This is a genomic window from Marinovum sp. PR37, from assembly GCF_028807375.1.
GTDB classification, from domain to species: Bacteria; Pseudomonadota; Alphaproteobacteria; order Rhodobacterales; family Rhodobacteraceae; genus Marinovum; species Marinovum algicola.
The window spans coordinates 55,880-111,334 of record NZ_JARAML010000016.1; the positions used below are offsets into that span (position 1 = coordinate 55,880).

The 55,455-nt window shown below is 65.7% G+C and carries 55 protein-coding genes (1 of these 55 running past the window's edge); 27 read left to right on the top strand and 28 right to left on the bottom strand.

Annotated elements, in window-relative coordinates; all coding sequences use genetic code 11:
- The 8 genes from PVW49_RS14210 to PVW49_RS14245 all read right to left on the bottom strand — a co-directional run.
- A protein-coding gene (locus tag PVW49_RS14210) for a DUF1190 domain-containing protein (protein WP_274590851.1) crosses the window boundary here: on the bottom strand, nt 1-377 show its 5' portion. Its footprint begins 205 nt before the window's first position; 377 of the gene's 582 nt are visible here — the first part of the coding sequence; its start codon is at nt 375-377; its stop codon lies off the left edge, out of view.
- 35 nt (nt 378-412) lie between these two features.
- Nucleotides 413-1,639 (bottom strand): glutathionylspermidine synthase family protein, encoded by a 1,227-nt coding sequence (locus tag PVW49_RS14215; RefSeq protein WP_274590852.1) that lies wholly within the window; start codon nt 1,637-1,639, stop codon nt 413-415.
- A gap of 118 nt (nt 1,640-1,757) precedes the next feature.
- Entirely contained in the window at nt 1,758-2,717 is a 960-nt protein-coding gene (locus PVW49_RS14220) for a hypothetical protein (protein WP_274590853.1), read from the bottom strand.
- Nucleotides 2,718-2,834: 117 nt separating this feature from the next.
- The gene (locus PVW49_RS14225; protein ID WP_074837831.1) at nt 2,835-3,524 is read right to left on the bottom strand and encodes an ABC transporter ATP-binding protein; all 690 of its coding nucleotides are present in this window, start codon (nt 3,522-3,524) and stop codon (nt 2,835-2,837) included.
- Complete coding sequence (locus tag PVW49_RS14230; RefSeq protein WP_274590854.1) at nt 3,521-4,276, bottom strand: ABC transporter ATP-binding protein; 756 nt, start codon at nt 4,274-4,276, stop codon at nt 3,521-3,523. The genes PVW49_RS14225 and PVW49_RS14230 overlap by 4 nt, the downstream gene beginning before the upstream one ends.
- Nucleotides 4,269-5,252: a branched-chain amino acid ABC transporter permease gene (locus PVW49_RS14235; protein WP_274590855.1), complete on the bottom strand. Its 984-nt coding sequence runs from the start codon at nt 5,250-5,252 to the stop codon at nt 4,269-4,271. The genes PVW49_RS14230 and PVW49_RS14235 overlap by 8 nt, the downstream gene beginning before the upstream one ends.
- Before the next feature lies 1 nt (nt 5,253).
- Nucleotides 5,254-6,171, bottom strand: a complete 918-nt coding sequence (locus PVW49_RS14240; protein WP_048535843.1) for a branched-chain amino acid ABC transporter permease — start codon at nt 6,169-6,171, stop codon at nt 5,254-5,256.
- 50 nt (nt 6,172-6,221) lie between these two features.
- The gene (locus PVW49_RS14245; protein ID WP_074837835.1) at nt 6,222-7,358 is read right to left on the bottom strand and encodes an ABC transporter substrate-binding protein; all 1,137 of its coding nucleotides are present in this window, start codon (nt 7,356-7,358) and stop codon (nt 6,222-6,224) included.
- 443 nt (nt 7,359-7,801) lie between these two features.
- Between PVW49_RS14245 and PVW49_RS14250 the strand changes: the two genes are divergently transcribed.
- On the top strand, nt 7,802-8,122 hold the full coding sequence (locus PVW49_RS14250; RefSeq protein WP_074837922.1) for a c-type cytochrome: 321 nt from the start codon (nt 7,802-7,804) through the stop codon (nt 8,120-8,122).
- A gap of 120 nt (nt 8,123-8,242) precedes the next feature.
- Nucleotides 8,243-9,514, top strand: coding sequence for a PQQ-dependent sugar dehydrogenase (locus PVW49_RS14255; RefSeq protein WP_048535847.1), 1,272 nt, complete (start codon nt 8,243-8,245; stop codon nt 9,512-9,514).
- 50 nt (nt 9,515-9,564) lie between these two features.
- Here PVW49_RS14255 and PVW49_RS14260 read toward each other — a convergent pair whose 3' ends face one another.
- Nucleotides 9,565-10,227: an SH3 domain-containing protein gene (locus tag PVW49_RS14260; RefSeq protein WP_274590856.1), complete on the bottom strand. Its 663-nt coding sequence runs from the start codon at nt 10,225-10,227 to the stop codon at nt 9,565-9,567.
- Between the two features lie 362 nt (nt 10,228-10,589).
- Here PVW49_RS14260 and PVW49_RS14265 point away from each other — a divergent pair, with 362 nt between their 5' ends.
- From PVW49_RS14265 to PVW49_RS14290, 6 genes are read left to right on the top strand one after another with little or no spacing between them, the layout of a single operon-like run.
- Complete coding sequence (locus PVW49_RS14265) at nt 10,590-11,615, top strand: TRAP transporter substrate-binding protein (RefSeq protein WP_274590857.1); 1,026 nt, start codon at nt 10,590-10,592, stop codon at nt 11,613-11,615.
- 58 nt (nt 11,616-11,673) lie between these two features.
- Nucleotides 11,674-12,195, top strand: a complete 522-nt coding sequence (locus PVW49_RS14270) for a TRAP transporter small permease subunit (RefSeq protein ID WP_048535851.1) — start codon at nt 11,674-11,676, stop codon at nt 12,193-12,195.
- Complete coding sequence (locus tag PVW49_RS14275) at nt 12,192-13,505, top strand: TRAP transporter large permease (RefSeq protein WP_274590858.1); 1,314 nt, start codon at nt 12,192-12,194, stop codon at nt 13,503-13,505. Before PVW49_RS14270 ends, PVW49_RS14275 begins: the two co-directional genes overlap by 4 nt.
- Nucleotides 13,502-13,636, top strand: a complete 135-nt coding sequence (locus PVW49_RS14280) for a hypothetical protein (RefSeq protein WP_274590859.1) — start codon at nt 13,502-13,504, stop codon at nt 13,634-13,636. Before PVW49_RS14275 ends, PVW49_RS14280 begins: the two co-directional genes overlap by 4 nt.
- A 14-nt stretch (nt 13,637-13,650) precedes the next feature.
- Nucleotides 13,651-15,381, top strand: a complete 1,731-nt coding sequence (gene araD / locus PVW49_RS14285; RefSeq protein WP_274590860.1) for an L-arabinonate dehydratase — start codon at nt 13,651-13,653, stop codon at nt 15,379-15,381.
- Between the two features lie 5 nt (nt 15,382-15,386).
- Nucleotides 15,387-16,211 (top strand): IclR family transcriptional regulator domain-containing protein, encoded by an 825-nt coding sequence (locus tag PVW49_RS14290; RefSeq protein ID WP_074837844.1) that lies wholly within the window; start codon nt 15,387-15,389, stop codon nt 16,209-16,211.
- Between the two features lie 32 nt (nt 16,212-16,243).
- Here the strand turns inward: PVW49_RS14290 and PVW49_RS14295 are convergent, their stop codons facing one another.
- The 6 genes from PVW49_RS14295 to PVW49_RS14320 are packed head-to-tail and all read right to left on the bottom strand — an operon-like array spanning nt 16,244 to nt 21,099.
- Nucleotides 16,244-17,113: a MurR/RpiR family transcriptional regulator gene (locus tag PVW49_RS14295; RefSeq protein WP_274590861.1), complete on the bottom strand. Its 870-nt coding sequence runs from the start codon at nt 17,111-17,113 to the stop codon at nt 16,244-16,246.
- 12 nt (nt 17,114-17,125) lie between these two features.
- Complete coding sequence (locus PVW49_RS14300) at nt 17,126-17,944, bottom strand: MBL fold metallo-hydrolase (protein WP_074837849.1); 819 nt, start codon at nt 17,942-17,944, stop codon at nt 17,126-17,128.
- On the bottom strand, nt 17,934-18,869 hold the full coding sequence (locus PVW49_RS14305) for an NAD(P)-dependent oxidoreductase (protein ID WP_074837851.1): 936 nt from the start codon (nt 18,867-18,869) through the stop codon (nt 17,934-17,936). Before PVW49_RS14305 ends, PVW49_RS14300 begins: the two co-directional genes overlap by 11 nt.
- Entirely contained in the window at nt 18,866-19,822 is a 957-nt protein-coding gene (locus PVW49_RS14310) for a shikimate dehydrogenase family protein (protein ID WP_244526546.1), read from the bottom strand. Before PVW49_RS14310 ends, PVW49_RS14305 begins: the two co-directional genes overlap by 4 nt.
- On the bottom strand, nt 19,822-20,466 hold the full coding sequence (locus tag PVW49_RS14315; RefSeq protein WP_074837855.1) for a bifunctional 4-hydroxy-2-oxoglutarate aldolase/2-dehydro-3-deoxy-phosphogluconate aldolase: 645 nt from the start codon (nt 20,464-20,466) through the stop codon (nt 19,822-19,824). Before PVW49_RS14315 ends, PVW49_RS14310 begins: the two co-directional genes overlap by 1 nt.
- Nucleotides 20,467-20,478: 12 nt before the next feature.
- Complete coding sequence (locus PVW49_RS14320; RefSeq protein ID WP_074837857.1) at nt 20,479-21,099, bottom strand: glucose-6-phosphate isomerase; 621 nt, start codon at nt 21,097-21,099, stop codon at nt 20,479-20,481.
- Nucleotides 21,100-21,415: 316 nt separating this feature from the next.
- Between PVW49_RS14320 and PVW49_RS14325 the strand changes: the two genes are divergently transcribed.
- From PVW49_RS14325 to PVW49_RS14355, 7 genes are all read left to right on the top strand, one after another.
- Nucleotides 21,416-22,300 carry a carbohydrate ABC transporter permease gene (locus PVW49_RS14325; protein ID WP_274590862.1) on the top strand — a complete coding sequence of 295 codons (885 nt, stop codon included), beginning with the start codon at nt 21,416-21,418 and terminating at the stop codon, nt 22,298-22,300.
- The gene (locus tag PVW49_RS14330) at nt 22,300-23,316 is read left to right on the top strand and encodes a carbohydrate ABC transporter permease (RefSeq protein WP_048535866.1); all 1,017 of its coding nucleotides are present in this window, start codon (nt 22,300-22,302) and stop codon (nt 23,314-23,316) included. Before PVW49_RS14325 ends, PVW49_RS14330 begins: the two co-directional genes overlap by 1 nt.
- Before the next feature lie 26 nt (nt 23,317-23,342).
- On the top strand, nt 23,343-24,773 hold the full coding sequence (locus PVW49_RS14335; protein WP_274590863.1) for an extracellular solute-binding protein: 1,431 nt from the start codon (nt 23,343-23,345) through the stop codon (nt 24,771-24,773).
- A 72-nt stretch (nt 24,774-24,845) separates the two neighbouring features.
- Nucleotides 24,846-25,925 (top strand): ABC transporter ATP-binding protein, encoded by a 1,080-nt coding sequence (locus PVW49_RS14340; RefSeq protein WP_274590864.1) that lies wholly within the window; start codon nt 24,846-24,848, stop codon nt 25,923-25,925.
- On the top strand, nt 25,925-27,415 hold the full coding sequence (locus PVW49_RS14345) for a xylulokinase (RefSeq protein ID WP_274590865.1): 1,491 nt from the start codon (nt 25,925-25,927) through the stop codon (nt 27,413-27,415). The genes PVW49_RS14340 and PVW49_RS14345 overlap by 1 nt, the downstream gene beginning before the upstream one ends.
- Entirely contained in the window at nt 27,412-28,074 is a 663-nt protein-coding gene (locus PVW49_RS14350; protein ID WP_274590866.1) for an HAD family hydrolase, read from the top strand. Before PVW49_RS14345 ends, PVW49_RS14350 begins: the two co-directional genes overlap by 4 nt.
- Nucleotides 28,071-28,901: an aldo/keto reductase gene (locus tag PVW49_RS14355; protein ID WP_274590867.1), complete on the top strand. Its 831-nt coding sequence runs from the start codon at nt 28,071-28,073 to the stop codon at nt 28,899-28,901. The genes PVW49_RS14350 and PVW49_RS14355 overlap by 4 nt, the downstream gene beginning before the upstream one ends.
- Before the next feature lie 18 nt (nt 28,902-28,919).
- Here PVW49_RS14355 and PVW49_RS14360 read toward each other — a convergent pair whose 3' ends face one another.
- The 10 genes from PVW49_RS14360 to PVW49_RS14405 all read right to left on the bottom strand — a co-directional run bounded on the left by PVW49_RS14360 (nt 28,920) and on the right by PVW49_RS14405 (nt 40,032).
- The gene (locus PVW49_RS14360; protein WP_274590868.1) at nt 28,920-29,642 is read right to left on the bottom strand and encodes an aspartate/glutamate racemase family protein; all 723 of its coding nucleotides are present in this window, start codon (nt 29,640-29,642) and stop codon (nt 28,920-28,922) included.
- Nucleotides 29,639-31,081 carry an amidohydrolase family protein gene (locus PVW49_RS14365; protein ID WP_074837876.1) on the bottom strand — a complete coding sequence of 481 codons (1,443 nt, stop codon included), beginning with the start codon at nt 31,079-31,081 and terminating at the stop codon, nt 29,639-29,641. The genes PVW49_RS14360 and PVW49_RS14365 overlap by 4 nt, the downstream gene beginning before the upstream one ends.
- Nucleotides 31,078-32,550 carry an amidohydrolase family protein gene (locus PVW49_RS14370; protein WP_074837879.1) on the bottom strand — a complete coding sequence of 491 codons (1,473 nt, stop codon included), beginning with the start codon at nt 32,548-32,550 and terminating at the stop codon, nt 31,078-31,080. The genes PVW49_RS14365 and PVW49_RS14370 overlap by 4 nt, the downstream gene beginning before the upstream one ends.
- Complete coding sequence (locus PVW49_RS14375) at nt 32,550-33,740, bottom strand: amidohydrolase family protein (RefSeq protein WP_048535878.1); 1,191 nt, start codon at nt 33,738-33,740, stop codon at nt 32,550-32,552. The genes PVW49_RS14370 and PVW49_RS14375 overlap by 1 nt, the downstream gene beginning before the upstream one ends.
- Nucleotides 33,740-34,363, bottom strand: coding sequence for a flavin reductase family protein (locus PVW49_RS14380; RefSeq protein WP_274590869.1), 624 nt, complete (start codon nt 34,361-34,363; stop codon nt 33,740-33,742). Before PVW49_RS14380 ends, PVW49_RS14375 begins: the two co-directional genes overlap by 1 nt.
- The gene (locus PVW49_RS14385) at nt 34,363-35,439 is read right to left on the bottom strand and encodes an ABC transporter ATP-binding protein (protein WP_274590870.1); all 1,077 of its coding nucleotides are present in this window, start codon (nt 35,437-35,439) and stop codon (nt 34,363-34,365) included. The genes PVW49_RS14380 and PVW49_RS14385 overlap by 1 nt, the downstream gene beginning before the upstream one ends.
- Nucleotides 35,436-36,428, bottom strand: a complete 993-nt coding sequence (locus PVW49_RS14390) for an ABC transporter ATP-binding protein (RefSeq protein WP_048535881.1) — start codon at nt 36,426-36,428, stop codon at nt 35,436-35,438. The genes PVW49_RS14385 and PVW49_RS14390 overlap by 4 nt, the downstream gene beginning before the upstream one ends.
- 11 nt (nt 36,429-36,439) lie before the next feature.
- Complete coding sequence (locus tag PVW49_RS14395; RefSeq protein ID WP_048535882.1) at nt 36,440-37,372, bottom strand: ABC transporter permease; 933 nt, start codon at nt 37,370-37,372, stop codon at nt 36,440-36,442.
- Nucleotides 37,373-37,384: 12 nt separating this feature from the next.
- Nucleotides 37,385-38,353: an ABC transporter permease gene (locus tag PVW49_RS14400; protein ID WP_074837889.1), complete on the bottom strand. Its 969-nt coding sequence runs from the start codon at nt 38,351-38,353 to the stop codon at nt 37,385-37,387.
- A 98-nt stretch (nt 38,354-38,451) separates the two neighbouring features.
- On the bottom strand, nt 38,452-40,032 hold the full coding sequence (locus PVW49_RS14405) for an ABC transporter substrate-binding protein (RefSeq protein WP_048535885.1): 1,581 nt from the start codon (nt 40,030-40,032) through the stop codon (nt 38,452-38,454).
- 188 nt (nt 40,033-40,220) lie between these two features.
- Between PVW49_RS14405 and PVW49_RS14410 the strand changes: the two genes are divergently transcribed.
- A complete protein-coding gene (locus tag PVW49_RS14410; protein WP_158499073.1) occupies nt 40,221-40,943 on the top strand; it encodes a GntR family transcriptional regulator in 723 nt (240 codons plus the stop codon).
- A 54-nt stretch (nt 40,944-40,997) separates the two neighbouring features.
- Here PVW49_RS14410 and PVW49_RS14415 read toward each other — a convergent pair whose 3' ends face one another.
- Nucleotides 40,998-41,579: a L,D-transpeptidase gene (locus PVW49_RS14415; RefSeq protein ID WP_048535889.1), complete on the bottom strand. Its 582-nt coding sequence runs from the start codon at nt 41,577-41,579 to the stop codon at nt 40,998-41,000.
- 209 nt (nt 41,580-41,788) lie between these two features.
- Between PVW49_RS14415 and PVW49_RS14420 the strand changes: the two genes are divergently transcribed.
- On the top strand, nt 41,789-43,174 hold the full coding sequence (locus tag PVW49_RS14420) for a hypothetical protein (protein WP_274590871.1): 1,386 nt from the start codon (nt 41,789-41,791) through the stop codon (nt 43,172-43,174).
- A gap of 19 nt (nt 43,175-43,193) precedes the next feature.
- On the opposite strand, the gene PVW49_RS14425 is transcribed toward PVW49_RS14420, so the two are convergent.
- Nucleotides 43,194-43,904, bottom strand: a complete 711-nt coding sequence (locus tag PVW49_RS14425) for a DnaA N-terminal domain-containing protein (RefSeq protein WP_274590872.1) — start codon at nt 43,902-43,904, stop codon at nt 43,194-43,196.
- 369 nt (nt 43,905-44,273) lie between these two features.
- Here PVW49_RS14425 and PVW49_RS14430 point away from each other — a divergent pair, with 369 nt between their 5' ends.
- Nucleotides 44,274-45,584: an AAA family ATPase gene (locus PVW49_RS14430; protein ID WP_139211457.1), complete on the top strand. Its 1,311-nt coding sequence runs from the start codon at nt 44,274-44,276 to the stop codon at nt 45,582-45,584.
- Nucleotides 45,581-46,609: a ParB/RepB/Spo0J family partition protein gene (locus tag PVW49_RS14435; protein ID WP_274590873.1), complete on the top strand. Its 1,029-nt coding sequence runs from the start codon at nt 45,581-45,583 to the stop codon at nt 46,607-46,609. The genes PVW49_RS14430 and PVW49_RS14435 overlap by 4 nt, the downstream gene beginning before the upstream one ends.
- A 34-nt stretch (nt 46,610-46,643) precedes the next feature.
- Here PVW49_RS14435 and PVW49_RS14440 read toward each other — a convergent pair whose 3' ends face one another.
- Nucleotides 46,644-47,615, bottom strand: coding sequence for a LysR family transcriptional regulator (locus tag PVW49_RS14440; protein ID WP_274590874.1), 972 nt, complete (start codon nt 47,613-47,615; stop codon nt 46,644-46,646).
- A gap of 139 nt (nt 47,616-47,754) precedes the next feature.
- Here PVW49_RS14440 and PVW49_RS14445 point away from each other — a divergent pair, with 139 nt between their 5' ends.
- The 8 genes from PVW49_RS14445 to PVW49_RS14480 all read left to right on the top strand — a co-directional run.
- Nucleotides 47,755-48,774, top strand: a complete 1,020-nt coding sequence (locus PVW49_RS14445) for a TRAP transporter substrate-binding protein (RefSeq protein WP_274590875.1) — start codon at nt 47,755-47,757, stop codon at nt 48,772-48,774.
- A 79-nt stretch (nt 48,775-48,853) separates the two neighbouring features.
- Nucleotides 48,854-49,396 (top strand): TRAP transporter small permease, encoded by a 543-nt coding sequence (locus PVW49_RS14450; RefSeq protein ID WP_048535734.1) that lies wholly within the window; start codon nt 48,854-48,856, stop codon nt 49,394-49,396.
- A 3-nt stretch (nt 49,397-49,399) separates the two neighbouring features.
- Complete coding sequence (locus tag PVW49_RS14455; RefSeq protein ID WP_048535736.1) at nt 49,400-50,740, top strand: TRAP transporter large permease; 1,341 nt, start codon at nt 49,400-49,402, stop codon at nt 50,738-50,740.
- 14 nt (nt 50,741-50,754) lie between these two features.
- Nucleotides 50,755-51,264: a universal stress protein gene (locus PVW49_RS14460; RefSeq protein WP_074837750.1), complete on the top strand. Its 510-nt coding sequence runs from the start codon at nt 50,755-50,757 to the stop codon at nt 51,262-51,264.
- A gap of 11 nt (nt 51,265-51,275) precedes the next feature.
- Entirely contained in the window at nt 51,276-51,674 is a 399-nt protein-coding gene (locus tag PVW49_RS14465; protein ID WP_048535739.1) for a nuclear transport factor 2 family protein, read from the top strand.
- Between the two features lie 39 nt (nt 51,675-51,713).
- Nucleotides 51,714-53,111: an NAD(P)/FAD-dependent oxidoreductase gene (locus PVW49_RS14470; protein WP_274590876.1), complete on the top strand. Its 1,398-nt coding sequence runs from the start codon at nt 51,714-51,716 to the stop codon at nt 53,109-53,111.
- 27 nt (nt 53,112-53,138) lie between these two features.
- Nucleotides 53,139-54,929 (top strand): sulfoacetaldehyde acetyltransferase, encoded by a 1,791-nt coding sequence (gene xsc / locus PVW49_RS14475; RefSeq protein ID WP_274590877.1) that lies wholly within the window; start codon nt 53,139-53,141, stop codon nt 54,927-54,929.
- A 57-nt stretch (nt 54,930-54,986) separates the two neighbouring features.
- A partial coding sequence (locus PVW49_RS14480) for a putative sulfate exporter family transporter (RefSeq protein ID WP_274590878.1) occupies nt 54,987-55,455 on the top strand: 469 nt, incomplete at its 3' end.

Below are 55,455 nucleotides of genomic sequence, written 5' to 3' on the forward strand. Positions count from 1 at the left end.
GGCTGCGACGCCGCCATGCCGGAGCGGCCGCCCAGCATGTTGCCGATCAGATAGCCCGCCAGCAACGGCATGAATATGCTGCCGGATCCGCCCTGGGTCGCCGTGGCCTCGGAGCCGCAGGCGCCCTCGCCATGCTGCTCTTCGCAGACCGCAAGACTGTCGTAACGCGGCGCGGCCTCCACGTGCAGGGCCTCGGCCTCGGCAAAGGCGGTTTCGCACTGCTGCGCGGTGAACGCGCTGTTCAGCCCGGCCGCGTCGCGACAGCTTTGCAGATCGGGAAAGGCGGCGGCATCGACCTTTTCCTCTTCGCAGCCGGCCAGGGTAAAGGCGGCCGCGCCGACAATCGCGATGGCAACCCGTTTCGAACGTTTGGTCATGACAATCAGCTTTCTGCCAGGAGGCGGTTGGTGGTTCAGGCCTTGATATAATGCGGTTTGAACCGCGACAAATCCTGGGTGATGCGCGAACGGTCCTCGCGCAGCCCGATGCCGGCGCAGCTCTGGCCTATGATCCAGGCACCGATCACCGGGCGGAAGCCATCGAACTCCGGCAGCGGCGCATAGGCCTGAAGGATACGGGGGTGTTCGGCATAGTCGGTGTTCTGCGACTGTTCGGTGACGGCGCCGGCCTCGACGATCGCCACCGAGGCGCCTTCGCGCGACAGGATCGGCTTGCTCACATGCCCCGTCGCCAGCTGTGCCTCGGCCCGGCCAAAGGCTTCGGCGACATCGGCGGGCGCGGCGCCACGCCCGGCCAGGGCCCCGGCGACATCGGTCTCGAAAAACGCCGGCAACAGGTTCGGATGACCTTCGAACATCTGCCAGAGCACCGGCAGCAGCCCCTTGTTCGACAACAGCGCCTTCCAGGCGGGTTCCAGAAACAGGCAGCCGGAGCCGGCGATCTGCTTGGCATAATCGTCGCGCAGCAGGTCTTCCCAGGGGTAGAGCTTGAACAGTACCGCGATCCGCCGGTTCTGATCGTCGAGAAACTGGCCGTCGTCGCTCAGCGCGATCTTGTCGAGATCACAATAATGCGCCCCCATCCCGGCCTCCCGCGCGGCCCAGCCCATGGCCTCGACCGTGCCGTAATCTTCCGGGTTGCCGGCGACGGCGGTAAAATGCAGATCGCTGTCCGGCGCGAAGACCTCGGCAAACCGCGCGACAAGCGCCTCGTGGATGCCATTGAACTGGTCGCTGCCCTCGGCCAGCACACCGGCCGCGAGCTGATCTTCGAGCCATTGCCACTGAAAGGCCGCGCTCTCATACAGCGAGGTCGGCGTATCGGCGTTGTATTCCAAGAGCTTGGCCGGCCCGGTGCCGTCATAGGCGAAATCGAACCGGCCATAGATCTCGGGGTCGCCGTTGCGCCAGCTCTCGGCCACCAGATCGCGATGCGCCTCGGGGATCGCCAGCCGCTCCATCAGCGCCTCGCTGCCGATGATCTCCGCCACGGCCTCGCGGCACATGGCATGCAGTTCGGTGGCCGGATCTTCGAGATCGGTCTCGATCTGTTCGATCGAAAAGGCATAGGCCGAGGTTTCGTCCCAATAGGGCTCCCCGTGCATGTCGGCAAAGCTGAAGCCGACCTCTTCGGCATGCGCCCGCCAATGCGGCCGTTCGGGCAGGGTGATCTTTTGCATGTGAAGGCTCTCCGGTGGTCCGGGCCGGTGTAGACGGTTTTGCGGCGGGCAACCAGAGGCTCCCGCCGCCGATCCGCGCGATAGTCAAACCGATGGGCTCAGGGGGAAGGCGCTGATTTCATACTGCGTGCGCCAGATCTCGCCCGCCCGCAGCGCAACACCCGCCGCCCGGTCCGCAACACTGTCGTCGAACGGCGCGATGCCCCGGTCGAACAGGCTCGAGACCGGCTCGACCCCCAGCCCGGTGAATTGGCCCAGCCCCGGGGATCTCGCCCCCGGGATTGGCCAGCCAGAGCAGGCAATGCGGCAGATCCTCGGCCGCCCAGGTCAATCTGACACCCGCCGCTTCCCCGGCATAGCGCAGGGCGACCTCGCCCTCGCAGTCCCAGATCTGCACCAGCGCCTCGCGCTGCCGGGGAAACTCCGCCGGAAAGCGAAATTCCGTCCCGTCGAGACAGGCGACCGGGCCGCCCTTCGTGACCTGCGCGCCGGGCACGGGAGTCAGCGTCGGCGGCGCCAGCGCCTTTGGCAGGGTGGTCGCCTGCTGCCCGCCGGTCCAGTCCAGCGTCACGCCGGCGCCGCCTTCAGGCAGGCGAAAGATCGGGTGCAGGCCCAGCGGCAGGCAACAGTCGCTCGCGGCGGTGATCTCCAGCCCGAAGGTCACGCTGGGGCTGTCCGGGCTCAGCCGGACGCTGCGCGCCACCTGCGCGATATCATGCCCCGCCGGATAATCGATCGACAGCCGCGCGCTGCCGCCGTCGGCCGCGTCCAACCGCCAGACCGCATTGCTGCAAAATCCGTGGTGCTGCGGATCGGCGGGCGAGGTGCCAAAGGGCACACACGGCCATTCGCCGCCCAGCTCGGCCAGGTGCGGCGACAGGTCGGGGCTGTCCTCGGGCCGGGCTCGCCCGCTCCATTCCGCTTCGGCCAGCGGCGCGAACTTGCGGCCGTCGGGCAGGGTGAACGTCAGATCGTGAAGGATGGCGCCCAGCGGGCTGACCGCCGCGCTGCAATGCGCGGTTTTCAGCGGCGTCCAGCCGTCGCGCGGGGTGGACGGATGCGGGGGGATGTCAGGCATGAGAACGCTCCGGGTTGGCGACTGCCCGGCCGGGAATGGCGTGCGGGCGCAGATGGTTGCGCTATCAGTGGCATTTCGCACGGGGTTTTCCAATCGGATATCTCGTGCCTGCGGCCGTCACACCCCGAGATAGCGTTCGGTCGTCTGCGCATCGAGATCGGCAAAGTCGCCCTGCCAGACGCTGCGCCCCTTTTCCACGATCACCGCCGCATCGGCCACGCCGCCCAGCTCGCGGATCGATTTGTCGATCAGCAGGATCGCCAGCCCGGTCTCCGCCTTGAGCCGGGCGATGGCGGCCCAGATCTCCTGCCGCACCACCGGGGCCAGCCCCTCGGTCGCCTCGTCGAGGATCAGCAGGCGCGGGTTGGTCATCAGCGCGCGGCCGATCGCCAGCATCTGCTGCTCGCCGCCCGAGAGCGAGGCCGCGGTCTGATCGCGGCGCTCGGCCAGCCGCGGGAACAGCGCGGCGACGGCGGCGAAATCCCAGGCGCCGGGCCGCGCGGCGGCCAGCAGGTTTTCCGCAACCGTGAGCGTGGCGAAACAGCGCCGCCCCTCCGGCACCAGCCCGATGCCCAGTTGCGCCACCCGATGCGGCGGCAGCCCGCCGATATCCTGCCCGGCAAACCGCGCTTCGCCGTCGCGGGCGCGCAACAGGCGGCAGATCACCTTGACCGTGGTCGACTTGCCCATGCCATTGCGCCCCATCAGCGCCAGCACCTGGCCTTCTTCCAGCGACAGGTTCATATCGAACAGCGCCTGGCTGGCGCCGTAGAAAGCCGAGATCCGCGACAGCTGCAACAGGCTCATGCCTCTTCCTCCTCGCCCAGATAGGCGCGGCGCACCTCGGCATCGCTGCGAATCTCGGCGACGCTGCCGGTGGCGATGATCTGGCCATAGACCAGCACGCTGATCCGGTCGGCCAGGGCAAAGACCGCATCCATGTCATGTTCGACCAGCAGGATCGGCGCGCGGTGACGCAGCCGGTCGAGAATACCGGTCAGACGCTGCGACCCCTCGCTGCCGAGCCCCGCCATCGGTTCGTCCATCAGAAAGATGCGCGGCGCGAGGGTCAGCGCCACCGCCACCTCGAGCTGGCGGCGCTGGCCATGCGACATCTCGGAGGTGCGCATGGCTTCGAACTCGGCCAAGCCAACCTCGTCAAGCGCGGCGCGGGCGCGGGCCAAAAGCGCCGCATCCCGCATCACCGGACGAAAGAAGCGAAACACGCCGCCGCGCGCGCCAAGCGCGCCGAGTACCGCGTTTTGCAGAACGGTGTAGTCCATCGCCAGGGCCGAGATCTGAAAGGTGCGCCCCATGCCGAGCTGCGCCCGGGCGGCGGTCGAGAGCGCGGTGACATCCCGGCCGTCGAACAGTACCCGGCCGCTGTCGGGCGCCAGCCCGCCGGCGATCTGTTGGATCAGCGTCGATTTGCCGGCGCCGTTCGGGCCGATCAGCGCGTGGATTTCCCCCGGCCGCAGGTCGAGCGAGATGTCGTCGCTTGCGGCCAGCGCACCAAACCGCTTGGTGACGCCGCGAATGTCGAGGATCGGCTCAGTCATGGGCCACCTCGCGCCCCGCGATCAGCCCGTAAAGCCCGCCGCGCGCAAACAGCACCACCCCCAGCAGGATGGCACCCAGGTAGATGTGCCAATAGACGCTCAGCCCGCCCAGCAGATGTTCGAGCAGGATGAACAGAACCGCGCCGGCAACCGGGCCAAAGATCCGTCCGACGCCGCCAAGGATGACAAAGACCATGATCTCGCCCGAGGTCTGCCAGGAAAACATCACCGGGCTGACGAAGCGATTGAGATCGGCAAAGAGCGCCCCGGCCAGCCCGGTGATCGCGCCCGAGATCACGAAGGCCACGAGATAGAGCCGGTAAGGCGTCTGGCCCACCGCCTGCACCCGCGCCTCGTTCTGCCGCGCCGCGCCAAGCGCCAGCCCGAAGGCCGAGCGCGCCGCAAGGCTGACCAGCAGCAACACGATCAGCAGAAGAGCAAAACACAGGGCAAAAAATTGCAGCGGGTCCATCGTGTTGAGGCCCGGGAAACCGTTGCGCACATAGATCGAGAGCCCGTCCTCGCCGCCATAGGCCGCCCAGGAGATGGCGAAGTAATAGAGCATCTGGGCAAAGGCCAGGGTGATCATTATGAAATAGACGCCGCTGGTGCGCAGGCTCAGCGCGCCGATCGCCAGGGCCAGAAGCGAGGACAGGAGGATGCTGACCAGCCAGATCACCGGCATCGACTTGGTGCCCTGGATCAGCAGCGGCGCTTCGAACAGCGGCGTGTAGGTCTGGGCGTGATAGGCCAGCACCCCCATGACATAGCCGCCCAGCCCGAAAAACGCCGCATGGCCAAAGCTCACCAGCCCGCCAAAACCCAGCGCAAAATTCAGCCCGACACCGGCAATGGCAAAGATCACCGCGCGGGTGGTGAGCGTGATCAGGAAGGGTTCGTCGCTGGCCTGCGCCCAGAGTGCCACCCCGAGGATCAGCGCCAGAAGCGCCAGGTTGAACACCATTTCGCGTTTCATATCAGGCGCTCCCGAACAGGCCCTTGGGCCGAAAGATCAGCACCCCGGCCATCAGGATGTAGATCGACATCGAAGCCAGCGAGGCGCCGACCGACCGCGCCGTCGCAGGGTCGAACACCAGCGCAAAGGCCTCGGGCAACAGAAACCGGCCCAGCGTCTCGGTCAGCCCGACCAGAAGCGCGCCGATGAAGGCACCCTTGATCGAGCCGATGCCGCCGATCACGATAACCACGAAGGCCAGGATCAGCACCGGCTCGCCCATGCCCACCTGCACCGACTGGATGGTGCCCACCAGCGCGCCGGCAAATCCGGCCAGCGCCGCCCCGAGCGCGAAGACGAAGGTGTAGAGCCGCGAGATATTGACCCCGAGCGCCGCAATCATCTCGCGGTCGTTTTCACCGGCGCGGATGCGGATACCGACGCGGGTCCGCGCGATCATCCAGAACAGCCCCGCCGCCACCGCCAGCCCGACCAGGATGATGGCTAGCCGATAGAGCGAATATTCGATGCCAAAGGGCAAAATCACCGTGCCCGACAGCCACTCAGGCTTGTCGAGAAACAGCGGGAAAGAGCCGAAGAGCCAGCGCGTGCCCTCGGAAAAGATCAGGATCAAGGCAAAGGTCGCCAGAACCTGATCGAGGTGGTCGCGGTCATAGAGCCTGCGGATCACCAGAACCTCGATCAGCACCCCGGCAAAGGCGGCGCAGACCAGGCTCGCCGCCAGCGCCAGAAGGAAAGAGCCCGAGGCCTGCGCCATGGCCGCCGCCGCGAAGGCGCCGATCATGTAGAGCGAGCCATGCGCGAGATTGATCAGCCCCATGACGCCAAAGACCAGCGTCAGCCCGGCCGCCATGAGAAACAGCATGACCCCGAATTGCAGCCCGTTCAGGGTCTGCTCGACAAGAAGGATAAGCGACATCAGCGTTGCGCTGCACCGCCCCGGCCCGCAAAGGGGCCGGGGCAGGCGGGTTACATCTTGCAGGCGTCGAGGAAGGCGTTGGACCGGTCTTCCAGCGCGACCCCGATGATCTTGTTGGTGTAGACGTCACCTTCCTTGATCACTTCGCGCACATAGATGTCCTGCACCGGATGGTTGTTGGCGGCAAAGGCAAAATCCCCCCGCGTGCTGGAGAAATCGGCCTCTTTCAGTGCCGCGCGGAACGCCTCCTGATCCGAAATATCGGCTTTTTCCATCGCCGAGATCATCAGGTTGGCAGTGTCGAACCCCTGGCTGGCGTAAAGCGAGGGCAGGCGGCCGTATTCGTCCTGAAAGCTTTCGACAAAGGCCTTGTTGGTCGCGTTGTCGATGTCCTTGCTCCACTGGCTGGTGTTCTTCACGCCAAGCGCCGCATCGCCCACCGCTTGCAGGATGCCCTGATCAAAGCTGAAGGCCGGGCCGACCACGGGCAGATCGACACCGCTGTCGGCATATTGCTTGAGAAAGGAAATCCCCATGCCGCCGGGCAGGAAAAAGAACACCGAGTCCGCCCCGCTGGCGCGGATCTGCGCGATCTCGGCGGCGTAATCGGTCTGGCCCAGCTTGGTATAGATCTCGCCCGCCAAATCCCCTTCGAAAAAGCGTTTGAAGCCGGTTAGCGCGTCCTTGCCGGCCGGATAGTTCGGCGCGAGGATAAAGCTGTTGGTATGGCCGGCGTCATTGGCATAGGCGCCGGCAGCCTCGTGCAGGTTGTCGTTCTGCCAGGCGACGTTGAAATAATTCTGGTGACAGGCCTGCCCGGCCAGCGCCGACGGCCCGGCATTGGGCGAGAGGTAGATCTTGCCCTGCGCCACCGCGCCCGGCACCACCGCCATGGCGAGGTTCGACCAGATGATCCCGGTCAGGATATCGACCTTCTCGGACTGGATCATCTTGTCCGAGAGCTGCACCGCCACATCCGGCTTGCGCTGGTCGTCCTCGATCACAACTTCGATATCGTCGCGGCCCGACTGCGCCACCGCAAGCATGAAGCCGTCGCGCACATCGATGCCGAGTCCGGCGCCGCCGCCGGACAGCGTGGTGATCATGCCCACCTTGACGCCTTCGGCCGTGACGCCCGTGGCCGCCGTCGCCATCGTGGCGGCCAGAATGATCGATTTGAGTTTCATCGTAATCCCTCCCAGGACAATTCTTTTTGTAACGGCTTAAGCTTTAGCGCTTTTTTCGCCCTGCACATAGGCCCGCCGGCAGAAAAGCCGCCGGCTCGGGGCGCGCCTTCGCCGAACGATGATACGTCCCAGAGCGCCACACAAGTCAAAAGCGTCGAAAGATGACTGCATCGACATGTCGGCGCGACGCCGGCCAGGACGGCAGCTTTTCGCGCCGCACCGCATGACGTGATTGCAAACACACCTATAGATGGAATTCCTTTGCGCCGTCGAAAATGCCGCTCTAGGGTTTGATTTGTGGAACGGGGGATCCATGTCTTTCTGTCAATCGATGGCGGTCGCAGCAGACCGGCAACCGTATAACCCGGGGAGGGGGTGAAGACGTGAGCAAATCTTCGATTTTTTTATTCTGTCTGACACTGACGCTTGCGTCGACGCAGGCGATGGCGGGGTCGAGCGCCGAAGATACCGAGGCAGAAGGCGCCACCAGCGAAGCGGCGGCAGATCAGGCCGACTTCGATCCGGCAGCGGGTGAAGAGCTCTACATGAAGGAATGCCGCGCCTGTCATGGCCCGACCGCCAAGGGCGTGTCGAGCTATCCCAAGCTTGTCGGCCAGTCCGCCGAATACCTCGTCACCATGCTCGAAAGATACCGGTCCGGCGAAAAGATCGGGCCGAACACGATGCTGATGGCGCCCCGCGCCCGCAAGCTGTCGGACGAGGACATTGGCGACGTCGTCGCCTTTATCACCTCGCTCGAATAACGCCGGCACAAGGCGGACCGGCACGGGAGGAGTGACCCGAACCGGAGATAACAATCAGACAGGACGTTCAGCACGCACATTTCCGATCGAGCGGTCATATATCACAAGGGAGGAAGTTTAATGCTTAGTCTACACCAATCATTTGCACTGGCAGTGGCGGTGGGCGCCGCCGTGGGGGCGACGCCGGCCCTGGCGCAGAACACCTCGAGCCTCACGCATTCCGTGGTGATCGAGGGCCTGGAAAACCCGTGGGACATGGCGTTCCTGGGCGATGGCACCATGCTGTTCACCGAGAAATGCAAGGGGCTGTCGGTGCGCATGCCCGATGGCAGCGTCAATGCGCTGCTCGGTATGGGCGGTGTCGAAGGCTACAACTCGGCCGAAGAGGACCTGTTTTGCGAAGGACAGGCCGGCATGATGGGGGTCGCCTTCGATCCGAACTTTGACGAAAACCGCCGGATCTATGTCTATGCCACGTCGAACATGTCCGATCCGCACACCAACCGGCTGATGCGTTTTGTCGTCAACGAGGATTTCAGCGGCGTGTCCGAACGCACCGACATCGTCGATGACGTGCCTTACAAGATGGCCGCCTCGGATCACCCGTTCGGCGGGCCCGGCGCGCACAACGGCGGGCGCGTCCGGTTCAACCCGGTCGATGGTTACCTGTATCTGACCACCGGCGACAACCACAACAGCGAGATCCCGCAAAGCCCGACGATGATGGGCTCGAAGGTGATCCGCATCGACACCGACGGCAATGCCGCCCCGGAAAACGCGCCGCCAGAGGGCTTTGACAAGCGGACCTATACCTATGGCCACCGCAACGTTCAGGGCATCGCCTTCAACGCCACCGGCACACCGATCACCGCCGAGCACGGACCCTGGCATTCCGACGAGATCACGGTGCTGGAAAACGGCGGCAACGCCGGCTGGGATCCGCGACCGAACATGGCCGGACGCGACGATTGCCCCGACGATTATTGCGGCTACAGCCCCAATCAGGCCGAAGGCATGAACCGTTTCGAGCGGGCCGCCTACATGCCGATGACCGACTTCGAGACCTATCCCGACGCGATGCCGCCGATCTGGAACAACAACGGCTGGTCGCAGGGCACCTCTTCGGCGGCCTTCCTCACGGGCGAGGCCTGGGGCGACTGGAATGGCGCGCTGGTCGTGGGCATCATGGGCATCGGCTTCGGTGGCACGCCGATCGGCCAGCGGATCGACGTGATCGAGCTGACCGAGGACGGCACCGAAGTGGTCGATGTCACCGAAATGACCCTGCCGGACGGCATGGAGCCCGGGCGCTTCCGCTCTCTGGTGACCGGGCCGGACGGCAGCCTCTATGCCGCCGTCGATGAGGGTGTGATTCACAAGCTCACACCCTGAGGCATGACTTCGAGGCTGCGCCAACTTCGGCTGGCGCAGCCGATCCGCGATCAATTGCCGAACACGAATTCCCCGGACAGAACAAAGCGCTGGTCATCGACGCGCAGGTGATGCTGCCCGCCGTCGAGCCGCCAGTCGGTGTCGGTGCCAACCCCCGACATCGTGGCATTGGCGGCCACGAACTCTCCGTGCAGGAAATACAGATGCCGCGCGAAGCCGTTGGCGAAGGTGGCCACGACGGTCGCGTCGCCGCCGGTGCCCCGCGCCACCTCGGCGCGGCACAGTCCCAGCGCCTGACCGCGTTCCTGGGCGCAAACGATCTCGCCGCTGGCGTCGAAATCGCCGGCGCGGGCCCGGCGAGGCGAGCTGTCGAGGCCCATTGGCACGGCTCCGTCCGGCCCCGCCGCCGGTGCCAGGTGGCGACCGGGCACAAAGACGCGGGCCCCGCCGCGAAACCTCCGCACCTCGCACCAGGGCGCACCGTCCGCCAGCGTACATCCGAGGTTGGCCAATATCGCGCCGTCCTGCACCACGCCGACCGGTTCCGCCGTTTCCGAAGGCCCAGCCCGGGCTGTCACCGGGCCGCCGACGATCTCGAACCGCCGCGGACCGCCGTCGCTCGCGGCCGGCGGCACCTGCGCAAGCGCGGCGGCGGCGCAGCCCAGGGTCAACGCGCCGACGGCGAGGCCGCGAAAGAAAGCTGTGACCGGCATGAGGCGCTCCTCGTCATCGGGCGCGCAACCTGACGCGCCGCATCTGCACCATGGTGCGCCAGTGACGCAGCCAGGGCAAACCCGGATTGCTGCCGCCCGTGTAAACGCAAAACACGCATTATGTTAAGCGCCGGGTGCCACCTGAAGATTCAAATCCTCCGTCAGCGCCTTGTCACATTCCGGTCACGCGCGGCACGCCATAAGGACGGCGGATCATGTCATCGAAACATAGCGGCCAGCCTCGGACAACAGGACAGCCACCACGGCATGGCGTGCGATATTCGCACTGCGATGCGAACTATTTGACGCAGACCCCGGCCACCGCAATACCTGAGCCCAGATATTTCGGAGGAGAAAAACCCATGAATTTTCGAACGTTTGCCGCCGGCGCAGTTGCGCTTGCTCTGGCCGGGCCGGCCATGGCCGAGACCACACTGCGCATCCAGACCGCCCAGAACGCCGGCGATTTCGTCATGTCGCGGCTGCAAGACATCTGGGTGCCGAAACTCGAAGCCATGAGTGGCGGCGAGTTGACGGTCGAACTTCTGCCCACCGGCGCCGTCGTGCCGCACCGCGAAACCCCCAAGGCGGTCTCCGCCGGGATCATCGACGGCCAGATGACCACCGCCAACTACTTTGCCGGTCAGGATGCCGCCTTTGCGCTCTTTGGCGATCTGATTGCCGCCTATGACAGCCCCGATCAGGGCCAGACCTTCTGTCGCAACCACAAGGGCCGCGAGGTTCTGCAACAGCTCTACGACAAACACTTCGGCGCCAAGCTTCAAGTCATCGGCTGCGGGCCCTACGCCCGGGAAGCGCTTGTCGCGACCGATCCGATCCGCACCCTGGCCGACATCAAGGGCAAGAAGATCCGCGCCCCCGAAGGCCTGGCCGCCGAGGTGTTCGGCGAGGTCGGCGCCACACCGGTGAGCCTGCCGTTCAGCGAGGTCTACACCTCGCTGGAAACCGGGCTGGTCGATGCGGCCGATGCCAGCGCGCTGGTCAACAACGAGGCGCTGGGCCTGCACAAGATCGCGAAATCGCCGATCTATCCGGGCATCCACTCGCAGGCGGTGCACAGCTTCTCGATCAACAAGGCCAAGTGGGACGGATTGAGCGAACAGCACCGCACCATCCTCGAGGTCTGGTACAACGCGGCTTATGACGACATCCGCCGCGCCGCCGATCTCGAAGACCGCCAGACCGCGGCTGATCTCGCCAGCCGCGACGGTTTTGAAATCGTCGACTGGTCGGCGCAGGATCGTCAGGCGTTCCGCGACGCCGCCCGCATCGCCTGGGAGCGTGCGGCCGAACAATCCGAGGATGCGGCGATGGTCTATGAGGCGCAAAAGGATTACCTGCGCCTGATCGGCCTGCTGAACGACTGATAGATTGCCAGCCGGGCCGGAGCGTCTGCTCCGGCCCTTTGCCGTGGAAGGACATCGGATGCAAGCGGCCAGCCTGCTCATCTCGCGGCTCAGCATTGCCATCGGCTATGCCTGCGCCCCGCTCTACTTCGTTTCGCTGCTCGTCGCCGTGCGCGAAGTCATCATGCGCTATTTCTTCAATGCCCCCTCGGACTGGGCCTTCGAGGTCACGCTGACCCTCTGCGCCGTGGCCTGGGCGCTGTCGGTGGGATATGTCGGCCAGCAAAACCGCCATATCGCCATCACCTTCCTGCACGATCTCGCCGGGCCCGCGCTCCGGCGGGTGCTGGATGTGGTGACGCTGGTGCTGACGGCCCTGGCCTTTGCCGCCCTTGCCTACGCCACCTTCGAGCCGGCGCTCGACGCCTTTACCCGGATCGAGCGGACCGGCAGCGCCTTCAACCCGCCGATGCCGGCAATCCTGAAACCGATCCTCTGCGCCTCGGCCCTGCTGGGCGTGGTCCAGTCCCTTGCCAATCTCGTGCTGGTGCTGACCGGCCAGACGCCGCCCGCGCCCGAGCCGGAGGATATCGCGCTATGAGCATCGCCCTTGTCACCGCCCTGATCGTCATCGCCCTTTTGGCGCTGATGGTGCTGGGAACGCCGCTGGGCGTGGCCACCCTGCTGGTCTCCGTCGCCACCTCGCTGATCTATTTCGGTCTGCCGGGCCTGTTTCTGGTGTCGAGCAACGTCTACCATGTGCTCGAGAATTATTCGCTGGTCGCGGTGCCGCTCTTTGTCTTCATGGCGGGCATTCTCGAACGCTCCGGCATCGCCGAGAGCCTGTTCGACGCCATGGCCGAGCTTGGCGGTTCGTTCCCCGGATCGCTGGGTATTCAGACCTGTGTGGTTGCCGTCTTTCTCGCCGCGATGAGCGGCATCATGGGCGGCGAGATCGTCATGCTGGGCATGATAGCCCTGCCGCAGATGTTCCGCCTGGGCTATGACCGCAAGCTGTCGATCGGCATCATCTGCGCCTCGGGCGCGCTGGCGACGCTGATCCCGCCGTCGATCGTGATGATCGTCTATGGCGTCACCGCCAATGTCTCGATCTCCGACCTCTTCCTCGGCGGCACCGGCCCCGGCCTGCTGCTGGCCTCGATCTACATGCTCTATATCTACAGCCGTGCCCGGATGAACCCGGCGCTGGCCCCGGCCCTGCCCGAAAAAGAGGGCCCCAGCGGCCCGCGCAAAAGGGCCGCCATCAAGGCGCTGATCGCGCCGCTTTTTGTCATCACCAGCGTGATGGGCACGATCTATTCCGGCATCGCCTCGGTGACGGAGGCGGCCGCCATCGGCGCCTGCGCCGCGCTCCTGGTGGCGTTGCTGCGCAGACGGCTGAGCTATGGCATGATCCGCGACACCTTTCGCCAGACGGTGCTGACCGTGGGTTCGGTGGTCTGGCTAGTGCTCGGCGCGGTCTCGCTGGTGGGCATCTACAACATCATCGGCGGCAGCCGTTTCCTGCAAGGCGTGCTCGAAGGGCTGGACTGGCACCCGCTGCTTGTGGTCCTGTTGATGATGGCCATCGTCTTTGTGCTCGGGACCTTCATGGAATGGATTGCCATCGTCTTTATCACCGTGCCGATCTTTGCGCCGGTGGTGGTGGGCTTCGGCTATGATCCGATCTGGTTCGGGGTGCTCTTTGCGATGAACATCCAGATCTACTATCTCTCGCCGCCCTTCGGCCCGGCCTGTTTCTTCCTGAAAAGCGTGGCGCCGCGCGAAGTCACCCTGCAAGAAATCTTTGCCTCGGTCTGGCCCTTCGTGCTGATGCAGATCGCCGGATTGCTTCTGGTGCTCTTCTTTCCGCAAATCGCGCTGTTTCTCCCGGAGGTTCTGGCAAAATGAGCCCTGACGATCACCCCCGCCCCGAAACCCGGCTGAGCCGCCGCGCCAGCCTCGCCTCGGACATTGCCGGCTATCTGCTGGCCGGCGCGATCATCTTCGCGATGTTCGCCCTGTCCGGCTCGCTCTCCTGAAGAATGGACGCCCCATGACCAAGACCCCCGAAGATCTCCGCTCGCACCGCTGGTTCGGCGACCCCGGCCTGCGCACCTTCGGCCACCGCTCGCGGATGCGCCAGATGGGCTATGACCCGGAGGATTGGGAAGGCCGGCCGATCATCGCGATCATCAACACCTGGTCCGACATCAACCCCTGCCATGCGCATTTCCGCCAGCGCGCCGAGTCGGTCAAGACCGGCATTCTCCAGGCCGGGGGCTTTCCGCTGGAGCTGCCCGCGATCTCGCTGGCCGAGCAATTCGTCAAACCTTCGGCCATGCTCTATCGCAACCTCCTGGCGATGGAGACCGAAGAGCTGATCCGCTCGCATCCGATCGATGGCGTGGTGCTGATGGGTGGCTGCGACAAGACCACGCCGGGCCTGCTGATGGGCGCGATCAGCATGGATGTGCCGGCGATCTACCTGCCTGCTGGGCCGATGCTGCGCGGCAACTGGCAGGGCAAGACGCTGGGCTCGGGCTCGGACAGCTGGAAATACTGGGACGAACTGCGCGCTGGGCAGATCACCGAGGAGGATTGGCAAGGCGTCGAACGCGGCATTGCCCGCAGCTATGGCCATTGCATGACCATGGGCACCGCCTCGACGATGACGGCGATTGCCGATGCGCTGGGGATGACCCTGCCGGGCGCCTCGTCGATCCCCGCCGCCGACAGCAACCACATCGCCATGAGCAAGATGGTCGGCCGGCGCATCTGCGAGATGGTCTGGGAGGATCTGAAACCCTCGGACATCCTGCGCGAAGGCTCGGTCGAAAACGCCATCACCGTGGCCATGGCGATGGGCTGTTCGACCAATGCGATCATCCATCTGATCGCCATCGCTCGCCGCGCCGGGGTCGAGTCGACACTGGAGGATTTCGACCGGCTGAGCCGAGTGGTGCCGGTGATCGCCAACGTCCGGCCGAGCGGCAAGGAATATCTGATGGAAGACTTCTTCTACGCCGGAGGCTTGCCGGCGCTGATGACCCGGCTGACGGATCACCTCGACTTGGCGATGATTTCGGTCACCGGCCGGCCGCTGGGCGAGGATATCGCCACGGCCCGGGTGTTCAACGACGATGTGATCCGCCCGATCGACAATCCGATCTATGCCGAGGGCGCGCTGGCGGTGCTCAAGGGCAATCTGGCGCCGCAGGGCTGTGTCATCAAACCCTCGGCCTGTAGCGAGAAATATCAGAACCACACCGGCCCGGCGCTGGTCTTCGACGATTATGCCGAGCTCAAGGCACAGATCGACCGTGACGATCTCGACGTGACCGAGGACAGCGTTCTGGTGTTGCGCAACGCCGGCCCGGTCGGCGGCCCGGGGATGCCGGAATGGGGCATGCTGCCGATCCCCGGCAAGCTGGTCAAGGCCGGGGTGCGCGACATGCTGCGGCTGTCGGATGCGCGGATGAGCGGCACCAGCTACGGCGCCTGCGTGCTGCATGTCTCGCCCGAGGCGCATGTCGGCGGGCCGCTGGCGCTGCTCAAAACCGGCGACATGGTGACCGTCGACATCCCCGGCCGGCGCATCCACATGGAGGTCTCCGACGAAGAGCTGGCGCAGCGCCGCGCCGCCTGGACCGCGCCGGAAGACCCCTATCAGCGCGGCTTCGGCAAGATGTACATGGCCCATGTCAGCCAGGCGCACGAGGGCTGCGATTTCGATTTCCTGCAAACCGCCGCCGGCGCGCCGGTGCCGGAACCCAAGATCTTCTGAGCGCGATGACAAAGCCCCGGCCCGCCGCCTTTCCCGAAGACGCCATGCGCGACGCCCCCAAGGATTACTCGCTGACCCTGGCCAAGGGCATGGCGATCCTCGAGATGTTCTGCCCCGAGGTGCAGCGCGTCAGCTTCCAGAGCGCCGCCACCCACCTTGGCACGAGCCGGGCCACCGCCCGGCGGCTGATCCTGACGCTTCAGGCAATGGGCTATCTGGAAAAGACCGGCACCGGCGATTACGCGCTGACGGCCAAGAGCCTGGGCATCTCGCGCGCCTTCCTGTCGGGAAATTCGATCCTGTCGATGCTGGCCGAACAGGTCCGCCAGCTTGCCGCCGAGATCGATTGCCCCTGTTCCATCGTCTCGCTCAGCGGGCCGGAGGTGATGTTTCTCTGCCGCGACCCCTCGCGCCGGGTCTATGCCTCGCAATTGGCGCTCGGGGACCGGCTGCCGGCCCATGCCTCGGCCGGGGGCAAGCTCTTGCTGGCGACCAAGACCGACGACGATCTGCGCGCCTGGTGCGCCCGCCACGCGCCGCAGCCGCTGGCGAGCAGAACCATCACCGACCCCGAGGCGATGCTGGAAGACGCCGCCCGCACCCGCGCGCGCGGCTATGCCACCACCGATGGCGAGCTGGAGGACGGTCTTGTCTCCATCGGCCTGCCGGTGCGCGATCATCAGGGCGCGATCCGCCTGGCGCTGGTGGTGTCGCAATTCGCCAATCGCATGTCCGGCAAGGCATTCGTCGGGAAATTCCTGGCCCCGACCCGCGCCGCAGCCGAGCGCATCTCGGCCACCTATGCCGATTACCTTCGCCACAACGCCTGACTCGCGAGCGCCAGGCCGGGCCGGGCCATCGGCTAAGGCGATCCGCGCCGCTGTGCCAGACGTGCCTTCATTCGGGTGATGCGCTGATGATGCGCTTCGTCGCGGCGCAGGCTGACGGCGGTCGACAGGATGTCGATCACCACCAGATGCGACAGCCGCGACACCGTGGGGGTGAACAGATCGGTGTTTTCCAGCGTCTCGACCACAAGCGCCACGTCGCAATGATCAAGCATCGGGCTGGGCTGACCGGTGATACCGATGGTGCCGGCGCCGTTTTCCTGCGCGACCTGAAGTGCGGTGACGATCTCGCGGGTGTGGCCGGTGTTCGACACCCCCACCGCCACATCGCCGTCGCCCAGCATCTCGGCGGTCATGTACATCTGATGTGCATCCGCCGGCGCGCCGCAGGGCGTGCCGAAGAGCGGAAACTTCTGCTGCGCGTCCCGCGCCACGATGCCCGAGGCGCCAAACCCGAAGAACTCGATCCGCCGCGCCCCCGCCAGAAGATCGACGGCGGCGCGCACCGCCTCCTGGTCCAGCTTGCTCTGCGCCCAGTTCAGGTTCGACAGGTTGTAGTCGAAAATCTTGGTCATCACCGCGCCCAGATCATCCTCCGAGGTGATCGCGGTATGCGATGTGGTGCGGGCAAAGGCCATCGAGCGCGCCAGCTTGACCCGCAGATCGCGAAATCCCTCGCAGCCGATGGCGGCACAAAACCGGATCACCGTCGGCTCGCTCACCCCCGCCGCTTTGGCCAGCTGCGCCAGCGTCATGGAGACCACCTCGCCCGGCGCCGCCAGCACCACTTCGGCGACGCGCCGGTCGGATTTGCGCAGTTCATCCTTCTGCCGCAGCACGGTCTCCAGCAGATTGTCATCCAGACCGTTGGCTGCGTGATCCATCAAAAGCGTCCTTCAATGCCCGATCCGCAAGTGGTGGCCTGCGGTGGGGCGGATGATCCTCGGGGTGGTCGACCGCGCGGCGGCGGCATCGATGGCGCCCGGGTCCAATGTGTTGAAGGCGAACATACCGAAGTGATGCGGTACGAGAAAGGCGCATTCGCGGGCCAGATGCCGGGCCTCCTCCAGCGTGAAATTGCCCGGGATCCTTGCCGCACGCCGCACCGCATCCCGGCCATTCACCGGCAAGAGCGCGATATCCGGGGCAAAGCGCTGAACCCGGGCATCGAGATCGGCAAAGGGAACGCTGTCGCCGGAGTGATAGAGCCGCACCCCGGGCACCGCGATGCCGTAGCCGAGAAACCTGTCGCGGCCCATGTCGTCGCGCGCGCGCACCTCATGCGCCGCCGGGAACACCTCGAGCGTCAGCCCCGGCAGCGGCACCAGCCGGTCGTCGGCCTGCACCGGGCGCAGCTTTGCCCCCGGCCCGATCCGGTCGCGCGCGATCTCTTCGACGGCGGCCGGCACCACGAACGGCAGATCGGGAAACCTCTCGCGCAGCGGCCCCAGAGTCTCGGGATCCATGTGATCGGTATGGGCATGGGTCACCAGCACCAGATCGGGCCGGGGCAACGCGGCCACCGATACCGGCGCGGCCATCATGCGAAGATGCGGATAGGCCGTGCCGGCATATTTCCGCGCCAGGCTGTCCGACAGATAGGGATCAATCAACAGCCGGTGCGCGCCGGTGTCGATCCAGAACCCGGCCTGCCCGAGCCAGAACAGCCCGGGCGTGCCGGTCGCAGGAAAGCCGGGCGCCGATTCAAGCCGCATGGCGGGAAAGCACCTGCAACAGATGATCGACGGCGCAGCGCGTCGACCGCTCCACCGATTGCCGCGTGAAACCGCCGATATGCGACGTGGTGATCACACGCGGATGACGCAACAGGCCCGTCATCTGCGGCGGTTCCTGGTGGAACACATCGGTGGCGTAGGTGCCGACCCGGCCGCTGTCGAGCGCCGCGATCATCGCCGCGTCATCGACCAGCCCGGCCCGCGCGGTATTGACCACCACGGCCCCCGGCGCCAGCAGCGCCAGTTCCGCACCGCCGAGTACCGGCCGGCCATCCGTAGGCATCGGCGCATGCAGGCTGACGACGCCGGCGCCGGCCAGGGTCCGGGCCAGATCGCCGCGCAGAAACGCCGGATGTGCCAGCCTGTCCTGCGGCGCGAAGGGATCGAATCCGCGCACCTCGGCTCCGAGCGTCAGACAGAATTCGGCAAAACTCGCGCCGATCGCGCCGAGGCCGACGACCCCCACCGCCGCGCCCTGGATCTCGGACCCGGTGCGGCGCGGCCACCGGCCCTCTTGCAGCCCGGCATGGGTCGGCACGATGTCGCGCAGCCCCGAAAGCGCCAGCGTCAGCGCCAGTTCCGCGACGCCGCGCGCATTGGTGCCTTCGGCCCGGCGCAACGCGATGCCGCGCCGCTCGAGCGCCGCCAGCGGCAGGTTGTCGATGCCCGATCCGTTTCGGCTGATGACGCGCAGATCGGTCGCGGCCTCGATCACCGCCTCCGACACCGGCTCGACCCCGGCCAGCCAGCCGACACAGCCCGGCACCGCGGCCAGCAGCGCCGCCTCGGACGGGGTTTCGCCGGGCGCCGGCATGACCAGTTCGAATCCGGCCTCTTCCAGCGCGGCCAGCGCCGGGTGACCGCCGGAGGACAACGAGCGGGGCGTTATCAGGATACGGCTCATGACGTCCGCCCCGTGGCCTCGGCGGCGATGCGCGAGATCGCATCGAATTGCGGGCCGGAGGTGGCGACCTCGATGTCGAAGACCTCGGCGATCACCTGGGTCCAGCCGTGGATGAAATAGGTCCAGCCATCCTCGATCTGCACCGCCTTTTCGGCCTGTTGCGCCCGGGCCTGATCGAGAAACACCAGATCGCCGCGATAGTTCAGCTCCCAGGCCACGCCATCCCGGGGGAACGGACCGTCAAAGGTCAGGGGCGAGCCCGGCGCATCCTTGCCCAGACCGGTGGCGTTGATCACCAGCGATCCGGGTGCCAGACCCGCCATGGCGCGGTCATTGTCCTCGGGCGTCTCGGCGACGACATATTCACAGGGAATGTCGCTGCCGATCTGCGCATGGATTTCGCGGATGTGATCAAGCCGGGGCGCACTGCGATTGGTCACCACGATGCGGCGCGGCCGGTTGGCGCCGCGCGCGGCCTGCATCAGATGCCAGGTCAGCGCGATGGTCGAGCCGCCGGCGCCCATCGACAGCACCTCGGCCCCGGTCCTGGCAAAGTGATCGGCGGGCAGAAAGCCATCCAGCGCCAGCCCGGAAGAGATCGGATCCTTGGCGTGGCAGATCAGCTTGCCGTCGCGTTTCGACAGGCAGGAGGTCTCGGACATCAGCGCGGCATGGGGATCGATAACGTCGAACATGTCGCGGCAGGCGGCCAACAGATCGAGCTTGTGGGTGGTGACCAGCGCGCCGAGCGACAGCGGGTCAGCCTTGAGAAACTGGACGACCGCGCGGTAATTTTCGGACGTGTCATGCGGCACCATGTCGATGCCCTTGATCTCGACATCGCCGAGACCGAGGTACTCGGCCCATTTCGGGAACACCCGCATGATCGAGGAACTGCCGGTGGTGACACCGATGAAATAGAACGTCGGGCGGGTGGCGGGGGTCAGTTGCATCACGCCCCCCGAATGTCGCGTACGCGCGCCACGGCGGCGCGGGCGTTTTCGGTGATGACGTACCAATTGCCGGCCGCGATGTCATCGCGCCGGGCAATCCAGGTGCCGCCGACCGCACGGACCTGCGGCAGTGCCAGCCAGTCAGGCAGGTTCTCGGGCGTGACGCCACCGGTCGGATTGAATCCGATGCCGGTGTGGGCGTAAGGCGCAGCGATGTTTTTCAGCATCGACGGCCCCCCCGCCGGCATCGCCGGGAAAAACTTCACCATCTCGCAGCCATTCCGCAGCGCGATCTGAAGCTCCGAAGGGCCCATGATGCCCGGCGCGAACGGCAGGCCAATCCTGGCGGCATGGGCCAGGACGGCGGCATCGATCCCCGGCGACAGGGCAAAGCGCGCGCCGGCCGCCAGCGCGTCGTCGGCCTGGGCCTCGGTCAACACGGTGCCGGCGCCGACAATCATCTCGGGGCGCTCGGCGGCGATTTTCGCGATGACATCTCGCGCGGCCTCGGTGCGAAAGGTGATTTCCGCCACCGGTAGGCCGCCGGCGATCAGCGCATCGGCCAGCGGCAGGGCCGCCGCTGCGTCGTCAATCGCGATGACCGGCACGACGCCGTAGGTGGAAAGCGTGTCAAAAATGCTCATGAGGTCTGTCCGTCAGTCGGTGGTGGCATAAACGCGCGCAATTTCTTCGGCGGCGCGGGGGCGGTAGGTGGGATTGTCGATCGCGGCCCAGCCGTCGCCGTCGGCGACGATACGCTTGGCCATGCCGCCGGCGCGGGCGATGATCTCGTAGTCCTGGCCGCTGTCGCCGGGGTAGCAGAAGCTCATCACCAGCGGCTCGGGGCCGGTGTTGACCGAGCGGTGAATCCACAGCGGCGGCACATAGACCAGGGTCTTGGGCCCGATCTCGACGATCTCGGTCGCGCCTTCGGGGGTTTCCAGCAGCATCACCCCCTGCCCGCTTTCGCCGTAATAGGTCTCGGGCCGGTTGCCGCGGGCGTGGATATGGCCGCGGGTCATGTAGTATTCGCCGCCGATCTGCCCCGGCTCCATGAAGGTGGTGCCAAAGATCAGATCGCCCCGGGTCGTTGCCGGGCGGACCTCGTTGACGGCATAGACGATGCGCCCGCCCGCCTCTTGCGCCGCACGGTCGAACGCCGGCGCATCGGCATAGAGCCCGGCAAGATCGCGCAGGCGTTTCTCGTACCGCCCGGTGGCATGGCTCATCGCGCCTGTCGCCGGGTCGATTCGATGCGCTGTCGGTGGCTGGTGCATGGTAGGCTCCCGTTCCAATTTGGTAGTGAACCTACAGAACTGGCGATCAGGCCGCAATGCATTTCTGTAGCCAAACTACCAAATGATGCACGGACCTCGCTGTGCGCAAAACCGTTTTGACTATGAGGATATCGAATTTCACTATCTATATTAGCGATTTAGGCGAGAATGTGTCACCTCGGCACCCGATGCGAGCCGCACTACAGATGCTGGAGATTTTCACCTTTCCTCTGCACTTTCTGTAGTTATGCTACTTTTTGATGTTGATTTCGACCCCGGACTGCGGCAAGTTGCCCGGCAACGGAGGACACCTGACATGAGCCAAACCCCACAGCCTGACAGGGTGAAGTACGCCTTCATCTTTCCGGCCTTCCTGCTGGTGCTGACGATCACGCTTTTTCCGCTGATCTACGCCCTTGTCGTCTCGTTCCAGACGATCCGGATCGTGCCGCCGGTGCCGCCGAAATTCGTGGGTTTTGACAATTACGCCGAGATCCTGGCTTCGGCCCGCTTCTGGGGCTCGATCCAGGTGACGGCGGTGATCGTCTTTGTCTCGGTCGCGCTGCAATATGTGCTGGGCTTCGCGCTGGCGCTGACCCTGCATCACAATGTGCCGGGCGCGAGCCTCTACCGCGTCAGCTTCCTGCTGCCGATGTTCCTGGCCCCGGTCAGCGTAGCGCTGATTGCGAGGATGCTGTTTCACCCGGTGCTCGGCCCGGTGAACGAGTTCTTTACCCTCTTCGGGTTGGAAAACCTGCCGTTCCTGACATCGCCCAGCTTCGCCATCGCCACGCTGATTACCGTCGAGATCTGGCAATGGACGCCCTTCGTGGTGCTCTTGATGCTGGCCGGGCTTCAGGGCCTGCCGTCCGAAGTGTTCGAGGCCGCCCGCGTCGACAACGTCTCGGCCTGGCGCCGGTTTCGCGACCTGACCTTCCCGATGCTTCTGCCGCTCTCGGTGGCGGTGGTGTTCATCCGCCTGATCGAAGGCTTCAAGATCATCGATACCGTGTTCGTGCTGACCGGGGGCGGGCCCGGCACCTCGACCGAAACGCTGACCCTCTTCGCCTACAACGAGGGTTTCAAGAAATTCAACATCGGCATGACCTCGGCGCTCAGCTTCCTGTTCCTGATCGTGGTGATCCTGTTCGGCACGCTCTACCTCGCCGCGGCGCAACGCATGATCCGGAGATACCAGTGATGGACCGTACAACCTTTCGCCGCCTTGGCCTCGGCCTCGCGCTGATCTGGCTGGCCTTCTGCCTGTTTCCGCTCTGGTGGGTGCTGGTCACCGCCTTCAAACCGCCCGCGGCGGTGAGCGGCGGCGCCACCTATATCCCCTTTGTCGATTTTCAGCCCACATGGCAGGCCTTTCGCGATGCCTTTTCCGGGGTGCGGGGCGATTTTGCCGGGCCGATCTTCAGCTCGCTCGCGGTGTCGCTGGTCTCGACCGCGCTGGCGGTATTCCTCGGGGCGATGGCGGCCTATGCGCTGGTCCGGTTCGAGTTCCGCATCCGCCTGCTGGCCGGGCTGGTCTTTGGCGTGCTCTCGATCGGCGGTTTTGCCCTGCTCAACCAGGGCGCAGGCCTCTCGGTGCCGCAATCGCTGGGTCTTGTCATGCTCATCGCCCTGCCGGTGGCGATCTGGCTCAATGGCCGTAACCTGCCCGGGCCGGTGCTGGGCAATGACGATGTGACCTTCTGGTTTGTCTCGCAGCGGATGTTCCCGCCCATCGTCTCGGCCTTTGCGCTGTTCCTGCTTTATGCCGAGATGAACAAGGCCGGGGTGCGGCTGCTCGACAGTTTCCCGGGGCTGGTCGCCGCCTATACCGCCTTTGGCCTGCCCTTCGCAGTGTGGCTGATGCGCGACTTCTTTGCCAATGTCCCGGTCGAGGTCGAAGAGGCCGCGATGGTCGACAACATCGGGCGCATGCGGATCTTTTTCCAGATCGTGCTGCCGATGTCCAAGCCCGGGCTGGTGGCCACATCGATGATCGTTCTGGCCTTCATCTGGAACGAGTTTCTCTTTGCCCTGCTGCTGACCTCATCCAAGTGGCAGACCCTTCCCATCCTCATGGCCGGACAGAATTCGTCGCGCGGCGATGAGTGGTGGGCAATTTCCGTGGCCGCGCTGATTTCGATCATCCCGATGATCGCGGTCGCCATCTTTCTCGGGCGCATGATGCGTTCGGGGTTTCTTGCCGGCTCTATCAAGTGACGGCGTTTCCAGGGAGGAAAATCCACATGAAAAACCTGATGCTCGCCACCGCGCTTGTGCCGATTGCCGGGCTGGCCAGCGCGGCCTGCGCCCCCGATTATTCCGGCGTGACGCTGACCGTCTCGACCCAGAATGGCCCCTTCATCGCCTCGGCGCTGAAAACCGCCGCCGACAGCTGGCAGGAAAAGACCTGTGGCACCGTCGAGATCGTCGAATTTCCCTTCTCCGAGCTTTATCCCAAGTTCCTCACCGCGATGAGCCAGCAGACTGGCGATTTCGACGTCATCGGCTTTATCCCCGCCTGGGCGCCGGATTTCGCGCCCTTTCTGTCGACCATGCCGGCCGAGATGCAGCAGGGCCCGGCCTGGGAAGACATTCACCCGGTCTACCGCGAACGGCTGATGTCCTGGGGTGGCGAGGTGAAATCGGCGACTATGGACGGCGACATGCACATGCTGAACTATCGTGCCGACCTGTTCGAAGACGAAGCAAACAAGGCGACGTTCAAGGAACAATACGGCTATGACCTCGCCGCGCCGGTGACCTGGGATCAATATTACGACATCGCCGAATTCTTCACCGCCTCGGACGCGGTGGATTTCGGCACGGCCGAGGCCTACCGCCGCGGCGGCCAGCAGTTCTGGTATTTCTTCAGCCACGCCGCCAGCTACACCAACAACCCCAACACCCCCGGCGCGATGTTCTTTGATCCCGAAACGATGGATGCGCAGATCAACAACCCGGGCTGGCTCAAGGCGCTGGAGGATTACAAGCGCGGGCTGGAGTTCAATCCGCCGGGCGCGCTCAACAATGGCTCGGGCGACGTGCGGCCGCTCTATTCCGGCGGCACCGTGGCGATGAACATCGACTGGGCCGACAGCGGCGTTCTGGGGGCGACCGAAGGTGCGATTGCGGGCAATGTGCGCACCGCCGTCCTGCCCGGTGCGACCGAAATCTGGAACTCGGAAACCGAGAGCTGGGACAGCTTCGACAGCCCCGTCGCCTCGCCCTTCCTGGCCTTTGGCGGCTGGCAGCTGGCCGTCCCGGGCGACAGCCGCAACAGCGAGGCGGCCTGGTCTTACGTCGCCGAGGTCACCAGCCCCGAGGTCTCGGGCCAGGCCATCGTCACCGCCAACACCGGGGTGAATCCCTACCGGCTGAGCCACTACGAGAATCTCGACAATTGGTCGGCGATCTTCACCCCGGCAGAAGCCAAGAGCTACCTGACCGCGCAGCGCGCCTCGCTGGATGCCGACAACGTGGCACTTGACCTGCGGCTGCCGGGCTTTTTCTCTTATACCGAGGTGCTGGAGATCGAACTGTCCAAGGCGATTGCCGGCCAGGTCGAGCCGCAGGAGGCACTGGATGCCATTGCCGCCGAGTGGAACAAGCTGACCGATGAATTCGGCCGCGACAACCAGCTCGCTGCCTATCGCGCCGCGATGGGCCTCGACTGACCCTTGCCTCCCCCGTGGTCCCGCCCCTTCGGGCGGGGCCGCATCAGCGCCCGAATGACCGAGGAGAGAGCCATGCTCGACACCGCCGCAACGCCGCATATCGTCTTTGATCAGATCACCAAGTCCTATGGCGCGGCCCAGGTCGTGCCGCCGCTCGATCTGACCATCAACAAAGGCGAATTCATTGTCCTTGTCGGCCCCTCGGGCTGTGGCAAGACGACCACCCTGCGCATGCTCGCCGGGCTGGAAACCGTGACCAGCGGCCAGGTGCATATTGCCGGCGCAGACCTGACCCACGCCCGCCCCGGCGAACGCGACTGCGCCATGGTGTTTCAGAACTACGCGCTTTACCCGCATATGAGCGTGCGCGAGAATATCGGCTACGCCATGAAGGTGCATGGCACCCCGAAAGCCGAGATCGACGCCCGGGTCGACGAGGCCGCCCAGCTTCTGGGGCTGGAACCTTACCTCGACCGCAAGCCGCGCAATCTCTCGGGCGGGCAGCGCCAGCGGGTCGCCATCGGCCGGGCGCTGGTGCGCCATCCGCAGGTCTTTCTGTTCGACGAACCGCTGTCCAACCTCGACGCCAAGCTGCGCGTGGAAATGCGCACCGAAATCAAGCTGTTGCAGAAACGCCTTGGCACCACCGCCGTCTATGTCACCCATGATCAGGTCGAAGCCATGACCATGGCCGACCGCGTCGTGGTGATGCGCGCCGGGGTGATCGAACAGGTGGATGCGCCGATCCGGCTTTACGAGGAACCGGCCAACCGCTTTGTCGCCAATTTCATCGGCTCGCCGGCGATGAATTTCTTCGAGGTCGCCACCCGTGACGGCGCCGCCTGGCTCGATGGTCAGCGTCTGCCGCTATCGTCCGAGGCTTTCGCCCGCACCGGCGCCCGCGAACGCGTCAACCTCGGCATTCGGCCCGAACATATGGACGGCGGCGACCAGCCCGAAGCGCTCACCCTGCGCTGCGACACGCTGGAGCCTCTGGGCGCCCATACACTTGTGCTGGGCCACATCGGCGGGGATAAGATCGTGGCCCAGGTCGCGCCGCGCTTTCCGGCGGAACCGGGCCGCGACTGCACCGTGCAGGTCGATATGAGCAAGGCGCATTTCTTCGACATCGACACCGAGACAAGGCTTTGATGACCCGCGATCTCTATCTTGCGATTGACGTCGGCACCGGCGGCTTGCGCGCCGCCCTGGTGGGCCGCGACGGGCGCATCCTGGCACTGAGCCACCGCGAGCACGAGCAGATCGTGCCGCAATTCGGCTGGTCCGAGCAGCGGCCCGCCGATTGGTGGGCGGGCACCCGCGCGGTGGTGCGCGCGGTGCTGGATGAAGTCGACGCTGCCGCCAGCCGCGTCGCCGCAATCTGCACCTGCGGCCAGATGCATGGCACGGTGCTGATCGACGACGCCGGCGCGCTGACCCGCGATACCGTGCCGTTATGGAACGACAAGCGCACCGCGCCGCAGGTCGCGGGTTTTGCCGCCCGGACGGATCCGGCCGAGGTGCTGCGCCTGACCGCCAATCTGCCCGCCACCGCCTGGCCGGCCTTCAAACTGGCGTGGCTGGCCGAAAACGATCCGCAGACGCTGGCCCGCGCCAGCAGCGTGCTGATGCCCAAGGACTGGATCAACTTCTGCCTTACCGGCCGCTGCGCGCAGGATGTGACCGAGGCCTCGCTGTCCTTTCTGATGGACTGCCGCACCCGCAAATGGTCGGACGAGATGTGCGCGCTGACCGGCGTCGACCGCGCGCTTCTGCCCGATCTGCATGCGCCGCAGGACATCCTCGGCCCGCTCCTGCCGCAGGTCGCCGCCGAACTGGGGCTCTCGGCCGATATCCCGGTGCTGGTCGGCGCCGGCGATTATCCCCTGGCGCTCACCGGCTCTGGCGTGATCGCGCCTGGCATGGGCTCGGATGTCACCGGCACCTCGACGATCATCACCCTGATGCATGAGGCGCCGGTGATCGACGCCGAAATTTCCAATGTGCTCTCGGCCAGCGGCACCTGGGGCGCGATGACGTTGCTCGATGCGGGCGGCGATGCCGTTCGCTGGGCACGCCGGGCCTTTCACGGCAATGCCCGCAGCTATGCCGAGATCGCCGCCGACGCCGAAGCGGCGAACCCCGGCGCCGACAAGCTGTTTTTCCTGCCCTATCTCTCGGGCGAGCGCCATCACCCCGGCTCGCGGGCGCAGTTCTTTGGCCTGACCGCCGGCCATGGCCTGCCCGAATTGCACCGCGCGGTGCTCGAAGGGGTGGCGCTCGCCATGCGCCTCCGGCTGGACGGGTTGCAGGGCGATGCCGGTCGCCCGGAGCGCATCGTGGCCGCCAGCGGCGGCGCGAAAAACGCGCTCTGGCTCAGGATCAAGGCCAGCATGTTCGGCGTGCCCTACCTGGTGCCCGAAGAGCTGGAATGCGGCGTGGTGGGCGCGGCAATGCTGATGGCGACGGCCACCGGCGATGCGCCCGATCTCGCCCACGCCGCCCGCCGCATGGTGCGCTACGCCCATGAGATTGCCCCCGATCCGGGCTGGGCCGACACCTACAATCGCATGGCACCGGTCTTTCATCGGCTGTACCACACGGCCAATGACATCTATCCGGAGCTGGACAAACTGCCATGAGCACCCCGACACGCGCCATCCTGTGGGACATGGACGGCACCCTGATCGACAGCGAACCGGCACATGAGGCGGCTTTTGACAGCGCCCTGCGCGAGACCGGCCTGACCGTGCCCGAGAGCCTGCACGCCGACCTGCTGGGCGCCAGCGGCGACACGGTCTTTGCCGCGCTGCAAGAGGCCACCGGCACACCGCTTTCGCTGGCCGACTGGACCCGGCTCAAACATCGCCATTTCGAACATCACGCCCGCGCCATCACCCGCCTGCCCGCCGCCGCATTGGCCGAGCGGCTGGCGGCGCGCGGCGTGCCGATGGCGCTGGTGTCCAATTCCACCGCCGAAGAAGTGGCGTTCTGCCTGCGAACCACCGGCCTCGACACGCTGCTGACCACCGTCGTCACCCGCGCCGACGTGTCCCAGGGCAAACCGGCGCCCGAGGGCTATCTGCTTGCCGCCCGGCGCCTGGGTGTGGCGCCGCAACAATGTCTTGTCGTCGAAGACAGCCCGACCGGCGCCGCCGCCGGCTGTGCCGCCGGCATGCAGGTGATCTATCATCCGCAGTTTCCCGACCCTTCCCCGCCACCGGGCGCGCGCTATGTCGCCCCCGACCAGCCGCCGGTGCCGCTGATCGAGACATTTCTGACCCAGAAGGATCCCTTATGACCGACATTCGCCAACTTCCCCTCAACGACGACCGACACCTGCCGCAACTGGGCATCGGCGTCTGGCAGATCGACGATACCACCACTCCCGGCGTGGTCAGCACCGCCGTCGAACTGGGTGTGCGGCTGATCGACGGCGCCTTCATCTATGGCAACGAAGCCAGCATGGGCGAAGGCATCCGCCAGGCCCCGGTGTCGCGCGACGCGCTTTTTGTCACCTCAAAGGTGTGGAACGCCGACCAGGGCTATGACAGCGCCCGCGCCGCCATCGACGGCAGTCTCGGGCGGATCGGGCTCGATTACCTCGACCTCGCACTGATCCACTGGCCTTGCCCGGCGCGTGATCAATATGTCGAGACATGGCGCGCGCTGATCGACGCCCGTGCGGCCGGCAAGGTCCGCTCGATCGGGGTGTCGAACTTCAACCCCGACCACCTCGACCGGCTGATCGACGAGACCGGCGTCACCCCGGCGGTCAATCAGATCGAGATCAACCCGCGGTTCCAGAACGCCGGGGTGCGCGCCGCCAATGACGCGCGCGGCATCGTATCCCAGGCCTGGACGCCCCTGGGCAATGGCAAGTCCTTCGACGCTCCCGCCATCCGCGAGGCCGCCGCGCGCAGCGGCAAGAGCCCGGCGCAGGTGATCCTGCGCTGGCATGTCCAGCTGGGTCATTCGGTGATCCCGCGTTCGACCAAGCGGGACCATCTGGCCAGCAATCTCGACGTGATGGATTTCGAGCTGACCGGGGCCGAGATGGCCGCCGTCGCCGCGCTGGAGGCCGGCGCGCGGTGCGGGCCGGACCCGGAAAGCTTCGAGGCCGAGTGAGCCCCCGGCCGCGCCCGTTCAGGGCGCGGCCACGCAGGGCACCGTGCGCTCCCGCTCCGTGCCGCCGGCATAGGCGCCCGCCGGCGAGGTTTTCAACCCGGCCGCCACCAGTGCCTCGGCCAGGGTCACTGCACAGGTCACCCCGTCGATCACCGGCAGGCCGAAGCGCCGCGCCAACCGGTCGTTCAGGTCTGCCATGCCGGCACATCCGAGCACGATGGCATCGGCCCGATCCTCCGAGATCGCCGCAGCGATCTCGGCGGCGATACGTGTCTCGGCCCGGGCCGGATGGGTCTCGAGCTCGAGCACCGGCACGTCTGTGGCCCGCACCCCGACGCAGCGCCGGGCCAGCCCGTAGCGGTCGAGGTTGTCCTCGAGCCCCGGCACCGACCGCGCCAGGGTGGTGACCACGGCAAACCGTGTGGCGATCATCGTCGCGGCGTGAAACCCCGCCTCGCCGATCCCGATCACCGGCCCGTCAAAGACACAGCGCAGCGCATCGACGCCGGTGTCGTCGAAACAGGCCACCACAACCGCATCGACATCCGGGTGCCGCCGCGCCACCTCGAGCAGCCCCTGCTGGCTGCGCGCGACATCAAGGAAACCCTGGATGCTTTCGGGGCCGATGTCGGGCTGGGTGGCAATGATCTCGGTGCCCGGCCGCGCCACCCGGCGCGCGGCGGTGGCGATCTTGGCGGTCATGGCGCGGGTGGTGTTGGGGTTGATGACAAGCAGCCTCATGTCGCGGGCCTTTCTTCGGGAGATCTTGCAGAGCGCCACAGCCGGGCGGGTTCGTCGCGCAAGCCGGTCAGCCCGGCGTCGCGGATGGCGCGGTCGGCCGCCTCGGTTGCCTCTGCCAGCACCGTCTCCGGGTCCAGCGTTTGCGACCGGCGCTCGCGCAACACGACGCGGCCGTTGACCAACACGGTCTCGACATCGGCGGCATTGGCGAAATGGGTCACCGCATGCAGCGGCATGGCCTGCGGCGTCAGATGCGGTTTGCCCATGTCGATCAGCACCACATCGGCTTTCTTGCCGACCTCCAGCGAGCCGAGATCATCCGCGCGGCCCAGCGCGCGGGCGGCATCGATGGTGGCCATCTCCAGCACCTTGCCCGGCGGCAGGACCGTCGGGTCGCGGAAGTGGCGGCGGTGATAATGCATCGCCTGCGCCATGTGGCGGAACATGTCATAGCCCCGGTCCGGTGCGGCGGCGTCGGAGCCGAGCGCCACGGTGATGCCCCGGTCGATCATCTCAGGCGCCGGGCAGCGGCCGAAGATCGACATGATGGCGCTGGGGTTATGGGCCACGGCGGTGCCGGTCTCTTGCAGTGCCTCGATGTCCTCTTCGGTCAGATCGACGCAATGCGACAGGAGGGCATGCGGCCCCAGCAGCCCCAGCGCGCGGGCATAGGCAATGGTGCCGTCGCGGTGGCCGTCCTGGGTGAGCAGCACGTCATGCCGGGCGCGCAGGTCGCAGACCGCTTCGGTCATCCGCCGCACCTCGGCTTCGGGCACCTCCCCCCGGTCGTCGCTGCCATAGACCGGCATGACGAGGCAGACGCCGGTGCCGGCATCCAGCAGATCGTCATGCGCCGCGATCAGCGCCTCGCTGACCTCGAGCTGTCGCACGAAACCGACCGCGACGGGCGCGCCGTCCGGCCCGTGATAGGGCAGCGGAAACGGCGGCCGGTTCGGACCCACCGCCAGCACCGTGCGAAGGCCCGCATCGCGGGTGGCGGCGCAATGGGCGGCGCCAAAGGCCGGGTCGTCGGTGCGATAGATATCGGCGCCACCGCCCAGCAGGGTGACACAGGTGGTCACCCCGCCCATCAGCCGCTCGAGCAGCGAGAGCCGCGCTTCGGCGGCCCAGAAGCCGGGCCCGGTCGGGCCGGTATAAAGCCGCGCGCAGGCGTCGAACCAGGTCGAGACATCGCCGGCCCCCAAGGCCCGCACCAACCCGTGACCGGCATGGGAATGACAGTCGATCAGGCCGGGAATGGCCACCCTGCCCCGCGCCTCGATCACCTCGCCCGCCCGGTCGGCCAGCGGCGCCAATTCGGCGTCGGGTCCGATGGCGGTGATCCGGTCGGCCTCGATGGCGATGGCGGCATCCTCAATCACCCTTCGGTCGGCATCGACGGTCAGCGCGGTGACATGGCGGATCAGGATATCGGTCATGCCGGCGCCTTTCGCAGCGGGTAGGAGGCGGGGAAGATCTCGTCCAGCGGCGGATGGCCGAAGGTGCGGTCGGGGTATTGCGCCTTCATCGCGTCGAACCGCTGCTGCGCGCCCGCGCGCAGGGCGTCATGGTCAACGCCGGGGATGGCGCCATCCTCCATCACCGTGCGGCCCTCGATCACCACCGTCCGCACATCGCGGCCCGAGCCGTTGAGCATCAGTGTCTGGATCGGATCGATCACCTGCCCCATGGCCGGATCATCGAGCCCGATGACGGTGATATCCGCCCGCGCGCCGGGGCGCAGCCGGCCCAGATCGTCGCGGCCCAGCGCCCTGGCGCCGCCCAGGGTCGCCGCGTCATAGAGATCGGCGGCGCTGACGGCGCCAGCGGCGCGGCGCGCCAGCCGCGCGGTGATCAGCCCGATCTGCATGTTGAGGATCATGTCGGGCGGATGGGTGTCGGTGCCCATGCCGATGGTCAGCCCGGCGTCGCGATAGGCGGCGAAATTGTCCATCGCCGTGCCGCCCCGCGCCATCACCAACGGGCAATGCGCCAGCGCCGCGCCGCTTTCGGCGATGATCTCCAGATCGGGCGCCTCATGGGTCATGCCGTTGCGCCCCGCCAGATAGGTCAGATGCGGCAGGATCGCGCGCGGCGAGAGAAAGCCGATATCGCGCAGCCATTCCGCCGGGCTGCGGCCATGCATCCGCAAAACGCTCTGATACTCGAAGGCCGACTGACAGCAATGCAGCCGCACCGGCACCTCCAGCTCGCGCACAGCCTCGGCGGTGCGCGCCAGCAGCGTCTCGGTGCAGGTCTCGATCCGGTCGGGCGCCAGCATGGTGCGGATCAGCCCGCCGCCCTGCCCCTCGAAATCGCGGCAGAAGCGCAGCGCCTCTTCCAGCCCGGACAGGCCGCGCGCCTCGTCGAAATGAAAGCCGATCTCGCCGGCGCCTTTGACGTAGGTATTGCCACTGCGATAGGCGGGGCCGAGGTAGACGCGCAGGCCCAGCTCTTCGGCTGCCGCGGCCGCGCCGGCAAATTCCTCGCGGGTCTCGCCCCATTCGCGATAGAACAGCGAGGCGATGGGCAGCGCGGTGGTGATGCCATTGGCGATCAGCCGGGTGAAGGCATAGCGTTTCTGCCAGACCAGATCCTCCGGCGAGTACATCTCGCGCGGGCCCGCCTGCATGTAGCTCTCGGGCCAGACGCGGCCCTTTTTCCAGGCCGGCTGGTTGTCGAGACCGAGGATGGTGCTGTCGAGATCCGAAAGCGCATCGAGGTCGATGAACCCCGGGCCGATCAGCGCCGCACCGCAGTCGATGCGCCGCGCCACCTCGCCGGGGAAATCATGGCCGACAAAGACGATCTCGCCGCCCTCGTAAACCACCTCGCCACGGGGCAAGAGCAGATGGCGGCCGTTTTCGTGGCCGACCACCCAGTCGGCTGTCATCAGCGTGCGGTCCATCACGGCGCCTCCTGCACGGCTTTGCCATCGCGCGCGACGATGCGCCCGGCCTTGAGCACCAGCCGGCGCGGCGGATGCGAGACCACCGCATGGGTCACCGTCTCGGCCTCCACCAGCACCAGATCGGCGGTGCAGCCTTCGGTGATGCCATGGCCCGCCAGCCCCATGACCCGCGCCCCGGCGCCAGAGCAGCACCAGAAGGCGTGTTCGACGTCACGGTCGGCGCGCAGGTTGTTGCGCAGGCCCAAGAGCATGGCGCGTTCCAGCATGTCGGCATTGCCATAAGGCCCCCAGGTATCGCGGATGCCGTCGGAGCCGGCGCAGAGCACCACCCCGGCGGCCCGCAGATCCTCGGCCAGCGGCACCGGGCGCGACGGCGTGGCGACGGTGGCGATATGCACCTGCGCCTCGGCCAGTTCGGCCACCAGCGCACGGGCGCGGTCGCGGTCGGGCATGCCGAGGCAGAAGGCGTGGGAAATGGTTACCCGCCCCTGCATCCCGTGGGCACGGGTGCGGTCGAGGATCATCTCCATCGAAAAGGCGCCAAGCTCGCCCGGTTCATGCAGGTGGATGTCGATCGGCTTGCCGTATTTCTCGGCCAGCGCAAAGACCGCGTCGAGCTGCCCCTTGGGATCGGCGTCGATGCCGCAGGGATCGAGCCCGCCGACCACGTCGGCCGGGCCTTGCAGCGCGCGCTCCATCAGTTCGAGCGTGCCGGGGCGCGACATCAGCCCGGATTGCGGAAAGGCGACGATCTCGATGTCGATCTGCCCGGCGAGTTCCTCGCGGGTGCGGGCGACGCCCTCGATCCCCGCCAGCCCGCAATCGGTGTCGATGTCGACATGAGAGCGGATCGCCGTCGAGCCATGGCCGAGCGACAAGAGCGCCTGCCGCATCGACTGGCGGTAAGGGTCGATGTTCCACTCCTTGCGCAGCTTGCGCTCGTTGTCGATCTTGTCGCGCAGGGAGGGCCCGGCCTGATGTTCGCGCCAGCCCATGCCCCAGAGTGACTTGTCGAGATGGGTATGCGCCTCGACCAGACCGGGCAGCGCCAGCGCGCCGCCGCAATCCTCGGCCGTCAGCTCTTCGGCGGCGAGGTCTTTGCCGATGCGGGCGATACGGCCCGCGCGGACCTCCATGTCGCAGGTCTCCTGCCCGAGCGGGCGCAGGTTCTTCAGCAGGATATCCATCAGCTCGCTTTCGCCGCGGCCAGCGCCGCGGTCGCCTTGAGCTCGAACTGCCGGTCCGAGACGATGTAATTGTCGGCATGCAGCCGCGCCACCGGCTGATAGACCTCGGGCCGCACATAACGCCCGGCGGCGTCGAGACAGGCGTCGCGCACATGCATCTGCACCACCTCGCCCAGCACGATGGCGCGGCGCGGGTAGTCGATGATCTGGCTCACCCGGCATTCCATCGCCGCCGGCGCCTCCTCCACCCGCGCCGGCGCGATCTTGAGCGAGGGCGCATGACTGAGGCCGGTGAGTTCCACCTCGTCAACGTCATCGGGAAAGCCGATGCCGCAATCCACCATCTGCTGCGCGATCGCCATGTCGCAGAGGTTGACGGTGAACTCTTGCGACCGGCGGATGTTGCGCAAGGTCTCCTTTTCGCTGCCGCAGGGCTTGGCCTGGATGCCGAGGATGACAATCGGCGGATCCTGCGAGAAGACGTTGAAAAAGCTCATCGGCGCGGCGTTGGGCCGGCCCTCGGCATCGCAGGTCGTCACCAGCGCGATCGGGCGCGGGGCGACGAAGCTGCACAGCAGGCGGTAGCGGTCCTGCGGCGGCAAGGCCTCGAAATCGAATTCCATCAGGCGGCCCCCCGCGCCAATTGCATGCGTGCGCCCTCGCCGGTTTCGCACGCCACCGTTTCCGGCGTGTCGCGCCCCTCCTCGACCGCGTGGCAGGCAACGATGCTGCCCCCGGCCCGCCTGCGGGCCTCGGGGGCCTGCGCCCGGCAGCGGTCATTGGCCAGCGGGCAGCGCGGGTTGAAGGAACACCCGGGCGGCGGGGTGATCGGGTTCGGCACCTCGCCGATCACCGGCGCGCGGTTGCGCCGGCCCATGGTGATGTCGGGCACCGTGTCCATCAGCAGGCGGGTGTAGGGATGTTCCGGCGCCGAAAAGATGCGCTCGGCCGGCCCGGCCTCGACCAGCCGGCCCAGGTACATGACGCCGACATAGTCGGACATGAAGTCCACCACCGCCAGGTCATGGCTGATGAACAGATAGGTCAGCCCCAGCTCGTCCTGCAAATCGCGCATCAGGTTGAGAACCTGGCTCTGCACCGAGACGTCGAGCGCCGAGGTCGGCTCATCGCAGACCAGGAACTCGGGTTTGGACGAGATCGCCCGGGCAATCGAGATCCGCTGGCGTTGACCGCCGGAGAATTCATGCGGGAACTTCTCGCCATCGCGGGCCGAAAGGCCGACCAGCTCCAGCAGGCGGCCCACTTCGGCCCGTTCCTCGGCCTTCGAGGAGGTGATGCCGAAACTGCGCAGCGGCTCGGCGATGATGTCGCGCACCCGCCAGCGCGGATTGAGGCTGGCATAGGGATCCTGAAAGATCATCTGAATGCGCTTGCGAAAAGCCCCCCGGTCGGCGGCGGCCAGCTTGGTCAGATCGGTGCCGTCAAAGGTGATCTTGCCCGCGCTTGCCCCGTGCAGCCCGACCACCAGCTTGGCGACGGTGGATTTGCCGCAGCCGGATTCGCCCACCAAGGCAAAGGTCTTGCCGCGTGGAATGTCGATGTTGAGCCCGTCGACGGCGCGCAGGCTGCGGCGGCCCTTGCGCTCGATCAAGCGGTTCAGCAGCGGCGGCGAGAGGTCGAAGGTCTTGGACAGGCCGTCGAGCGCGACCAGCGGCTTCTGTTCGGTTGCGGTGCTCATGCCGGTTCCTCCTGGTAGAGATGACAGGCGACATGGCCGCCCTCGACCGGCAGCGCCGCCGGTCTGGTCTGTTGGCAGGTGTCAAAGGCGCGCGGGCAGCGCGGGTGAAAGGCGCAGCCCGAGGGCAGATCGGTCAGCCGCGGCATGGCGCCGTCGATCTGGGTCAGTCGCTGGACGCCCGAGCCGACGCGCGGGATCGATTGCATCAGACCCTTGGTATAGGGGTGGCGCGGGTCGCGGACGACGCGGTCGACCGATCCGATCTCGACCACCCGGCCGGAATACATCACCGCCACGCGGTCGGCGGTCTCGGCGATCACCCCCATGTCGTGGGTGACGAGGATCACCGCCGCGCCGCGTTCGCGGCACATCTTCTTCAGCAGGTCGAGGATCTGCGCCTGGATCGAGACGTCGAGCGCGGTGGTCGGCTCGTCTGCGATCACCAGCGACGGCTCGGCACAGAGCGCCAGCGCGATCACCACCCGTTGCCGCATCCCGCCCGAGAACTGGTGCGGATACTGGTCGATCCGCGCCTCAGGGGCGGGAATGCCGACCTCGGCCAGGCATTCGATGGCGCGGGCGCGCGCCGCCTCCTTGCTCTTGGGCAGATGGGTACGGATGGTTTGCACCAGTTGCTGGCCGACGGTCATCAGCGGGTTGAGGCTGGTCAGCGGGTCCTGAAAGATCGCGCCGATCCGGCGGCCGCGCAGCCGCCGCATCTCATCCGGCGACAGGGTGTCGATGCGCTTGCCCTCGAAGAGGATCTCGCCCCGGTCGATGCGGCCGGGCCGCTCCAGCAACCCGGTGATGGCGGTGCCGGTCAGCGATTTGCCGGCGCCGCTTTCGCCCACCATGCCGAGGATTTCGCCCGGCGCCAGATCGAAGGTGATGCCGTCGACCGCGCGCAGCGGCCCGTGGCGGGTGTCAAAGCAGATCGACAGGTCGCGCACGCTGAGCAGCGGGGCATTGGGGAAGGTCGTTGTACTCATCGTCATTCCTTTCAGCGCAGCTTGGGGTTCAGCGCGTCGCGCAGCCAGTCACCCAGCAGGTTGACCGCCAACACCAGCGCCACCAACGTCAGCGAGGGGAAGATCACCACCCACCAGACACCCGAGAAGAGATATTCGTTGCCGACGCGGATCAGCGTGCCGAGCGAGGGGTTGGTGGGCGGCATGCCGACCCCGAGGAAAGAGAGCGTCGCCTCGATCAGGATCGCCATGGCCAGGTTGATGGTCGCAATCACCAGCACCGGGCCCATGACGTTGGGCAGGATGTGGCTGAACAGGATGGCAAAGGGTTTCCGGCCGACAAGCTGCGCCGCATAGACGTATTCGCGCGAGCGTTCGACCATGGTCGATGAACGCACGGTCCGGGCATATTGCACCCAGGTCGTCACGGTGATGGCAAAGACCAGGACGATCAGAGCCGCGCTGTCGTGCATTTCGCGTGGCAGCGCGCCGCGGACGATCCCGCTGACCAGCAGCGCCACGAGGATGGTGGGAAAGCTCAGCATGACGTCGGCGATCCGCATGAAGAAGGCGTCGATGGCGCCGCCGAAATAGCCCGAGACCAGGCCGATCACGATGCCGATCACCATGGCGAAGGCGACCGAGACAAAGCCCACCGCCAGCGAGATCCGCGAGCCGTAGAGGATGGCCGAGAACACGTCGCGGCCCTGGTTGTCGGTGCCCAGCAGGAAGCGGGGATCGCCGCCCTCGGCCCAGACCGGGGGCAATTCGCTGTCCCACAGGCTCAGCGTCGAGACGTCGAAGGGATCATGCGGCGCGATCCAGGGCGCCAGAACGGCGGCCAGCACGATCACCAGCGTCACGACAAAGGCGCCGACGGTGATCCACGAGGTCCGGAACTTGTAGAACAAATCGCTTTCGATGATCGCGGCGAGGCGGGATTGGGGGAATGCTTCAAGAGACATCATGAACCTCCTTCACGCCCGCACCGAGAGGCGCGGATCGATGGCGAAGTAGAGAAGATCGACGATCATGTTGATCGCCACGAAGACCAGCGCCACCAGCACCAGGTAAGCGGACATCACCGGGATGTCGGCAAAGCTCACCGCCTGGATGAACAGCAGGCCCATGCCCGGCCACTGGAACACCGTCTCGGTGATGATGGCGAAGGCGATCATCGAGCCCAGTTGCAGCCCGACGATGGTGATCACCGGCATCAGGGTATTGCCGAGCGCATGGCCGAAGTGCACGGCGCGGTTCGACAGGCCACGGGCGCGGGCGAAGCGCACGAAATCCGATCGCAGCACCTCCATCATCTCGGCCCGCACCAGCCGCATGATCAGCGTCACCTGGAACAGCCCCAGCATCACCGCCGGCAGGATCAGCGACTTGAGCCCGCTCACGGTCAGGAACCCGGTGGACCACCAGCCGATGTCAACAGTCTGGCCGCGTCCGAAGCTGGGCAGCCAGTTCAACCAGACCGAAAAGATCAGGATCAGCAGGATGCCGGTCACGAAAGTCGGCACCGATATGCCGATCAGCGAGGCGACGTTGAGTGTATTTGCCAGGAAACCCTTGGGATGCAGCGCCGCATAGATGCCCATCGGCACCCCCAGCAGCAGGGCAAAGACCGCCGCCGCCAGCACCAGTTCGAGCGTGGCCGGCAGGCGTTCGGCGATCATCTCCGAAACCGCGCGCTTGTTGCGGTAGGAAACGCCGAATTCCCCCTGCACCGCGCCGGTGACGAACTTGGCGAATTGCGTGGTCACGGGCTGATCGAGGCCGAGCTGTTCACGCAGCACCTGGCGATCCTCGACAGAAGCATTTTCGGGCAGCATGGAGTTCACCGGGTCGCCGATGAAACGGAACATGGAAAAGGCGATAAGGGCGACGGCGAGCATGACCAGCACGGATTGCATCAGCCGTCTGAGAACGTAGGCGATCATCGTGGAACCTCCACTTTGCGATCAGGGTGTCACGGGGGACTGTCAGAAATCGTCGCAGGCCCACGCGCAGGATGCACGCGGGCCCGCTCCGGGGAGGATCAGTCGATGGTGGCGTACCAGAGCCGCGGCTTGTTGTCGGCGGCGGCGGGGATGTTCACCCCGTCCCGCACCGCCCAGGCCAGCGGCTGCTGGTGCAGCGGGATGATGGCCACGTCGTCGCGGGCAATCTTCAGCGCCTCGGTCATCATCGCCGTGCGCTTGTCGGTATCCAGCTCCACCGCGACCTTGGCGGTCAGCGCGTCCAGTTCGGCGTTGGAATAGCGACCGGGGTTCCAGGCCCCCATCCGCTCGCCCGGGGTGTGCAGCAGCGCCGAGAGCACCGAATAGGTATCGAGCATCGGCAGGGTCGCCCAGCCCACCATGTAGACATCGGAGCCGCCGCCCAGCACCTTCTCGAAGTGTTTCGACGGGGTCTGCGACGACAGGTTGGCCTTGACCCCGATCCGCGACCACATCGAGGTGATGGCCTGGCAGATCTCCTCGTCGTTCACGTAGCGACTGTTGGGGCAATCGAGCCCGACCTCGAAGCCGTCGCCATAACCGGCCTCGGCCAGCAGCGCCTTGGCCTTTTCGGCATCGGCCGGCGGCAGCACGTCGAGCGCCGCGTCATAACCCGGCACCGGCGGCGCCACCAGCAGCGCCGAATTGCGCGACATGTCCCGCATGATCTTCTTGCGGATCAGCTCCATGTCGATGGCGCGCCAGAGCGCTTCGCGCACCCGGCGATCCTGCAACGGGTTGGCATCGGTGAGGTTGGAGTTGTGCAGCTTCTCGGTCTGGTTCATGCCCAGCATGATGGTGCGCAGCGCCGGCGCGATGATCGCCTTGGCTCCGTCAGAGCGGTTGATCCGGTCGATGTCTTGCAGCGGCGCCGGCATGATGAAATCCAGCTCGCCCGAGAGCAGCGCGGCAATCCGCGTGGCATCCGAGCCGATCGGGCTGAACTCGATCCGGGTCAGGTTGTGTTGCGGCTCGTCCCACCAGTCTTCGTTGACGGTCAGCACGGTGCTGGCGTCGGGCTGACGGCTTTCGAGAATGAAGGGCCCGGTGCCGTTGGAATTGGCCACCGCATAGTTTTCGCGGCCGCCGCGCATGTCGGCGGGCAGCAGAGCGTCATTCTCCTCCATCCATTCGCGGTCGAGGATGTGGATGTTGGTCAGATAATTGAGCACGATCGGATCCGGCCCGGTGAGGATCAGGTCGACGGTCAGGTCATCGACCTTTTCGACCGAGGCCATCGAGGGGATGTTGCTCTTGACCGGCGAACTTTCATGCGCGGCGCGCTCCAGCGAGGCGACGACGTCATCTGCGGTGAAGGGATTGCCGTTGTGAAAGGTCACACCCTCGCGCAGCGAAAAGCGCAGGCGGGTCGGTTCGACGAATTCCCAGGACGTGGCCAGCGCCGGCTCGACCTCGAGGTCCTGATTGTAGCGCACCAGGCCTTCGTAGACGTGGTTGAGAAAACCGATGGTGTTGCTCTCGGTCATCGAATGCGGGTCCATCGCCGCGATGTCGGAGGAATCGGCCATGCGCAGGGTGTTCGCGCCAGCGGCTCCGGCCAGAAGCGCTGTCAGCGCGCCAACGGCGATCCCGGTTTTCAGGCGAGTGGTGAGGGTCATTCAAAGTCTCCTTGTTGATGTGTCGGGTCCGATTCTGACGTCGGGTTAGCTAGATCGTATACAATCTTCGTATGCGATCAAGCTTTTTTCTACCGTTCAAAAATTGTATACATTTTGCCGGCGATCCGTGCTAAACGCTTTGAAGGCATGTCGCGCGGTTGAAAAAACTGGCTGTGGAAGGGATTATGATGAGCAAGGGATTGACCAAGGCCCCCAATGGCACCGCGGCCAAGACCCGCGAATCAATGGACCCGAACCAGATCTACACCCGAATCTTCGACGCCATCGTTGACCACAAGCTGCTTCCCGGCACCCATCTGAAAGAGGACGAGCTCTGCGATCTGTTCGGAGTCGGGCGCACAAGGATTCGCACCGCGCTGTCGCGGCTGTCAGGGGATCACGTGATCGAATTGGTCGCCAATCGCGGCGCCTTTGTCGCGCGCCCCTCGGTCGAGGAAGCGCGCGAGGTGTTTCGGGCCAGAAGGGTGATCGAGGGTCATCTGATCCGCCGCGCCGCCGACATGCGCGACGACGCGATGCACAGTGCGCTGAACGATCATCTGCATACCGAGGACGCCGCCCGCGCCGCCGGCGACGCCGCGCGGGTGATCCGCCGCTGCGGGCGCTATCACCAGGTTCTGGCCGATCAGGCCGACAGCCCGATCATGGCCCGCTTCGTGCGCGAGCTGATTGCCCGGTCATCGCTGATCATCGCGATCTACGAAACCGGCCATCACGGCGATTGCGAGATGGACGAACACCGGCAATTGTCGGAACTGGTATTGCAAGGCAAGGGCGAGGCGGCGGCCGATTTGCTCGACCGGCACCTGACCGGCATCGAGGACCGGCTCGACCTCAAGCCACAGGGCGACCCGGCCAGCGACCTGCGCGCCAGCCTCGGGTTCGGCTGAGCCGCGGCGGGCCCCTGCCCTGCCCGGCTGACCGCCGGACGCGAGCGTCAGGCCTCATGCAAAGGGATACAGCACCACGCGGGTGTCCATCGGAACCTGGTCGTACAGCTCGATGATCTGCGAATTCACCAAACGGGCGCAGCCGTTTGACACTCGGCGGCCGAGCGTGTCGGGATCGTTGGTGCCATGGATGCGCAGAAAGGTGTCGCCGCGCTCCGGCGTGAACAGATAGAGCGCGCGGGCGCCCAGAGGATTGTCGATCCCGCCGGGCATGCCGTCTTTGTACTTGGCGTATTTCTCCGGCTCACGGTCGATCATGCCGGGGGTCGGCGTCCAGCTCGGCCATTCCTTCTTGGCCCCGACATAGAATTCGCCCGATTCGTAGAGCCCGGGCCGGCCCACGCCGACGATGTAGCGCATCGCGTCGCCGCCGGGCAGCGTCCAGTAGAGCGCGAATTCGATCGGGTTGACGTGAATCTCGCCGGGGGCAAATCCCGGACCCATGCGGACCAGACGCGGCAACATGGCCTCCGGCAACTCATGATCCTTGACCTCGGCTTCATGCGCCTTGGCCACTCCGGGCAGCGACATTGCCGCCAGCCCCATCCCGGTTTTCAAAAGTTCGCGTCGGTTCATAGCTGTGCCTCTCGTCCGTAGTCTGCGCGCAATTTCGCGCCTTGTCTCGGGCTCAACCACTTGTATAGGCCCTGGTTCCGATCACATGAGATCACATCCCTGCGCGAGCGGTCCGGCCAAAACCCGCCGCGCTCTCTGGACCTTGGCGGCGCGGCTTCGTAACAGTTGGGCGACGCGGCGCGGCCCGCGCAGCCAATCCCGGAGCCCGCATGACACCGAACTCCCCCCTCGACCGGGCCGCCGCCGTCCTGCTGGCGCTGCTCGTGCTGCTGACCGGGCTGGTCGAATGGCGGGTGCCCGCAGCCGAAACGCCGCGTGCCCTGGTGGCGGCGGCGGTGGTGGTCCTGCTGGCACCGCGCATCCGCGCCTCGCGGCTGGCCTTCGTGGCGGTCGGGCTGGGGCTGACGCTCTGGACCGGTGCCGTTTCGGACAATTGGGCGGCGGTTCTGGCCCGGGGCCTTGCCTCGGCCGGATTCATCGGCGCCTTCTTCTGCGCGCTGGCGACCCTGCGCAGCATTGCCCAGAGCTCGCCGGCGATTGCCGACGCCGGGCGTTACCTGGCCTCGCAGCCGCCGGGCCGGCGCTATCTGGCGCTGAGCCTCGGCGGCCACATGTTCGCGCTGCTGCTGAGCTATGGCGCGATCGCGCTGCTTGGCGGGCTGGCCACCTCTGCGGCCGCGGCAGACAGCGACCCGGTGATCCGAGGCCACCGCAGGCGGCGCATGCTGCTGGCGATCCAGCGCGGCTTTGTCTCGACGCTGCCCTGGTCGCCGCTGGCGTTTTCCATGGCGATCACCACCGTGCTGATCCCCGGCGCAAGCTGGCGCGATGCAGCCCTGCCCGGCATGGTCTCGGCGCTGATCCTCGCCGGGCTCGGCTGGGCGCTGGACACGCTGCTGAAGCCGCGGCTGGCCGTCCGCCCCCCACCCCGCCCCATCGAGGGCTCGTTCCGCCGGCTGACGCCGCTCTTTGTGCTGTTGGCGCTGCTCGGGGTGTCGGTCGGCGGGCTGCACCTGCTGACCGAGGTGCGTATCGTCGGTGTGGTGCTTCTCGTGGTGCCGCTGATCTCGCTGGTCTGGGCGCTGCTGCAATATCGCGGCGCTATCGCCGCCCCGGCGCGGCAATTCCTCTTTACCGACCTCCCCGGCTATCGCGGAGAGATCGTGTTGCTGATGATGGCCGGCTATATCGGCACGCTCGGCGCGCCGCTGCTGGCGCCGATCATGGCCGGGCTGGGGCTTGACCTGGGGGTGATGCCGCCCTGGCTGCTGCTGGTCTCTCTGGTGTGGATCGTGCCGTTGCTGGGCCAGCTCGGGATGAACCCGATCCTCGGGGTCACCCTGATTGCGCCGCTTATCCCCGAGGCCGCAAGCCTAGGTGTCACCCCGGCGGCGCTGGTCACCGCGATTGTCGCCGGTTGGGCCATTGGCGGCATCTGTTCTCCCTTTACCGCCACCACCATCCTGACCGGCAGCTTCGGCGGTGTCAGCCCGCTGCATGTCGGCCTGCGCTGGAACGGGCTCTTCGTGATCACCCTCGGGCTGGCGCTGAGCCTCTGGACACTGCTCTATGCCTTCGTGCTGGCCCCGGCCTGACGCGCGGCATCCCACGGTGTCAGGCGCAGATCTCGATCCGCCTGAGTTCGGGGAATTCCATCTGCGCGGTGCCCAGAAGCAGCCGCTGATGATGGGTCTGAACATACCGCGCCTGAAACTGCGACGGCGCCCGAAGCGTCAGCACGCCGGCCTCGCAGGCCCCGGGTGTAAGCGCGGCGAACCAGCTTCGGTGCAATGCCGGTTCGAGCTGCGCCAGCCGCGCCAGCGTTCGCGCCCAGGGACCGCCCTGCCCGGCGGGTGGATCGATCTGCTGCGGTGGGTCCGCCGGTTGGGCCGCCGCGAAATCGACCTGTGTCACCGTGGGCGCTGCGGGTGGCGGCCCCTGGTGCGCCATCCGGTCGGCGTAGTCCGGGCCGACCCGATCCCAGACCGGCGCGCTCAGCCGGTGGATTTCGGCTATGTTGAGCCGGTAGGCGGCCACCCTGCCTCGCACCCCCGGTCGAAGCTGAAGCAGGATCGATGCCGCCGTCAGCCGCTTGATCTCGCGTTTCACCGTCCGTTCGTCGACCGACCAGAGCCGCGCCATTTCGCGTTGCCCGACGGTTAGCTCGTTGCGGCCCCAGTTGTAGCGTGCCGTCACCAACGCCACCAACCGCAGCATCGAGGTCTGAAACCCGGGAGAGCCGCTCAACCCCGCCACCGACAGCGCAGTCAGAAGATCGTACTTCTGTGACCCCGCCTGTGGCCCGGTATACCGCTTTGCATCCATATCTGCCCACTCTTTGCCTCCGGGATCGTCTCTCTGTCCGATTCCCGTTCTGGTGTTGAGTGTTCACTAATCCCGTTTTTTGTCAACAACGAGTTAAATACGGGAACGCTCTCTGAAATCCTGAAAATAAAGAAATAGAAGGTATATTGGTATAGGGGGACACTCAGTTGTCACCCTATTGCCCACTGTCTGTCACCCTATATCCTGCGATTGGCATCACGGTGTCACCCAATTCGTTGCAGGTTCTCCACAAATTTCCCGTTTTTCCCGGCGCTTCCGGCAAAAATCGCGATTTCGGGATTTCTGCGTTTTGCGCTTCGGTAAAATCCGGTTATTCAGGCTTCAATAGCATAAAACGCGAGTGAGGTCATGCGAGATCATTCCAACCTGCAATCGATGAACGAACGAAGCCTTGCGCAACAGGCGGCGGTCCGCAAGGCGACCTTCTCTCCGGGCGAAGAGAAAATCCTGCGTCCGTTCTCGATCTGGGAAATCAGCCAGTTCATGTTCAACGTGCCTGCCGATACCTTGCGCAAGAAGCTGGCCGACGACCCGTCGCTGCCGCAGGGCGCCACCGAAGAGGACGGCCGGCAGCGCTGGTTCTCGCTGGCCGAGATCAACGAGCTGCGCCGCCGCATCCGGTTTCGCGGCAAGACCCTGCTGCCCAAACGCCCCGGCGGCCGGGCGATGCGGGTCGCGGTGTCGAACTTCAAGGGCGGTGTCGGCAAGACGGTGGTGGCGCAGCACCTGGCCAATGCCGCCGCGCTCGACGGCTACCGCGTGCTGGTGGTCGATTTCGATCCGCAGGCGACCCTGACCCATTCCATGGGGCTGGTCGAGGTCAAGGAATGGAACACCGTCTGGGGCATCATGTGCCGCGATCTCTGCCGCGAGGCCGACCGCATTGCCGCCGCCTATGACGACCCCGCCGATTGCCCCTACCCCACCGCCGACGAGCTGCCGGAGGATGTGCAATCGATCGGCGCCCAACGGGTGCAGGATTTCATCCAGAAAACCGCCTGGCCCACCATCGACATCATTCCCTCTTGCGCCAATGCCGCTTTTGTCGAATTTGCCAGCGCGCAATATCGCTCGATGCACAAGGCCTGGAGCTTCTTTGGCTGCGTCGCGCGATATCTGGACGAGTTGCCGGACGACCAATTCGATCTGATCATCTTCGATTGCCCGCCCGCCATCGGCTATCAGTCGCTGAACGCCGCCTTTGCCGCCGATATCCTCTATATCCCCTCCGGCCCCGGCTATTGGGAATATGACAGCACCACCAGCTTTCTGGGCCAGCTCGGCGATGCGCTCGAGGATATTTCGGAGGGGTATGCCAGGATCGCCCAGGACGCCGGTATCACTCTGCCCAAGCAGTTCGATGACATCCGGCTGCTGATGACCCGTTTCGAGGCGTCGAACCCGTTGCATGTCGCGATGATGGAGGCGTTCCGCAATGTCTTTGGCGCCGACGTCTGCAACAACGCCATCGAGATGACCCGCGCGGTCGAGCAATCGGGGCGCTTTCAGATGTCGGTCTACGAACAGGATTATCGCCAGATGACGCGCGAGACATGGAAGCGCGCGCGCCAGTCGTTCGATGCCACCTATGACGAGTTCAAGGAGGTGGTGTTGCGCGCCTGGGAGCGGCGCGAGGCAAAAGAGGAGGTTGAGGCATGAGCAAGAACAAATTCGGTTTCGGCCCGATCGAGACGCCGGACACCCCCAAGCGCAAACGCGAGGTCGGCCCGATGGGGGCCGCGGTGCGCGAAGCGGCCGGATCGCTGGCCGAAAGCACCGAGAGCCTGGTCGAGCAGCGCCGGCAGAATGCGTCCGACGCCAAGGAATGGCGCCGGGCGCAGGGCGAGGGCCGGGTGCTTGTCGAGATCGCGCTCGGTGACATCCAGACTGACGCCCTGCCGCGTGACAGGCTCGATCTCGACGCGGTGGCCGCCTCGGACGAGATGGAGGAACTCAAGACCTCGATCCGCGAACGCGGCCAGAAGGAGCCGATCGAGGTCTTTGCCGTCGCCGGCGGCTATCAGCTCAAGAAAGGCTGGCGACGGCTGACCGCGCTGCGACAGCTTTACAAGGAAACCGCCGACGACCGCTTTGCCCATGCGGTGGCGCGGGTCGATGACGGCGCGGTGAACCGCATCGATCTCTATATCGACATGGTCGAGGAGAACGTCATTCGCGAAGACCTGACCTTTGCCGAGATGGCACAGGTGGCGATCATCGCGGCGCGCGAGGAGGGGCAGGCGGCCGCCGATCTGGTCAGCCGGATCTATGCTTCGCTGCACAAGATGAAGCGCAGTTATATCCGCAGCTTCGTCTTCCTGCTGGACGAGCTGGACACGGCGCTGAAATTCCCCAAGGCGGTGGCGCGCAATCTGGGGGTCGAGGTGGCGCGGCGGTTGCAGGGGGCGCCCGATCTGGCGCCGGCCCTGCGTGCGGATCTGGCAGAGGCGGAGACCGCCGAAGAGCAGACCGCCATCCTGCGCCGCTTTGCCGATGGCACCGCCCAGACGCCGCGCAAGCCGCAGGCTGAGAAAAGCGTGAAGTACGAATTTCACGTCGGCAGCACCAAGGTGACCGCCCGCAAGGGCGAATGCCGCATCCTGTCAGAGATCGATTTCTCGTCGGTCGATCGCAAGCGGCTGCAACACGCGATCGAGGCTTTCGAGGCCGCGCTGAACCGGTAACCCGCGGGTTACCACAGCGACCGTAACCCATGGGTTACCCGCAACGCCCGCCCACATTGGCGGGCGTTCTGCTTTGCGGGGCAGGGGATCCGGCGGGATAGGTTTCGCGCAGCACATCGAGGAACACCCGGGTCAGCCGGTTCGGCTCGGGTGCGCGGCGGGTGGCGGCGGCAAAGGAGGTGCGATAGTGAATCTGGTCTGGCAGCACCCGGCGCATTTTGTCCTGCTGCTCGAATTGCTCGGCCATATGGGCCGGGATGAAGCCGACGTATTGGCCCGACAGCACCAGCATCGCCAGCATCATCTCGTTCTGCACCACGGCCCGGGACCGCATGTTCAGTGATTGCCCGACCTGGAGGTTGGGCGAGTTGAACGAGATACCAGCATATCGCGCGCCACGCACCGTTTCCAGATCGAGCGCCTCGGGTGCGTCAAAGAACGGGTGACCGCGGCCGCAATAGAGGTACATGTCCTCGCCATGCACCGGCATGTAATCGAGGCCGGGCAGGGGGCGGTGACGGGCGATGATGCCGATATCGAGCTGTCCCTCCTGAAGCCGTGCCTCGATAATGTTGGGCGGCAACATCGACAGGTCGAGATCGACATCCGGCGCACGGTCCGAAAACAGCCGCAGCGCATGGCTCAGCCGCGCCTCGGGGTTGGAAATGCTCTGATCGAAGGCGGCGATGCGCAGTGTGCCGACCAGTTTTTGCCGCACCTCGTTCATCCGGGTGCGAAAGTCGCGCACCGATTCCAGAAGCGCATCGGTGGCCGTCAGAACCTGCGCGCCTTCGTCGGTCAAGAAAAACCCGGCGGGCCCTCGGTTGCACAGTCGAAAGCCAAGTCGTGTTTCCAGGTCGGACAGGTGTTTCGAAATCGTCGAGCGGCCGGTGTTTAGCTCGGATTCGGCGGCCGAGATGCCGCCGCATTCCGCCACCGTCTTGAAAATCCGCAACAGTTTCAGGTCGGCATTGCCGATCTGCGGGATGAGCATCTGTCGGGCCATGGCAATGTTTCCGATTTATGAAACCATACTTTCAATCTGGCACATTTTTGCACGCATTGAAACGCCCTATACCGGCCCCATCGTGCTTTGGGATAACGAACCCCGAGGCGGGAAATTTTAACTGCCTCGGGAGGATGGCATGACTTTCATTGGAAAACTGGCGCGTTTCGGCACGGCGGTCTCGCTGGCGGCGCTGATCGCGGCGGCTCCGGCCTCGGCCAAGAATTTCAAGATCGCGGTCGGCGATGGCGCCGGCGGCACCCAGGAAGCGCTTGGCAAGGCCTTCGTCGCCGCGCTCGAGGAAAATACCGGCGGCGCTCATACCGGCACGCTGTTTCTCAACGGCCAGCTTGGCTCCGAGCAAGACACCGTCAATGACGCCGCCATGGGCCTGCTGGATTTCTCGATCCTCGCGATCAACAACGTCACGCCGTTTTCGCCCAGCGTCGGCGTGCTGACCCTGCCCTACATGATGCTGAGCCTCGAGGATGCCGAAACCCTGACCCAGGGCCCGATCGGCCAAGAGCTGGTGGAAAACACCCTGCGTGACAGTGGCGTGCGCATCCTCGGCTGGGCCTATTCCGGCTTTCGCGTCCTTACCAACTCGAAGAAACCCGTGACCACCGTCGCCGATCTTCAGGACCTGGTGGTGCGCGTGCCGAAAAACGAGATCATGATCGCCACCTACAAGGCCTGGGGTGTGAACCCGACGCCGATGGCCTGGTCCGAGACGTTCGCCGGCCTGCAAACTGGCGTGGTGGACGGTCAGGACAACCCCTATATCACTGTTTACTCAATGAAATTCGACGAGGTTCAGAGCCACGTCACCAATCTGCGCTACCTGTTCTCGATCGAGCCGCTGATCGTGTCGGAAGCGGTGTTCCAGGGCTTGTCGGAAGAGGAACAACAGGCCGTTCTGGACGCGGGGCAGGCGGCCACCGAATTTTCGGCCCAGTATCTGCGCGAGCAGGAAGAGCAGATCAAGAACGTGCTGGTCGAGCGCGGCATGCAGATCTCCGACCCCGCGGACGGCGAGCAGGAATTCATCGATCTCGCCACCAGCGAAGTCTGGCCGCAGTTCTATGATTCGATCGGCGGTGTCGAAAAGCTGAACGAGGCGCTGGCCGCCATCGGCCGCGATCCGGTCGCCACCAACTAACCCGGTTCCCCTCCCCAAACCGGCCGACCGGACGGGGAAGCGCAGACCCGCGCTTCCCCGAACAGGACAGGAGTGCCCCATGCTGGCCCGCATCTTCAACAATCTCGAAAGCCTCATCTGCCGCACGCTGCTCAGCGGCTTCGTGCTGCTGCTCTTCGTTCAGATCGTGGCGCGCGAGGTGTTTGGCTATTCCTTCTCGTGGATCGAGGAACTCAGCGTCTACATGTTCGTCTGGTTCGTGTTCTTCGGTGCCAGTTACGCGGCGCTGAAGGGCGCACACAACCGCGTCACGTTTCAGTTCCGATTCCTGCCGCGCCGCCACGTGAAATGGATCGAGGCCTTTGCCGATCTGTTCTGGGTGGCCTTCAATGTCACCTTCATCTGGCTGTCCTACGACTTTGTCTTCAACAAGATGAACAAGTTCTGGAAAAGCCAGACCCTCGGGATCGAGATGAAATGGGTCTATGTGGTGCTGCCCGTGGCCTTCACCCTGATGACGATCCGCATCCTTCAGGTGAATTACATCAAGCTGGTGCGCGGTGACGACGTGTCCGACCCCGACCAGATCGACCTCGACGCCATCCAGGCCGAAACCCCCGCAACCCGCGTGCAGGAGGCCTGAGCGATGGAAACCGAAATCACCACCCTGCTGTTCGGCTCGTTCCTGCTGCTTCTGATCATCGGCGCGCCGATCACCGTGGCGCTTGGCGTCTCGTCGCTGGTCTCCTTCGTCGTGCTGGGCGACAACCCGATCAAATTCGTGCAGATCGCCTTTACTTCGGTCGGGTCGTTCCCGCTGATGGCGCTGCCCGCCTTCATTCTGGCCGGCGCGCTGATGGAGGCCGCCGGCATCTCGAAGCGGCTGATCAATGTCGCCGAGAGCTTTGCCGGGCCGTTCACCGGCGGCATTTCCGCCGCCACCGTCATGGCCTGCCTGTTCTTTGGCGCGATCTCGGGCTCGGGCCCGGCAACCACCGCCGCCGTGGGCATGCTGATGATCCCGGCGATGATCCGTCGCGGCTATGACAAGGGCTATGCATCCGCTGTCACCGCCTCGTCCGGGGGCCTTGGCATCGTCATTCCGCCGTCGATCCCGATGGTGATCTTCGGCATCGCCGCCCTTGGCATGGTGCCGCCGCCCGAGGCCGTGGCCGAACATGGCACCTTTCAGTCGGTGTCGATCTCCAAGCTCTTCATCGCGGGTTTCGTGCCGGCCTTCCTGATCGCCTCGTCGCTGCTCTTGATGAACTTCCTGCTGGCCCGCAAGCGTGGCTATTCCGGCAATGCCGAAGGCTGGTCGATGCAGACCATCACCACCCAGCTTTACAAGGGCTTCTGGTCGCTGATGGCGCCGCTGGTGATCCTGGGCGGCATCTACACCGGCTTTTTCACCCCGACCGAGGCCGCCATCGTCGCCATCGCCTATACGCTCTTTGTCGGCGTCGTGATCTATCGCGAGCTGACCTGGAAATCCCTGTTCCAGTCACTGGAAGCCACCACCTGGCTCACCGGTCGGGTGCTGCTGATCCTCTTCACCGCCACCGTCTTTGGCCGGCTGCTGGTGGAAAACCAGATCCCCGCGATGATCGCCGAGTCGATGCTCGATCTCACCTCGAACATCTATGTCATCTGGGCGCTGATCATCTTCTTCCTTCTCTTCGTCGGCATGTTCATGGAGACGCTGGCCACGATCCTGATCCTGGTGCCGGTGATGCTGCCGGTGGCCTACAGCGTCGGCATCGACCCGATCCACTTCGGCGTGGTCATGGTCTGCGCGCTCGGCATCGGCTTCCAGACCCCGCCGCTGGGCGAAAACCTCTTCATCGCCTCGGGCATCTCGAACATCTCGATCGAGGAAATCTCGCTCCGGGCGCTGCCCTTCGCCGCGATCAACACGATCACCATCTTCATCATCGCCTTCGTGCCAGAGCTGTCCCTGTGGCTGCCGCGGCTCCTGGGCTACTGAGCGGGGCAGGGGACATGACACCAAGCGTTACCCACATCCTCTTTGCCACCAACCTGTCGCGCAATTCGACCTATGCGCTGCGCCACACCGCCAGCCTGGCGCAGGCCACCGGGGCAAAGATCCACGTACTGCACGTCAACGAGCCGGTCTCGGAAGACGCCCGCATCACCTTCGAGCTTTTCGTTGTGAACGAGGACAGCCGGACATCCGCCACCCGGGCGCGGCATGAAATGGTGCGCAAGCTGCTGGCCGAGCGCCAGGCGCGCTTCTGGGCGGCGCTGGAGGACAAAGACCGCAAGGTCCGCGATCAGGTGACCAGCGTCGAGGTGACCGATGGCTATCCGGCCGAGGTGATCTTGCGCCGCGCCCGCGAGCTGGGCTGCGACCTGATCGTCATGGGCACCCATGACCACGGGCTGTCGCACAGCTTCCTCGGCACCGTCGCCAAGCGGGTGCTGCGCCGATCCGACATTCCCACGCTGATCATCCCCTATCGGGATGACGCCGACACACCCGCCAAATGAAAGGACATGACATGACTACCACGCTTGAGAAAACCCTGACCGCCGACGATCTGGCCGCCACCTTCGACGCCTTCAACCGTCACGACATCGATGGCGTGATGACCCATTTCGCCGAGGATTGTGTGTTCTACACCGTTGGCGGCGACGAGAAATTCGGCGCCAGGGTGGACGGGGCCGAGGCCATTGCCAAGGCATTCTCCGGGGTCTGGGCCGGCATGACCGATGCGCATTGGGATCACCATTCGCATTTCGTGCACGGCGACCGTGCGGTGTCGGAATGGACCTTCTCGGGCACCGACGCGAACGGCATGCGGATCGAGGCCGAGGGCGCCGATCTCTTCACCCTGCGCGACGGCAAGATCGTCGTGAAACAGGCGCTCCGCAAATCCCGCCCGGCCTTCAAGGCCTGATCCCCGCTTTCCCCGCGCACTCTCAGGAGGTTGTTCCAGATGCCCGACGGTTCGATCCCTCTCTGCTGGCCCAAGGCCAGCTACGATCCGAAGTATGATCCCATTGTCGACGCGGGGCCGGGCCACAACCGGGACTTCGCGCCGACCTACTGGGTCGGCACCGCCGGCCCGGCGCCAGAGGACGACGGCCCGATCACCGCCGATTGCGAGGCTGATGTCGTGGTGATCGGCTCGGGCTATACCGGCCTGTCGACCGCGATCCACCTGGCCAAGGATCACGGCTTGCAACCCCTGGTGCTCGAGGCCAATTCGGTGGCCTGGGGCTGCTCCACCCGCAATGGCGGTCAGGCGCAGATCTCCTCGGGCCGGCTCAAGCGGTCGCAGTGGATCAAGCGCTGGGGCGTCGATGTGGCGCGCGCCATGCACGACGAGGTGACTGAGGCCTTCCGGCTTTTCGAGGACCTGATCGCCAGCGAGGAGATCGATTGCGATCCGCAGCCCGGCGGCCATTACTACATTGCCCACCGCGACAAGGTGATGGCCGGGCTTCGCCGCGAATGCGACGTGCTGAACCAGACCTTCGGTTACGGCGCGAAAATCCTCTCGCGCGAGGAACTGCACGCGAACCATGTCAAGGATCAGGAAGCCGCCGGCGCGCTCTGGGAGCCGGATGGCACCTGCATCCACGCCGCCAAGCTGGCCTTTGGTTATGTCCGCATGGCCCGGCGTCTGGGCGCGCGCATCCACACCGCGAGCCCGGTGATGGGCTGGCGGGAGCAGGGCGGCTGGCACTACCTGCGCACGCCGGGCGGCACGGTCAAGACCAGGACCGTCGCCGTCGCCACGGCCGGCTATACTCCGGTCGGCCTGCACAAGCGCACCAAGCATCGGCTGATGCCGATCCTGTCGAACTCGATGGTGACGCGGGTGCTGACGCCCTCAGAGCTCGAGGCCTGCGGCATTCAGGTGACCTCGCCGCTGACCGACACGCGGACCCTGCGCCACTACTACCGTCTGTTGCCCGACAACCGGATGCAGATCGGTTCGCGCAGCGCCGTCACCGGGCGCGATGCCGAGAACGACAAGCATCTGGCGCTGCTGCGGCGCGGGCTGGCACGCAAGTTCCCGGCGCTCGAAGGCATCGGCCTGGATTATTCCTGGTGGGGCTGGGTCGATGTCAGCCACGACATGATGCCCCGGATCTGCCAGCCGGATCGGGAGTCGCGGATTTTCTATGCCATGGGCTATGGCGGCAACGGGGTGATGTATTCCGCCCAGGCCGGCCGCCGCATGGCGCAGCAGATCGCCGGCGAAAAAACCCCCGATCTGCCGATCTTCAATTCGCCGCTGCCCTCGCACGGGCTGCTCACACCGTTCCGCAGGTTGGGCCAGCGCATGGCCTACGGCTGGTACTACCTCAAGGACGAAATCATCTAACGCCCCCGGTTCAAAAGGAGAATTCCCATGAAAATGACCACCGAAGAAGCCTTCGTCAAGGTTCTGCAACGCCACGGCATCCGCCACGCCTTTGGCATCATCGGCTCGGCCATGATGCCGATCTCGGACCTCTTCCCCAAGGCCAAGATCACCTTCTGGGACTGCGCGCATGAAGGCAGCGCCGGCATGATGGCCGATGGCTACACCCGCGCCACCGGCGAGATGTCGATGATGATCGCCCAGAACGGGCCGGGCATCACCAACTTCGTCACCGCGGTGAAAACCGCCTATTGGAACCACACGCCGCTCTTGCTGGTGACTCCGCAGGCGGCCAACAAGACCATCGGCCAGGGCGGCTTCCAGGAAGTCGAACAGATGAAGCTGTTCGAGGATATGGTCGCCTATCAGGAAGAGGTGCGTGACCCGTCGCGCGTCGCCGAGGTGCTGACCCGGGTGATCGCCCAGGCCAAGCGGCTCTCCGGGCCGGCGCAGCTCAACATTCCGCGCGACATGTGGACTCAGGTGATCGACATCGACCTGCCCGACCCGATCGAGTTCGAAGCCTCGCCGGGCGGCGAGACCTCGATCGAGAAGGCGGCGGAGCTGATCTCCAACGCGAAGAACCCGGTGATCCTGAACGGTGCCGGCGTCGTCCTGTCCAATGGCGGTATCACCGCGTCGAAGGATCTGGCCGAACGTCTGACCGCGCCGGTCTGCGTCGGCTATCAGCACAATGACGCCTTCCCGGGCTCGCATCCGCTGTTTGCCGGTCCGCTGGGCTACAACGGTTCCAAGGCGGGCATGGAGCTGATCGCACAGGCCGATGTGGTGCTCTGCCTCGGCACGCGGCTCAACCCGTTCTCGACCCTGCCGGGCTATGGCATGGATTACTGGCCCAAGGACGCCAAGATCATCCAGGTCGACATCAACCCCGACCGCATCGGCCTGACCAAGAAGGTCTCGGTCGGCATCGTCGGGGACGCCGCCAAGGTCGCCAACGGAATCCTGTCGCGGCTCTCCGACACCGCCGGCGACGAAGGCCGCGAAGAGCGCAAGAACCGCATCGCCGAAACCAAGTCGCGGTGGGCGCAGCAGCTCTCCTCCATGGACCACGAGCAGGACGATCCCGGCACCACCTGGAACGAGCGTGCGCGGGAAGCCAAGCCCGACTGGATGTCCCCCCGCATGGCCTGGCGGGCGATCTCGGCCGCTCTGCCGAAAGAGGCGATCATCTCGTCCGACATCGGCAACAACTGCGCCATCGGCAACGCCTACCCGGATTTCGAGGCGGGCCGCAAATACCTGGCGCCCGGTCTCTTCGGCCCCTGTGGCTATGGTCTGCCGGCGATTGTCGGCGCCAAGATCGGCCAGCCGGACACCCCGGTGGTGGGTTTTGCCGGTGACGGCGCCTTTGGCATCGCGGTGAACGAACTGACCGCCATCGGCCGGGGCGAATGGCCGCCGATCACGCAGATCGTGTTCCGCAACTACCAGTGGGGCGCGGAAAAGCGCAACTCGACGCTCTGGTTCGACGACAACTTCGTCGGCACCGAGCTCGACACCCAGGTGAGCTATGCCGGCATTGCCAATGCCTGCGGGCTCAAGGGCGTCGTGGCGCGCACCATGGAAGAGCTCACTGATGCGCTGAACACCGCGATCAAGGATCAGATGGAGAACGGCGTGACCACGCTGATCGAAGCGATGATCAACCAGGAACTGGGCGATCCCTTCCGTCGCGATGCGATGAAGAAACCGGTGCAGGTCGCCGGGATCGATGGCGCCGACATGGCCGCCCCGGTGCGCCTGGCCGCCGAGTAACCCCCTCTCTCCCGGCCTTCAGGGGCCGGGAGACCCCTTTCCCTGACGAGGATCGCCATGCAGACGGCACTTGCCCCCCGCTCCGCCCTTTTCGCCCTGCGCGAGATCGTGCAACCCAAGCTGCACGGCTTTCTTGTTGCGGCGGTCATCGCTGCCGCGGCGCAATTCCTCTCGGACCATTATGGCGCGCCGGCGATGCTGATGGCGCTGCTGCTGGGCATTGCCTTTCACTTCCTGGCCGAAGACGGCCCCTGCAAGCCGGGCATCGAATTCACCGCCCGCTCGGTGCTGCGTTTCGGCGTGGCGCTGCTGGGGGTGCGGATCTCGGCCGAGCTGATGGTGGGGCTGGGCGCAGAGCTGATCGGGCTGGTAATCGCCGGGGTGGTGCTGACCATCCTCTTCGGCCTCGCCGCCGCGCGGCTTCTGGGCCGGGGCTGGCGCTTTGGCGTGCTGACCGGCGGCTCGGTGGCGATCTGCGGCGCCTCGGCCGCCATGGCGATCTCGGCCGTGCTGCCCAAGAACGAAC

Excerpts from the sequence above, each read along its gene's own strand:
- PVW49_RS14215 (WP_274590852.1), bottom strand. The coding sequence starts at position 1,639 with ATGCAAAAGATCACCCTGCCCGAACGGCCGCATTGGCGGGCGCATGCC.
- PVW49_RS14220 (WP_274590853.1), bottom strand. The coding sequence starts at position 2,717 with ATGCCTGACATCCCCCCGCATCCGTCCACCCCGCGCGACGGCTGGACG.
- PVW49_RS14225 (WP_074837831.1), bottom strand. The coding sequence starts at position 3,524 with ATGAGCCTGTTGCAGCTGTCGCGGATCTCGGCTTTCTACGGCGCCAGC.
- PVW49_RS14230 (WP_274590854.1), bottom strand. The coding sequence starts at position 4,276 with ATGACTGAGCCGATCCTCGACATTCGCGGCGTCACCAAGCGGTTTGGT.
- PVW49_RS14235 (WP_274590855.1), bottom strand. The coding sequence starts at position 5,252 with ATGAAACGCGAAATGGTGTTCAACCTGGCGCTTCTGGCGCTGATCCTC.
- PVW49_RS14240 (WP_048535843.1), bottom strand. The coding sequence starts at position 6,171 with ATGTCGCTTATCCTTCTTGTCGAGCAGACCCTGAACGGGCTGCAATTC.
- PVW49_RS14245 (WP_074837835.1), bottom strand. The coding sequence starts at position 7,358 with ATGAAACTCAAATCGATCATTCTGGCCGCCACGATGGCGACGGCGGCC.
- PVW49_RS14250 (WP_074837922.1), top strand. The coding sequence starts at position 7,802 with ATGGCGGGGTCGAGCGCCGAAGATACCGAGGCAGAAGGCGCCACCAGC.
- PVW49_RS14255 (WP_048535847.1), top strand. The coding sequence starts at position 8,243 with ATGCTTAGTCTACACCAATCATTTGCACTGGCAGTGGCGGTGGGCGCC.
- PVW49_RS14260 (WP_274590856.1), bottom strand. The coding sequence starts at position 10,227 with ATGCCGGTCACAGCTTTCTTTCGCGGCCTCGCCGTCGGCGCGTTGACC.
- PVW49_RS14265 (WP_274590857.1), top strand. The coding sequence starts at position 10,590 with ATGAATTTTCGAACGTTTGCCGCCGGCGCAGTTGCGCTTGCTCTGGCC.
- PVW49_RS14270 (WP_048535851.1), top strand. The coding sequence starts at position 11,674 with ATGCAAGCGGCCAGCCTGCTCATCTCGCGGCTCAGCATTGCCATCGGC.
- PVW49_RS14275 (WP_274590858.1), top strand. The coding sequence starts at position 12,192 with ATGAGCATCGCCCTTGTCACCGCCCTGATCGTCATCGCCCTTTTGGCG.
- PVW49_RS14280 (WP_274590859.1), top strand. The coding sequence starts at position 13,502 with ATGAGCCCTGACGATCACCCCCGCCCCGAAACCCGGCTGAGCCGCCGC.
- araD (WP_274590860.1), top strand. The coding sequence starts at position 13,651 with ATGACCAAGACCCCCGAAGATCTCCGCTCGCACCGCTGGTTCGGCGAC.
- PVW49_RS14290 (WP_074837844.1), top strand. The coding sequence starts at position 15,387 with ATGACAAAGCCCCGGCCCGCCGCCTTTCCCGAAGACGCCATGCGCGAC.
- PVW49_RS14295 (WP_274590861.1), bottom strand. The coding sequence starts at position 17,113 with ATGGATCACGCAGCCAACGGTCTGGATGACAATCTGCTGGAGACCGTG.
- PVW49_RS14300 (WP_074837849.1), bottom strand. The coding sequence starts at position 17,944 with ATGCGGCTTGAATCGGCGCCCGGCTTTCCTGCGACCGGCACGCCCGGG.
- PVW49_RS14305 (WP_074837851.1), bottom strand. The coding sequence starts at position 18,869 with ATGAGCCGTATCCTGATAACGCCCCGCTCGTTGTCCTCCGGCGGTCAC.
- PVW49_RS14310 (WP_244526546.1), bottom strand. The coding sequence starts at position 19,822 with ATGCAACTGACCCCCGCCACCCGCCCGACGTTCTATTTCATCGGTGTC.
- PVW49_RS14315 (WP_074837855.1), bottom strand. The coding sequence starts at position 20,466 with ATGAGCATTTTTGACACGCTTTCCACCTACGGCGTCGTGCCGGTCATC.
- PVW49_RS14320 (WP_074837857.1), bottom strand. The coding sequence starts at position 21,099 with ATGCACCAGCCACCGACAGCGCATCGAATCGACCCGGCGACAGGCGCG.
- PVW49_RS14325 (WP_274590862.1), top strand. The coding sequence starts at position 21,416 with ATGAGCCAAACCCCACAGCCTGACAGGGTGAAGTACGCCTTCATCTTT.
- PVW49_RS14330 (WP_048535866.1), top strand. The coding sequence starts at position 22,300 with ATGGACCGTACAACCTTTCGCCGCCTTGGCCTCGGCCTCGCGCTGATC.
- PVW49_RS14335 (WP_274590863.1), top strand. The coding sequence starts at position 23,343 with ATGAAAAACCTGATGCTCGCCACCGCGCTTGTGCCGATTGCCGGGCTG.
- PVW49_RS14340 (WP_274590864.1), top strand. The coding sequence starts at position 24,846 with ATGCTCGACACCGCCGCAACGCCGCATATCGTCTTTGATCAGATCACC.
- PVW49_RS14345 (WP_274590865.1), top strand. The coding sequence starts at position 25,925 with ATGACCCGCGATCTCTATCTTGCGATTGACGTCGGCACCGGCGGCTTG.
- PVW49_RS14350 (WP_274590866.1), top strand. The coding sequence starts at position 27,412 with ATGAGCACCCCGACACGCGCCATCCTGTGGGACATGGACGGCACCCTG.
- PVW49_RS14355 (WP_274590867.1), top strand. The coding sequence starts at position 28,071 with ATGACCGACATTCGCCAACTTCCCCTCAACGACGACCGACACCTGCCG.
- PVW49_RS14360 (WP_274590868.1), bottom strand. The coding sequence starts at position 29,642 with ATGAGGCTGCTTGTCATCAACCCCAACACCACCCGCGCCATGACCGCC.
- PVW49_RS14365 (WP_074837876.1), bottom strand. The coding sequence starts at position 31,081 with ATGACCGATATCCTGATCCGCCATGTCACCGCGCTGACCGTCGATGCC.
- PVW49_RS14370 (WP_074837879.1), bottom strand. The coding sequence starts at position 32,550 with ATGGACCGCACGCTGATGACAGCCGACTGGGTGGTCGGCCACGAAAAC.
- PVW49_RS14375 (WP_048535878.1), bottom strand. The coding sequence starts at position 33,740 with ATGGATATCCTGCTGAAGAACCTGCGCCCGCTCGGGCAGGAGACCTGC.
- PVW49_RS14380 (WP_274590869.1), bottom strand. The coding sequence starts at position 34,363 with ATGGAATTCGATTTCGAGGCCTTGCCGCCGCAGGACCGCTACCGCCTG.
- PVW49_RS14385 (WP_274590870.1), bottom strand. The coding sequence starts at position 35,439 with ATGAGCACCGCAACCGAACAGAAGCCGCTGGTCGCGCTCGACGGCCTG.
- PVW49_RS14390 (WP_048535881.1), bottom strand. The coding sequence starts at position 36,428 with ATGAGTACAACGACCTTCCCCAATGCCCCGCTGCTCAGCGTGCGCGAC.
- PVW49_RS14395 (WP_048535882.1), bottom strand. The coding sequence starts at position 37,372 with ATGTCTCTTGAAGCATTCCCCCAATCCCGCCTCGCCGCGATCATCGAA.
- PVW49_RS14400 (WP_074837889.1), bottom strand. The coding sequence starts at position 38,353 with ATGATCGCCTACGTTCTCAGACGGCTGATGCAATCCGTGCTGGTCATG.
- PVW49_RS14405 (WP_048535885.1), bottom strand. The coding sequence starts at position 40,032 with ATGACCCTCACCACTCGCCTGAAAACCGGGATCGCCGTTGGCGCGCTG.
- PVW49_RS14410 (WP_158499073.1), top strand. The coding sequence starts at position 40,221 with ATGAGCAAGGGATTGACCAAGGCCCCCAATGGCACCGCGGCCAAGACC.
- PVW49_RS14415 (WP_048535889.1), bottom strand. The coding sequence starts at position 41,579 with ATGAACCGACGCGAACTTTTGAAAACCGGGATGGGGCTGGCGGCAATG.
- PVW49_RS14420 (WP_274590871.1), top strand. The coding sequence starts at position 41,789 with ATGACACCGAACTCCCCCCTCGACCGGGCCGCCGCCGTCCTGCTGGCG.
- PVW49_RS14425 (WP_274590872.1), bottom strand. The coding sequence starts at position 43,904 with ATGGATGCAAAGCGGTATACCGGGCCACAGGCGGGGTCACAGAAGTAC.
- PVW49_RS14430 (WP_139211457.1), top strand. The coding sequence starts at position 44,274 with ATGCGAGATCATTCCAACCTGCAATCGATGAACGAACGAAGCCTTGCG.
- PVW49_RS14435 (WP_274590873.1), top strand. The coding sequence starts at position 45,581 with ATGAGCAAGAACAAATTCGGTTTCGGCCCGATCGAGACGCCGGACACC.
- PVW49_RS14440 (WP_274590874.1), bottom strand. The coding sequence starts at position 47,615 with ATGGCCCGACAGATGCTCATCCCGCAGATCGGCAATGCCGACCTGAAA.
- PVW49_RS14445 (WP_274590875.1), top strand. The coding sequence starts at position 47,755 with ATGACTTTCATTGGAAAACTGGCGCGTTTCGGCACGGCGGTCTCGCTG.
- PVW49_RS14450 (WP_048535734.1), top strand. The coding sequence starts at position 48,854 with ATGCTGGCCCGCATCTTCAACAATCTCGAAAGCCTCATCTGCCGCACG.
- PVW49_RS14455 (WP_048535736.1), top strand. The coding sequence starts at position 49,400 with ATGGAAACCGAAATCACCACCCTGCTGTTCGGCTCGTTCCTGCTGCTT.
- PVW49_RS14460 (WP_074837750.1), top strand. The coding sequence starts at position 50,755 with ATGACACCAAGCGTTACCCACATCCTCTTTGCCACCAACCTGTCGCGC.
- PVW49_RS14465 (WP_048535739.1), top strand. The coding sequence starts at position 51,276 with ATGACTACCACGCTTGAGAAAACCCTGACCGCCGACGATCTGGCCGCC.
- PVW49_RS14470 (WP_274590876.1), top strand. The coding sequence starts at position 51,714 with ATGCCCGACGGTTCGATCCCTCTCTGCTGGCCCAAGGCCAGCTACGAT.
- xsc (WP_274590877.1), top strand. The coding sequence starts at position 53,139 with ATGAAAATGACCACCGAAGAAGCCTTCGTCAAGGTTCTGCAACGCCAC.